At 61.0% G+C, this 56,790-nt stretch carries 54 protein-coding genes (2 of these 54 running past the window's edge); 23 read left to right on the top strand and 31 right to left on the bottom strand.

The annotated features are described in order from the left end of the window. Window positions 1-475, bottom strand: partial view of a urate hydroxylase PuuD gene (puuD, locus tag J3P73_RS18430; protein ID WP_024319472.1) — the beginning only. The gene continues 764 nt to the left of window position 1, outside the view; 475 of the gene's 1,239 nt are visible here — the first part of the coding sequence; the start codon lies at window positions 473-475; its stop codon lies beyond the left edge, outside the window. A 115-nt stretch (window positions 476-590) separates the two neighbouring features. Here puuD and J3P73_RS18425 point away from each other — a divergent pair, with 115 nt between their 5' ends. Then, entirely contained in the window at window positions 591-1,277 is a 687-nt protein-coding gene (locus J3P73_RS18425) for a Type 1 glutamine amidotransferase-like domain-containing protein (protein ID WP_130692413.1), read from the top strand. 152 nt (window positions 1,278-1,429) lie between these two features. Continuing rightward, a complete protein-coding gene (locus J3P73_RS18420; protein WP_018073872.1) occupies window positions 1,430-1,762 on the top strand; it encodes a hypothetical protein in 333 nt (110 codons plus the stop codon). Between the two features lie 55 nt (window positions 1,763-1,817). On the opposite strand, the gene gcvA is transcribed toward J3P73_RS18420, so the two are convergent. Continuing rightward, a complete protein-coding gene (gene gcvA, locus J3P73_RS18415; protein ID WP_018073873.1) occupies window positions 1,818-2,714 on the bottom strand; it encodes a transcriptional regulator GcvA in 897 nt (298 codons plus the stop codon). 101 nt (window positions 2,715-2,815) lie between these two features. Here gcvA and J3P73_RS18410 point away from each other — a divergent pair, with 101 nt between their 5' ends. Then, on the top strand, window positions 2,816-3,019 hold the full coding sequence (locus J3P73_RS18410) for a hypothetical protein (protein ID WP_018073874.1): 204 nt from the start codon (window positions 2,816-2,818) through the stop codon (window positions 3,017-3,019). On the opposite strand, the gene xdhC is transcribed toward J3P73_RS18410, so the two are convergent. From xdhC to J3P73_RS18390, 4 genes are all read right to left on the bottom strand, one after another. Next, window positions 2,995-3,810 carry a xanthine dehydrogenase accessory protein XdhC gene (xdhC, locus tag J3P73_RS18405; RefSeq protein ID WP_130692411.1) on the bottom strand — a complete coding sequence of 272 codons (816 nt, stop codon included), beginning with the start codon at window positions 3,808-3,810 and terminating at the stop codon, window positions 2,995-2,997. The two genes, J3P73_RS18410 and xdhC, sit on opposite strands and share 25 nt — an antisense overlap. 100 nt (window positions 3,811-3,910) lie before the next feature. Further along, window positions 3,911-6,250, bottom strand: coding sequence for a xanthine dehydrogenase molybdopterin binding subunit (gene xdhB / locus J3P73_RS18400; protein ID WP_130675594.1), 2,340 nt, complete (start codon window positions 6,248-6,250; stop codon window positions 3,911-3,913). A gap of 265 nt (window positions 6,251-6,515) precedes the next feature. Then, window positions 6,516-7,982, bottom strand: coding sequence for a xanthine dehydrogenase small subunit (gene xdhA / locus J3P73_RS18395; RefSeq protein WP_130682156.1), 1,467 nt, complete (start codon window positions 7,980-7,982; stop codon window positions 6,516-6,518). Window positions 7,983-8,011: 29 nt separating this feature from the next. Further along, a complete protein-coding gene (locus tag J3P73_RS18390) occupies window positions 8,012-8,788 on the bottom strand; it encodes a 3-hydroxybutyrate dehydrogenase (RefSeq protein ID WP_130656003.1) in 777 nt (258 codons plus the stop codon). Window positions 8,789-8,945: 157 nt separating this feature from the next. Here J3P73_RS18390 and glpK point away from each other — a divergent pair, with 157 nt between their 5' ends. From glpK to map, 6 genes are all read left to right on the top strand, one after another. Beyond that, a complete protein-coding gene (gene glpK / locus J3P73_RS18385; RefSeq protein ID WP_207579678.1) occupies window positions 8,946-10,439 on the top strand; it encodes a glycerol kinase GlpK in 1,494 nt (497 codons plus the stop codon). Window positions 10,440-10,611: 172 nt separating this feature from the next. Continuing rightward, window positions 10,612-10,986 (top strand): YciI family protein, encoded by a 375-nt coding sequence (locus J3P73_RS18380; RefSeq protein ID WP_018073880.1) that lies wholly within the window; start codon window positions 10,612-10,614, stop codon window positions 10,984-10,986. Beyond that, a complete protein-coding gene (locus tag J3P73_RS18375; protein WP_024319479.1) occupies window positions 10,983-12,242 on the top strand; it encodes an RNA polymerase sigma factor in 1,260 nt (419 codons plus the stop codon). The genes J3P73_RS18380 and J3P73_RS18375 overlap by 4 nt, the downstream gene beginning before the upstream one ends. A 100-nt stretch (window positions 12,243-12,342) precedes the next feature. Next, the gene (locus J3P73_RS18370; RefSeq protein ID WP_130692407.1) at window positions 12,343-12,810 is read left to right on the top strand and encodes an SRPBCC family protein; all 468 of its coding nucleotides are present in this window, start codon (window positions 12,343-12,345) and stop codon (window positions 12,808-12,810) included. Window positions 12,811-13,053: 243 nt separating this feature from the next. After that, entirely contained in the window at window positions 13,054-14,115 is a 1,062-nt protein-coding gene (locus tag J3P73_RS18365; protein ID WP_024319480.1) for an LLM class flavin-dependent oxidoreductase, read from the top strand. A gap of 145 nt (window positions 14,116-14,260) precedes the next feature. Then, complete coding sequence (gene map, locus J3P73_RS18360; protein ID WP_130662031.1) at window positions 14,261-15,019, top strand: type I methionyl aminopeptidase; 759 nt, start codon at window positions 14,261-14,263, stop codon at window positions 15,017-15,019. Window positions 15,020-15,087: 68 nt separating this feature from the next. On the opposite strand, the gene J3P73_RS18355 is transcribed toward map, so the two are convergent. Continuing rightward, on the bottom strand, window positions 15,088-15,663 hold the full coding sequence (locus tag J3P73_RS18355; protein WP_003541914.1) for a PadR family transcriptional regulator: 576 nt from the start codon (window positions 15,661-15,663) through the stop codon (window positions 15,088-15,090). A gap of 167 nt (window positions 15,664-15,830) precedes the next feature. Between J3P73_RS18355 and J3P73_RS18350 the strand changes: the two genes are divergently transcribed. Together J3P73_RS18350 and sbmA are read left to right on the top strand one after the other, a co-directional pair. After that, window positions 15,831-17,015, top strand: a complete 1,185-nt coding sequence (locus tag J3P73_RS18350) for a YbfB/YjiJ family MFS transporter (RefSeq protein ID WP_130675582.1) — start codon at window positions 15,831-15,833, stop codon at window positions 17,013-17,015. 125 nt (window positions 17,016-17,140) lie between these two features. Further along, window positions 17,141-18,406, top strand: coding sequence for a peptide antibiotic transporter SbmA (gene sbmA / locus J3P73_RS18345; protein WP_024319483.1), 1,266 nt, complete (start codon window positions 17,141-17,143; stop codon window positions 18,404-18,406). Between the two features lie 211 nt (window positions 18,407-18,617). On the opposite strand, the gene J3P73_RS18340 is transcribed toward sbmA, so the two are convergent. Continuing rightward, window positions 18,618-19,604, bottom strand: coding sequence for a polysaccharide deacetylase family protein (locus J3P73_RS18340; RefSeq protein WP_026238646.1), 987 nt, complete (start codon window positions 19,602-19,604; stop codon window positions 18,618-18,620). 121 nt (window positions 19,605-19,725) lie between these two features. Here J3P73_RS18340 and J3P73_RS18335 point away from each other — a divergent pair, with 121 nt between their 5' ends. From J3P73_RS18335 to der, 3 genes are all read left to right on the top strand, one after another. Next, complete coding sequence (locus J3P73_RS18335) at window positions 19,726-20,310, top strand: NnrU family protein (RefSeq protein WP_018495238.1); 585 nt, start codon at window positions 19,726-19,728, stop codon at window positions 20,308-20,310. Between the two features lie 320 nt (window positions 20,311-20,630). Further along, complete coding sequence (locus tag J3P73_RS18330) at window positions 20,631-21,314, top strand: tetratricopeptide repeat protein (protein WP_018073889.1); 684 nt, start codon at window positions 20,631-20,633, stop codon at window positions 21,312-21,314. A 15-nt stretch (window positions 21,315-21,329) separates the two neighbouring features. After that, on the top strand, window positions 21,330-22,754 hold the full coding sequence (gene der / locus J3P73_RS18325; protein WP_112904448.1) for a ribosome biogenesis GTPase Der: 1,425 nt from the start codon (window positions 21,330-21,332) through the stop codon (window positions 22,752-22,754). A gap of 50 nt (window positions 22,755-22,804) precedes the next feature. Here the strand turns inward: der and J3P73_RS18320 are convergent, their stop codons facing one another. Beyond that, window positions 22,805-23,248: a MarR family winged helix-turn-helix transcriptional regulator gene (locus tag J3P73_RS18320; RefSeq protein WP_130692405.1), complete on the bottom strand. Its 444-nt coding sequence runs from the start codon at window positions 23,246-23,248 to the stop codon at window positions 22,805-22,807. 161 nt (window positions 23,249-23,409) lie between these two features. On the opposite strand from J3P73_RS18320, the gene J3P73_RS18315 reads away from it, so the two are divergent. Further along, window positions 23,410-24,423, top strand: a complete 1,014-nt coding sequence (locus J3P73_RS18315; RefSeq protein ID WP_130692403.1) for an alpha/beta hydrolase — start codon at window positions 23,410-23,412, stop codon at window positions 24,421-24,423. Window positions 24,424-24,429: 6 nt separating this feature from the next. On the opposite strand, the gene J3P73_RS18310 is transcribed toward J3P73_RS18315, so the two are convergent. Both J3P73_RS18310 and J3P73_RS18305 read right to left on the bottom strand, forming a co-directional pair. After that, a complete protein-coding gene (locus tag J3P73_RS18310; RefSeq protein ID WP_130664944.1) occupies window positions 24,430-25,614 on the bottom strand; it encodes a glycosyltransferase family 4 protein in 1,185 nt (394 codons plus the stop codon). A 245-nt stretch (window positions 25,615-25,859) separates the two neighbouring features. Next, window positions 25,860-26,900 carry a glutamine synthetase beta-grasp domain-containing protein gene (locus J3P73_RS18305; protein ID WP_017965408.1) on the bottom strand — a complete coding sequence of 347 codons (1,041 nt, stop codon included), beginning with the start codon at window positions 26,898-26,900 and terminating at the stop codon, window positions 25,860-25,862. Window positions 26,901-27,332: 432 nt separating this feature from the next. On the opposite strand from J3P73_RS18305, the gene gstI reads away from it, so the two are divergent. Next, window positions 27,333-27,524 carry a glutamine synthetase translation inhibitor GstI gene (gene gstI, locus J3P73_RS18300; protein WP_024319489.1) on the top strand — a complete coding sequence of 64 codons (192 nt, stop codon included), beginning with the start codon at window positions 27,333-27,335 and terminating at the stop codon, window positions 27,522-27,524. Window positions 27,525-27,645: 121 nt separating this feature from the next. Here the strand turns inward: gstI and J3P73_RS18295 are convergent, their stop codons facing one another. The 7 genes from J3P73_RS18295 to J3P73_RS18265 form a co-directional block, all read right to left on the bottom strand. Beyond that, window positions 27,646-28,566 (bottom strand): sugar kinase, encoded by a 921-nt coding sequence (locus tag J3P73_RS18295; protein WP_018073895.1) that lies wholly within the window; start codon window positions 28,564-28,566, stop codon window positions 27,646-27,648. A gap of 230 nt (window positions 28,567-28,796) precedes the next feature. Then, a complete protein-coding gene (locus J3P73_RS18290; protein WP_018073896.1) occupies window positions 28,797-29,138 on the bottom strand; it encodes a hypothetical protein in 342 nt (113 codons plus the stop codon). A gap of 164 nt (window positions 29,139-29,302) precedes the next feature. After that, entirely contained in the window at window positions 29,303-30,289 is a 987-nt protein-coding gene (locus J3P73_RS18285) for an ABC transporter ATP-binding protein (RefSeq protein WP_024319490.1), read from the bottom strand. Beyond that, the gene (locus tag J3P73_RS18280; RefSeq protein WP_130692401.1) at window positions 30,282-31,274 is read right to left on the bottom strand and encodes an ABC transporter ATP-binding protein; all 993 of its coding nucleotides are present in this window, start codon (window positions 31,272-31,274) and stop codon (window positions 30,282-30,284) included. The genes J3P73_RS18285 and J3P73_RS18280 overlap by 8 nt, the downstream gene beginning before the upstream one ends. After that, window positions 31,275-32,192, bottom strand: a complete 918-nt coding sequence (locus J3P73_RS18275; RefSeq protein ID WP_018481514.1) for an ABC transporter permease — start codon at window positions 32,190-32,192, stop codon at window positions 31,275-31,277. Next, window positions 32,189-33,112: an ABC transporter permease subunit gene (locus J3P73_RS18270; RefSeq protein ID WP_012758514.1), complete on the bottom strand. Its 924-nt coding sequence runs from the start codon at window positions 33,110-33,112 to the stop codon at window positions 32,189-32,191. Before J3P73_RS18270 ends, J3P73_RS18275 begins: the two co-directional genes overlap by 4 nt. Window positions 33,113-33,160: 48 nt before the next feature. Then, window positions 33,161-34,741: a peptide ABC transporter substrate-binding protein gene (locus J3P73_RS18265; protein ID WP_130655992.1), complete on the bottom strand. Its 1,581-nt coding sequence runs from the start codon at window positions 34,739-34,741 to the stop codon at window positions 33,161-33,163. 285 nt (window positions 34,742-35,026) lie between these two features. Between J3P73_RS18265 and bglA the strand changes: the two genes are divergently transcribed. Further along, window positions 35,027-36,673, top strand: coding sequence for a beta-galactosidase BglA (bglA, locus tag J3P73_RS18260; protein WP_130692399.1), 1,647 nt, complete (start codon window positions 35,027-35,029; stop codon window positions 36,671-36,673). A 72-nt stretch (window positions 36,674-36,745) separates the two neighbouring features. Here bglA and ade read toward each other — a convergent pair whose 3' ends face one another. Together ade and J3P73_RS18250 are read right to left on the bottom strand one after the other, a co-directional pair. Beyond that, a complete protein-coding gene (gene ade / locus J3P73_RS18255) occupies window positions 36,746-38,443 on the bottom strand; it encodes an adenine deaminase (protein ID WP_130692397.1) in 1,698 nt (565 codons plus the stop codon). Between the two features lie 119 nt (window positions 38,444-38,562). Continuing rightward, entirely contained in the window at window positions 38,563-39,666 is a 1,104-nt protein-coding gene (locus J3P73_RS18250) for a branched-chain amino acid ABC transporter substrate-binding protein (protein WP_130692395.1), read from the bottom strand. A gap of 491 nt (window positions 39,667-40,157) precedes the next feature. Between J3P73_RS18250 and J3P73_RS18245 the strand changes: the two genes are divergently transcribed. Continuing rightward, the gene (locus tag J3P73_RS18245; protein WP_018073905.1) at window positions 40,158-41,072 is read left to right on the top strand and encodes an HD-GYP domain-containing protein; all 915 of its coding nucleotides are present in this window, start codon (window positions 40,158-40,160) and stop codon (window positions 41,070-41,072) included. 182 nt (window positions 41,073-41,254) lie between these two features. On the opposite strand, the gene aptA is transcribed toward J3P73_RS18245, so the two are convergent. The 6 genes from aptA to J3P73_RS18215 form a co-directional block, all read right to left on the bottom strand. Then, window positions 41,255-42,580, bottom strand: a complete 1,326-nt coding sequence (gene aptA / locus J3P73_RS18240; RefSeq protein WP_003561419.1) for an omega-aminotransferase AptA — start codon at window positions 42,578-42,580, stop codon at window positions 41,255-41,257. 357 nt (window positions 42,581-42,937) lie between these two features. Then, window positions 42,938-43,255: an ArsR/SmtB family transcription factor gene (locus J3P73_RS18235; protein WP_003561417.1), complete on the bottom strand. Its 318-nt coding sequence runs from the start codon at window positions 43,253-43,255 to the stop codon at window positions 42,938-42,940. Window positions 43,256-43,370: 115 nt separating this feature from the next. Continuing rightward, the gene (locus J3P73_RS18230; protein ID WP_075224568.1) at window positions 43,371-44,120 is read right to left on the bottom strand and encodes a HugZ family pyridoxamine 5'-phosphate oxidase; all 750 of its coding nucleotides are present in this window, start codon (window positions 44,118-44,120) and stop codon (window positions 43,371-43,373) included. Window positions 44,121-44,151: 31 nt separating this feature from the next. Further along, on the bottom strand, window positions 44,152-45,204 hold the full coding sequence (gene choV / locus J3P73_RS18225; RefSeq protein WP_018073908.1) for a choline ABC transporter ATP-binding protein: 1,053 nt from the start codon (window positions 45,202-45,204) through the stop codon (window positions 44,152-44,154). Continuing rightward, on the bottom strand, window positions 45,201-46,046 hold the full coding sequence (gene choW, locus J3P73_RS18220; RefSeq protein WP_024319499.1) for a choline ABC transporter permease subunit: 846 nt from the start codon (window positions 46,044-46,046) through the stop codon (window positions 45,201-45,203). Before choW ends, choV begins: the two co-directional genes overlap by 4 nt. A gap of 72 nt (window positions 46,047-46,118) precedes the next feature. Then, window positions 46,119-47,075 (bottom strand): choline ABC transporter substrate-binding protein, encoded by a 957-nt coding sequence (locus J3P73_RS18215; protein ID WP_018073910.1) that lies wholly within the window; start codon window positions 47,073-47,075, stop codon window positions 46,119-46,121. 236 nt (window positions 47,076-47,311) lie between these two features. Between J3P73_RS18215 and J3P73_RS18210 the strand changes: the two genes are divergently transcribed. The 3 genes from J3P73_RS18210 (at window position 47,312) to J3P73_RS18200 (ending at window position 50,342) form a co-directional block, all read left to right on the top strand. Then, window positions 47,312-47,914, top strand: coding sequence for a thymidine kinase (locus J3P73_RS18210; protein ID WP_018073911.1), 603 nt, complete (start codon window positions 47,312-47,314; stop codon window positions 47,912-47,914). A gap of 74 nt (window positions 47,915-47,988) precedes the next feature. After that, window positions 47,989-49,062, top strand: a complete 1,074-nt coding sequence (locus tag J3P73_RS18205; RefSeq protein WP_018073912.1) for a hypothetical protein — start codon at window positions 47,989-47,991, stop codon at window positions 49,060-49,062. A 149-nt stretch (window positions 49,063-49,211) separates the two neighbouring features. After that, entirely contained in the window at window positions 49,212-50,342 is a 1,131-nt protein-coding gene (locus tag J3P73_RS18200) for a DUF2333 family protein (protein ID WP_018485866.1), read from the top strand. 11 nt (window positions 50,343-50,353) lie between these two features. Here the strand turns inward: J3P73_RS18200 and J3P73_RS18195 are convergent, their stop codons facing one another. The 3 genes from J3P73_RS18195 to J3P73_RS18185 form a co-directional block, all read right to left on the bottom strand. After that, complete coding sequence (locus J3P73_RS18195) at window positions 50,354-50,815, bottom strand: PAS domain-containing protein (RefSeq protein WP_130692393.1); 462 nt, start codon at window positions 50,813-50,815, stop codon at window positions 50,354-50,356. A gap of 46 nt (window positions 50,816-50,861) precedes the next feature. After that, entirely contained in the window at window positions 50,862-51,587 is a 726-nt protein-coding gene (locus tag J3P73_RS18190) for a helix-turn-helix transcriptional regulator (protein ID WP_020397639.1), read from the bottom strand. A gap of 489 nt (window positions 51,588-52,076) precedes the next feature. Next, window positions 52,077-52,607: a TIGR00645 family protein gene (locus tag J3P73_RS18185; protein ID WP_018073916.1), complete on the bottom strand. Its 531-nt coding sequence runs from the start codon at window positions 52,605-52,607 to the stop codon at window positions 52,077-52,079. Between the two features lie 259 nt (window positions 52,608-52,866). Here J3P73_RS18185 and J3P73_RS18180 point away from each other — a divergent pair, with 259 nt between their 5' ends. Continuing rightward, complete coding sequence (locus J3P73_RS18180; protein WP_130692391.1) at window positions 52,867-54,546, top strand: formate--tetrahydrofolate ligase; 1,680 nt, start codon at window positions 52,867-52,869, stop codon at window positions 54,544-54,546. Here J3P73_RS18180 and J3P73_RS18175 read toward each other — a convergent pair. Further along, a complete protein-coding gene (locus J3P73_RS18175) occupies window positions 54,525-54,752 on the bottom strand; it encodes a hypothetical protein (protein ID WP_130664939.1) in 228 nt (75 codons plus the stop codon). The genes J3P73_RS18180 and J3P73_RS18175 overlap by 22 nt on opposite strands. Window positions 54,753-54,839: 87 nt before the next feature. Further along, on the bottom strand, window positions 54,840-55,793 hold the full coding sequence (locus tag J3P73_RS18170; RefSeq protein WP_130692389.1) for an extensin family protein: 954 nt from the start codon (window positions 55,791-55,793) through the stop codon (window positions 54,840-54,842). A 270-nt stretch (window positions 55,794-56,063) separates the two neighbouring features. On the opposite strand from J3P73_RS18170, the gene J3P73_RS18165 reads away from it, so the two are divergent. After that, window positions 56,064-56,790: the start of a TonB-dependent hemoglobin/transferrin/lactoferrin family receptor gene (locus tag J3P73_RS18165; protein ID WP_130692387.1), read on the top strand. 1,526 nt of this gene lie beyond the right edge of the window; 727 of the gene's 2,253 nt are visible here — the first part of the coding sequence; its start codon is at window positions 56,064-56,066; the stop codon falls past the right edge of the window.

Below are 56,790 nucleotides of genomic sequence, written 5' to 3'. Positions count from 1 at the left end.
CGACATAGAGCACCGCCATCAGCCCCCAGGTATTCCGCCCAAGCGGAGATTTGCAGAGCAGGTCGTAGACGATCCAGCCGAGGGCAAGCGACGCCAGCGAGATCAGGATCGCGACGGGCGGGCTGATATCGAGCACGTGCCGGTCGATCAGGAAGAGGTCGGCGCCGCCGTAATAGACGATGCACAGCATCAGGAAGCCGGAAATCCAGGTGAAATAGCTCTCGTATTTGAACCAGGTCAGGTGCTCCGGCATCTGGGCGGGCGCCACCAGATATTTCTGGATATGGTAGAAGCCGCCGCCATGAACCTGCCATTCCTCGCCATAGGCACCGGGCGGCAGATGCGGGCGTTTCACCAGTCCGAGATCGAGGGCGATAAAATAAAAGGACGATCCGATCCAGGCGATCGCGGTAATGACATGGAACCAGCGTGCCGCGAAGGCGAGCCATTCCCATGCTATGGCATATTCATACATCGAGTTCCCCTATCTTCCTCCGACTCGTGACATTGCGGAAATTTTGGCGGGGAGGGAAGAGGAGATTGAAGAACTGCACACGCGCAACGACCGGCGCGGCTAAAGGAGCAATGGAATGATCACCGCGCTCTACAGCGATCAAGTCATCGCCGAAAACGCGCCGATGGACCGGCGGTTGGCGGCGCTTATCCTCTCGCGAGGGAACCGCGTCGGCTATATCACGTCCGGTCCTGACCCTCAGCGGGCGTTTTTCGATGAGAAACGGCGTTACTATATGAGGTACGGGCTTTTTCTCAATCCCTTCGTCGATCTCGACGCGCTTTCCAATGATGAGGAAATCAGCCGGCTGTTTTCCTGTAACGCCATCCATCTTTCCGGCGGCCACACCGGCGATTTTTTGAGAAGGCTGCGGCAAAGCGACATGCTGGACAAGTTGAGTGCATGGGCACTGGGTGACGGCATTCTTGTCGGAACCAGCGCCGGGGCGATTTTGATGACGCCGACAATCGCCGTCGACGCGCTCTTTTCCGGCGGTTCGCCTGGTGCGGTGCAGGATGGTGCGGCTCTTGATCTCCTGCCTTTCGAATTCTTCCCGCATCTGAACGACGATCCCGGCTATATCTCGGCGCTACTACGCTACAGCGAGACGACGGCAACACCCATTCTCGCGTGTCGGGATGGCGAAGGTGTCATTCTCGGCAATGGGCTCGTCGAGATCTTCGGCGCTCCGCTGATGATTTCCGGCGGTTTTGCCGAAGTTGCCGATCGCGGTCGCATCGCTGATCTGCTGTCGCGTGCCTAAAAGCTGCCGAGAAGGCTGTGCATTATACTGAATCTGCTAATTCAGCAGATCTTGAACTGCGACGACTCGATTACAGTTATTTTGCAGGCCGCCGGAGTAAAATAAGAACCGTTAGATCATCGGCGGCGCATTCATCGACGGAGAAGATGCCCATGCGCAGCATTCTGACGTGTGTGATGATTGCGTATGCGTCGTTGGCGACGGCTCACGACGCACCTTCGGGGTGGAGTTATGACCCCTATTGTTGCAACGGCGACAGTCATAGTGGCGATTGCCAGATGATCCCTTCGAAAAGCGTGGCTGTGACGCCAGGCGGATATCGCGTGACGCTGCTGCCGGGCGACCACCGGCTGGTCACGCATGCTCATGTCTTCCTGCTGCCGATGACGAAGGCGATGCAATCCGGTGACAACGACTATCATCTCTGTCTGTTCCCGAACGAGGATACGCCACGCTGTTTCTATGCACCGGAAATGGGATATTGAAGGCGAGACCACAGGACCGGACTCGGCTCATGAATCGAGTCCCGTGTGAGACGATCTAATTTCCGGCTGCCTTCATCTCCTCAAGGATCCAGTTGCGGAAAGCCTTGATCTTGGGCACGTTGCGACGGTTTTCAGGGTAGACGAGCCAGTAGGCCTTGCCGTCGCTGCGGGTCAGTTCGAAGGGCTGATAGAGCCGGCCGAGGGCGATCTCGGCCTCATAGAAGGCAGGATGAAGGATGGCGACGCCATGGCCGGCGATCGCCGCGTCGGCTTCCACCGCCTGAGAGCCGAGCTGGTTGCGCGGGCGCCGGTCGAGATCCGTCTCCGTCACGCCGGCAGCCTCGAACCATTGTTTCCACCAGATGTCACCGGCGTCGAAGAGATCGAACTTCAGGAGATCGCGCGGCTCCCGGATGCCGCCTGCCGTCTCCGCCAGCTTCGGGCTCAGCATCGGCGTGAACTCCAGGCCCATCAGCCGGTGCAGCGTCAGCCCCGGCCAGTTGCCGTCGCCCCAGCGGATGCCGACATCGATCTGCTCGCGGGCGAAATCGATGATATCCGAGCTCGCCTGAAAGCGCACCGCGATTGCCGGATGCTTCAAGTGGAAGGAGCCGAGGCGCGGCGCCAGCCATTTCGAGGCGAAGGTATGGGTCGAACTGATGGCGAGCGTGCCTTCGACGCTGTCGCGCGCCGTCGCCATCGCGTCGTGCAGCATGGCAAAGGCTTCAGTCACCTTCGGCGCCAGCCTCTCGCCGGTCTCTGTCAGCGCGATCTGGCGGGGACGGCGCAGGAAAAGCGGCTCGCCGACATTCTCCTCCAGCAGTTTGATCTGATAGCTGACGGCCGTCTGCGTCATGCCGAGTTCATTGCCTGCCTTGGTAAAACTTCCAAGCCGGGCAGCGGCCTCGAAGACGCGCAGCGCATTCAGCGGGAATTGTTTCGACAGTTTCATGGATAAGTTCTCTTGATGCAGGCAGACGGTCGTTCGATTGGAATTGCAGCATTTTTGGCGGCAAACTGCAACTCATACCATCAATCTATCGAGGTGATGTCATGGACTGCCATGTTATCGAAGAGGGCCGGCCGCAGCAGAGAATCCAGATTTTCCGGCGTCTTGCCGGCTGGCTGGCAAGCGGCGCTGATCGTTTCTGCCGTCTGCCCCGGCTCGATCTCAGTGCTGCGCCCGATCGCGTCAAACGCGATCTCGGTTTCCTCGACGGACGCGATCCCTACTACGAAGACGAGCGCATGCGGTAGGCGCCAAGCGCCGTCAGGATCTCGGCGGCGGTCATGGCGGCGATCACCTCAGGGCGCTTGTCCCTGACCGCCGCGCCGCCGATCGGCAGCGTCAGCCGCTCCATCCAGCCGCGCTCTCCGCCGCCTTCACAGGAAAGCCAGCTTGCGAAGGTGGCGCGCTTGGTCGCCGAGCCGATCATGCCGGCATAGGCGAGATCCGGTCTTTCCAGCGCTTCGCGGGCGATGAGGAAATCCAGCGCGTGATCGTGCGTCAGGATGACGACCGCGCCGCCGGCCGGAATATCCTTCACCAGTGCTTCCGGCATCGGCATGAGCCGCGTCTTCGTCTTGGAAGGCAGGTTGGCGAGTTCCTCCCGCCGCGTCTCGACGACCGTCACCGACAGCGGCAGCGGCGCAAGGGCTGTTGCCAGCGCCCGGCCGACATGGCCGGCACCGAAGAGATAAACCTCCGGCAGACGCTCGACCTCACTGGTTAACCTGGCCTCGATTTCTTCGGCAACCGCCTGCGTCACCCGGCGAAACCGCAGCTGCGTGCGCCCACCGCAGCACTGACCGATGTCAGGCCCGAGCGGGATATCCATCTGCGCCATCCCGCCAGTTCCCGCGAGCATGTCCCGCGCATTCGCGATCGCCATGAACTCGAACTGCCCTCCGCCGATCGTGCCCCACAATGCGGTTTGCGATACCAGCATGAAGGTACCGGCCTCGCGTGGGGTCGAGCCCTGCGTGCCGGTGATATCGACGAGGATGCAGTCTGGGTGGGCGGCGAGGAAGGGGTGGATGTCGGTCATCTGTGGATGGCCGATGGGCGCGTGGGTGAGCCGTTCCTGCCTCTCTGCCCGCCCCGACCAACCATCAGGTGCAACAAACCAGCCGGACGCGTTCCCATCTCTACACTCGTTTCATCCGCTCGACCGCCATCAGCACCCGCTCCGGCGTCGCCGGCGCGTCGAGCCTCGGGCAGACCTTGTAGTTGGCCACACTTGCCACCGCCATCGACAAGGCTTCCAGCACCGAGATCGCCAACATGAAGGGTGGTTCGCCGACGGCCTTGGAGCGGCCGATGGTGGCTTCGGCGTTCTCGGACCATTCGGCAAGGCGCACGTTGAAGATCTTCGGACGGTCGGAAGCGAGCGGGATCTTGTAGGTGGAAGGCGCATGCGTGCGCAGCCGACCCTTGTCGTCCCACCAGAGCTCTTCCGTCGTCAGCCAACCCAGGCCCTGCACGAAGGCGCCTTCGACCTGGCCCATGTCGATCGCCGGGTTCAGCGAGCGGCCGACATCGTGGAGGATGTCGGTGCGGTCGATCAGATATTCTCCTGTCAGCGTATCGATCGACACCTCGGTGCAGGAGGCGCCATAGGCGAAATAATAGAAGGGCGTGCCACGCCCGGCCTTGCGGTCCCAGTGGATTTTCGGCGTCTTGTAGAAGCCAGCGGCGGAAAGCTGGACGCGAGCGAAATAGGCTTGCTTGATGAAATCGGGGAAGGGGATCTCGATCTCGCCGACGCGCACGCGGTTCGGCAGGAAGACGACGTCGGTGGCCCCAACATCCCATTTCTCGGCGGCGAAGGCCACCAGCCGTTCCTTGATCTGGCGGGCGGCGTCATAGGCGGCCATGCCGTTCAAGTCCGAGCCGGAGGAGGCGGCGGTGGCCGAGGTGTTCGGCACCTTGGCCGTCGTCGTCGCGGTGATCTTCACCCTGTCGATATCGACCTGGAAGCTGTCGGCCAGCACCTGCGCCACCTTGGTGTAGAGGCCCTGACCCATTTCCGTGCCGCCATGATTCAGGTGGATCGAGCCGTCCTGGTAGATGTGGACGAGGGCGCCGGCCTGGTTGAAGGCGGTCATGGTGAAGGAGATGCCGAATTTCACCGGCGTCAGCGCGATGCCCTTTCTGATATAGCGGCTGTCGCGGTTGAAGGCGATGATGGCGTTGCGCCGTGCCTGGTATTCAGCCGTTTCCTCCAGCTCCTCGACGACGCGGGCGATGATATTGTCCTCGACCTCCTGGTGGTAGGGGGTGAGCGTGCGCCCGGAGCCCGGCTGCCCGTAGAAATTCAGCTTGCGGACATCAAGCGGATCCTTGCCGAGGGCATAGGCAATCTCCTCGATAAAACGTTCGGCGCCGAGCATGCCCTGCGGCCCGCCGAAGCCGCGAAAGGCGGTGTTGGAGACGGTGTGCGTCTTCAGCGGCATCGAGGTCAGGTGCACATGCGGATAGAAATAGCTGGAATCGGCATGGAAGAGGGCACGGTCGGTCACCGGTCCTGAAAGATCGGAAGAGAAGCCGCAGCGCGCCGCATAGGTCGCATCAACCGCGTGGATTCGGCCTTCGGCGTCGAAACCGAGCTCATAATCGACGAGGAAATCATGGCGCTTGCCGGTGGCGCTCATATCTTCGTCGCGGTCCGGACGGAATTTGATAGCGCGGCCGAGCTTCTTGGCGGCGATAGCCGCAAGTGCTGCGAACTGATTGCCCTGCGTCTCCTTGCCGCCGAAGCCGCCGCCCATGCGGCGCACGTTGACGGTCACGGCGTTCGAGGGAATATCGAGCACGTGGCCGACGATGTGCTGGATCTCGCTCGGATGCTGCGTCGAAGACCAGACGGTGACCTCGTCGTCCTCGCCTGGGATGGCCACAGCGATATGGCCTTCGAGGTAAAAATGCTCCTGCCCGCCGATGCGCATTTGACCTTTCAGACGCATGGCGGCATTCGTCATTTCCGTGTCCGGCTCGCCGCGCCGTAGCGTCATCGGAGTGATGACGAGCGGGCCGCCATTGGCGAGCGCGCCGTCAATGTCAGTCCAATGCGGCAGGTCGCGATAGTCGATCTTTGCCAGCAGTGCGGCACGGCGGGCGGCATCACGCGTCTCGGCGATGACGGCAAAGATCGGCTGGCCATGGAACTGAACTAAAGTTTCGGCCAGCAGCGGCTCGTCATGGCTGCCGTTGGAGCTGACGTCGTTGACGCCGGGCACATCCTTGCCGGTGAAGACCCAGACGACGCCGGGATGCGCGGCGACCGCAGAAAGGTCGATGCTGAGGATTTCGGCATGCGCCCGGTCGGAGAGGCCGAGGGCGCCATGCAACAGACCTGTGGGTTCCGGAATATCGTCGATATAATCGGCGGTTCCGGTGACATGCTTATGCGCTGAATCATGCCGCAGCGAGCCGCGCATCGGGCCCGCGATGATGGCCTTGCGGTCTTCGAAGGTGGATTTGTCCATCAGCGATGTCCTCCGCGAAGGGAGTGATGGGATGCGGTTACTCCGCACTCCCTCATTCCTGTGCCTGTCACAGGAATCCAGCCACCGCGCGTCTGCGCGGTGAACGACTCATATGATGCTAAGGAAAGGTCTCTCGCGCCCAAGGACTTGGGCGCGCTGGATTCCTGTGACAAGGACAGGAATGAGGGAGGGGAGGCGACCGCGACCGTTCCCATCGAAGCTTGCGACCAGGTCTTGGAGATCAGGCTGAAGATTAATCCTTCCATCACGCCACCTCCTCGAACCGCTTCAGCTCCGCCGGCGCGCCGACGGTCTCAAGATAGAACCGCGTCAGCAGGTTCTTCGTCGTCAGCTGACGGTATTCCGCCGTGGCGCGCCAGTCGGTCAGCGGCTGATAATCGACATCGAATGCGGGGCGGGCTGCCTCGATCGTCGCTTCCGTCCACGGTTTGCCGATCAGTTCGGCTTCCACCGTGCGGGCGCGTTTCGGCGTCGCCGCCATGCCGCCGAAGGCGATGCGGATGTCGGCGATCATCTCGGCCTCGTCAAGCGTCAACAGGAAAGCGCCGAGCACGGCGGTGATGTCCTCGTCGCGCCGCTTGGTGATCTTGTAGGCGGCAAAGCGGCTGGTTCCCGCCGGATAGGGCACATAGACGCTTTCGACGAATTCGCCGGGTTTCCGGTCCTGCTTGCCATAGGCGATGAAGAAATCCTCGAGCGGCAGCGTGCGCGTGCCGTTTACGGAGCGCAGCGTCAGCGTCGCGCCGAGCGCGATCAGCGGCGGCGGGCTGTCGCCGATCGGCGAGCCATTGGCGATGTTGCCGCCGATCGTGCCCATGTTGCGCACCTGCTCGCCGCCGATGCGATCGATCAGCCGCCCGAGCGCCGGGATTTTCTTGGAGATCGCCTCGAAAGCCCTGGTGTAGCTGACGCCGGCGCCGATGGTGACGCCGTCCTCGCCTTCCGTGACCGACTGCAATTCGCTGAGGTGGCTGATGAAGACCACTGGGCTCAGCCTGCGCATCTGCTTCGTCACCCAGAGGCCGACATCGGTCGCGCCGGCGACGATGGTCGCGTCGGGTTCCTGCGAAAGGATTCCTGCCAGTGCCTCCATGGAAGCCGGTACGATCAGTCGGTCTTCGCCATTCGTAATGCTGATGGTGCCGCTCGCCTGCATCGCCCAGAGCCGGGCGACGATTTCCGAACGTGTCCGCTGCAGCGGATCGAAGAGCGTGCTCGGCCGCATCATGCTCACCTGCTCGGCGGCCTTGACGATCGGCTCGTAGCCCGTGCAGCGACAGAGATTGCCTTGCAGTGCCTTTTCGATTTCCTGGCGGCTGGGCTTTTCCTTGGCGAGCCAGAGACCGTAAAGCGACATGACGAAGCCCGGGGTACAGAAGCCGCATTGCGAGCCGTGGCAATCGACCAGTGCCTGCTGCACCGGATGTAGCGCGCCGTCCCTGCCGGCCAGATGCTCCACCGTCACCACATGCGTAGCGTGTAAGGAGCCCATGAAACGGATACAGGCATTGACCGATTCATAGGTGAGCTTGCCATCGGCCAGCCGGCCGACGAGCACGGTGCAGGCGCCGCAATCGCCTTCCGCGCATCCTTCCTTGGTGCCCGTCAGCCGCCGCTTCAACCGCAGAAAATCGAGAAGCGTCTCGGTTGGCCTGACATCGGTGAGCGTGATGTCCTCGCCATTCAGGATGAAGCGGATACTGTCGTTCATGATGTTCCTGTTGTTGTTTTTCCAAATGGTTAAGCCGCCGTCCAGCCACCGTCAATGGAGATGTGCGTTCCGGTCACCTGCCGGGCGGCATCGCTGGCGAGGTAGAGCGACAGTGCGCCTATTTCCTCGGCCTTGACGAATTCATGCGTCGGCTGCGCCTTGAGGATGACCTCGCTCTTCACCTGCTCCTCGGTCATGCCGCGCGCCTTGGCGGTGTCCGGTATCTGTTTCTCGACGAGCGGTGTCAGCACGTAGCCGGGGCAGATGGCGTTCACGGTCACGCCGAATTCGGCAAGCTCCAGCGCCGCCGTCTTCGTCAGGCCTAATATACCATGTTTTGCCGCGACATAGGCGGATTTGAAGGGGGAGGCGACGAGCCCGTGGGCCGAGGCGATGTTGATGATGCGGCCGTGCTTCTTAGCCTTCATCAGCGGGATCGCGGCGCGCATGGTATGAAAGGAACTCGACAGATTGATCGCGATGATCTGATCCCATTTCTCGATCGGGAAATTCTCGATCTTCTCGACGTGCTGGATGCCGGCATTGTTGACCAGGACATCGACGCCGCCGAAGGTTTTCGCTGCCGTTTCGATCAGGTCGGCGATCTCCGCCGGCTTTGTCATGTCGGCCGGATGATAGAGCGCCCGGCCTTTGGACAATGATTCAAGCCGTTCGGCGATCGCCTTGATTTCGTCAGCTTTTCCGAAGCCGTTGATAACGACGTTGTCGCCCGTTTCGGCGAAGGCAGTGGCGATCGCAAGGCCGATGCCGCTGGTGGAACCGGTGACGACGACTGTTCTGCTCATGCTGTTCTCCCTGAAATCACGATGCTGCGTTGCAGCGTTAGCTGCGAGGTTATGCCCAAAGCCGGCGGGCTGGCAATTCCGCTTTATTCGCTTTTCTCGCCCGCATCCGTGTCCTATTGATTTGTCACGATAATCGACATGTTAAGGGAGAGATTTCATGAGCGGATATGTTCTGGCGATCGATCAGGGAACGACGTCGACGCGGGCGATCGTCTTCGATGGCGACATGCATGTCGCCGGCAAGGGCCAGAAGGAATTCACCCAGATCTATCCGCGCTCCGGCTGGGTCGAGCACGATCCCGAGGAGATATGGGATTCGGTCGTCTCCACTGTCCACATGGCGCTGCGCGATGCCGGGATCGAGGCTAGGGATCTTGCCGCACTCGGCATCACCAATCAGCGCGAGACGGTCGTCGTCTGGGAGCGCGGGACGGGCCGGCCGATCCAGAATGCCATCGTCTGGCAGGACCGGCGCACGGCAAGCTATTGCGACAATCTGAAACGGCAGGATCTGGAGCGGCTGTTCACGAAGAAGACCGGCCTCATCCTCGATCCTTATTTTTCCGGTACCAAACTTTCCTGGATGCTGGCAAACGTGAAAGGCGCGCGGGCGCGTGCTGCCAGGGGCGATCTCTGTTTCGGCACGATCGACACCTTCCTGATCTGGCGGCTGACAGGCGGCAAAAGCTTCGTCACCGATGCCACCAATGCCTCGCGCACGCTGATGTACAACATTGCCGAAAACGCTTGGGACGAGGATTTGCTCGATATTCTGAGAGTGCCGGCCGCCATGCTGCCTGAAGTGAAGGATTGCGCCGCCGATTTCGGCACGGTCGACCCTGATATTTTCGGTGCTGCTATCCCGATCCTCGGCGTGGCCGGCGACCAGCAGGCGGCAACCATTGGCCAGGCGTGTTTTGCGCCTGGCATGATGAAATCGACCTACGGCACCGGCTGTTTCGCGTTGCTCAACACCGGCGCTGACATGGTGCGTTCCAAAAATCGGCTGCTGACCACTATCGCCTATCGCCTGAACGGCGAGACGACCTATGCGCTGGAGGGCTCGATCTTCATCGCGGGTGCAGCCGTGCAGTGGCTGCGCGACGGACTCGGAATCATCGGCAGCGCGGCGGAGACCAACGCGCTTGCCGAAAGGGCCGATCCGACCCAGGAGGTCTATCTCGTGCCCGCCTTTACCGGTCTCGGCGCGCCGCATTGGGATGCCAAGGCGCGCGGCGCGATCTTCGGGCTGACGCGCAACAGCGGTCCGGCGGAACTCTCCCGGGCGGCACTGGAAGCCGTCTGCTATCAGACCCGCGACCTGCTCGACGCCATGCAGAAGGACTGGAAGAATGGCACCGAGGACACGGTGCTGCGCGTCGACGGCGGCATGGTCGCCTCTAACTGGACGATGCAGCGCCTTGCCGACCTGCTCGATGCGCCGGTCGATCGCCCGGTGATCCCGGAGACGACGGCGTTGGGGGCGGCCTGGCTCGCCGGCAGCCGGGCAGGGGTGTGGCCGGACCGGGACGATTTTTCGGCGACGTGGAAACGGGATCGGCGGTTTGAGCCTGAGATGGACGAGAAGGTGCGGGCGGCAAAACTCAAGGGTTGGAAGAATGCGGTCAAGCGGACCTTGAGCGAGGGCTAAGGGGCGATCAGCGCCATACTATGGCTCTGCTCGTCCCGGCAGACGCCCGGCCATTTCTTCAGCCACGGGGTCGCCGTTCTTCGGAAGATCACGAATTTCCGGTCAATAATTTTTTGATGCGGCCTGTCGGGTAAGCGGTTACTCCTTCGTCATTCAAAAAGAGGAGTGAGCGATGCTTTATGCAATCCTTTGTTACGCCCATGAGGAAACCGTCTTCGCCTGGTCCAAGGAGGAAGAAGCTGCCGTCATGGAGAAACTCTACGCCGTGCAGGAGCCGCTTGCCGCATCCGGCAGGCTCGGCCCTGTCGGTCGGCTGATGCCGACGACGGCTGCGACCACGGTGCGCAAGGGCAGGGACGAGCCCTTGGTCATCGACGGGCCTTTTGCGGAAACGAAAGAGGCGCTTCTCGGCTTCTATGTGGTCGACTTCGAAACGCTCGACGAGGCGATCGTCTTCTCGAAGCAGCTATCGGCCGTCAATCCAGGTTCCACCTCTTACGAAATTCGGCCTTTCTACGTCTTCAGGCCCGGAGATGCTTCATCATGACAGACATTGCCTGGATCGACCTCGCGCTTGCATCGGCTCGCCCGAAGGCGCTCGGCGCGCTGCTGCGCTATTTCCGCAATCTCGATACCGCGGAAGAGGCGTTTCAGGAGGCGTGTCTGAGGGCGATCCGGACATGGCCGGAGAAAGGGCCGCCGCGCGATCCCACAGCCTGGCTCATCTTCGTCGGCCGCAACAGCGGCATCGATGCGGTGCGCAAGCGGGCGAAGATCCAGGCTCTGCCGGATGAGGACGTCATCTCCGATACCGAGGATGCCGAAAGCGACATCGTCGAGCGGCTGGACGATTCCAATTATCGCGACGATATTCTGCGGCTGCTGTTCATCTGCTGCCATCCCGATCTGCCCGCGACCCAGCAGATCGCGCTGGCGCTGCGCATCGTCTCCGGCCTTTCGGTGCCGCAGATCGCGCGTGCCTTCCTGGTTTCCGAGAGCGCCATGGAACAGCGCATCACCCGGGCCAAGGCGCGCGTCGCCAAGGCAGGTGTGCCTTTCGAAACGCCGAGCCCGCAGGAGAGGGCCGAGCGGCTCTCGATCGTCAGCACAATGATCTACCTGATCTTCAACGAGGGCTACAGCCAGGCCGATCCCAGGCATGAGGCGGCTGCCTTCAGTGACGAAGCGATCCGGCTAGCTCGGTTGATGCTGCATATCTTCCCGTCGGAACCGGAACTGATGGGGCTGCTTGCGCTCATGCTCCTGCAGATATCGCGCCGGCCGGCACGCTTCAACGCCGGAGACGAGATCGTGCTGCTCGAAGATCAGGACCGGTTGCTCTGGAACCGACCCTTCATCAACGAGGCCTTGGCGCTGCTCGACAAGGCGCTGCGCCATCGTCAGCCCGCTCCTTATCAAATTCAGGCAGCCATCGCCGCTGTTCATTCCCGCGCCAATCGTGCCGAGGATACAGACTGGGTGGAGATCGATCTGCTCTATCGCGCGCTGGAGCGTCTCCAGCCGTCGCCTGTCATAACGCTGAACCGGGCCGTCGTCGTCTCCAAGCTCCAGGGTGCGCAGGATGCGCTCGACCTCATCGATCCGCTTGGCGAAAAACTCGGCGGCTATTTCTACTATCACGGCTTGCGGGGCGGGCTGCTGAAGCAGCTTGGCTTGACCAGCCAGGCACGAGAAGCCTTCGACCGCGCCATTGCGCTCGCCCATTCGGCGGCCGAGGCAGCGCATATCCGCCGGCAGATCGACAAGATGCAGGAAGAGGCCACGCAGCCGATCGCAAAATAAAATGCGAAAAAGCCGGCGCGTTGTCGGAACGTCGAACTTCGGCACGTCCTTGTAACAACCTGACAGGAAACAGGTTTCATTCAAATGGAGAGATGTCGACATGACCGCCAGCACGCAACATGAACTTGTCCTCGTTCGCGAATTCGACGCGCCACGTGAGAAGATTTACAAAGGATGGACCGATCCCGCCTTGCTGAAGCAGTGGTTCGTGCCGCGTCCCTGGGGTGTGACGGAAGCAACGCTCGACGTCCGCCCCGGCGGTTCCAGCGTCGTCGTCATGCATGACCCCGAGGGCAATCAATACCCGAACCGTGGCGTCTATCTCGAAATCGTCGAGAACGAGAAGATCGTCTTCACCGATGCCTATACCAGCGCCCGGGTGCCTTCCGAGAAATCTTTCTTCACGGGCGTCATCCTGCTCGAAGATCTCGGCAACGGTCGCACGAAATATACGGCCAAGGCGCTGCACTGGCGCACCGAGGACAAGGAAGCACACGAGAAGATGGGTTTCCACGAAGGATGGGGCAAGGCTGCGGACCAACTGGCGGAGCTGCTGGCGAAGATGTGAGCGGCGCGGTGAGACCGCGTCGTCCTGACGCTTCAAGCAAGGTTTGAGGCGGTTCGAAAAAAGATTCCGCCGGTGCTTCGAAGTCGTTGAATTCAGATTCGAATTGGTCTTCGATCGATCTTCCAGATCGTCAGAGACATCATGCCGCCTATCGAAATTCTCGAACATTCCGTTCCAGAATTTGTATTTGCGCTCTATCCCCGGCATCCTTATCTCAACCGAGAATTCAACAGGATGCCGACAATGGAACTGGGGCTTTACACATTCGCCGACGTCAATCCCAACCCTTCCCGCAGCAAGGGCGCGGAAGCGGCCGAACGGCTGAAGCATCTTATCGAGGAAATCGAGCTTGCCGATCAGGTGGGGCTCGACGTCTTCGGGCTCGGCGAACATCATCGGCCGGATTATGCGGCGTCGGCTCCCGCGGTCGCGCTGGCGGCGGCCGCCGTCAAGACGAAGAACATCCGGCTGACCAGTGCGGTCACCGTGCTCTCGTCCGATGATCCGGTGCGCGTCTTCCAGCAGTTTTCGACGCTCGACCTGATTTCCAACGGCCGAGCCGAGATCATGGCCGGGCGCGGTTCCTTCATCGAGTCCTTCCCGTTGTTCGGCTATAATCTCGAAGATTACGACCAGCTTTTCGAGGAGAAGCTCGATCTGCTGCTGGCGTTGCGCGACAGCGAGGTTGTGGAGTGGAAGGGCGAGCTTCGCGCGCCGATCAACGGGCGCGGCGTCTATCCGCGACCGCTGCAGGATCCGTTGCCGTTGTGGGTTGCGGTCGGCGGTACGCCGCAGTCGGTGGCGCGCGCCGGCGCGCTGGGCCTGCCGGTGGCACTGGCGATCATCGGCGGCGAGCCGCGCCGTTTCGCGCCGCTCTTTGATCTCTACCGCGAGGCCGCGCGCCGGGCAGGGCAGGATCAGGCGAAGCTTAAGACCAGCATCAACGTCCACGGCTTCATCGCCGATACGACGGAGGCCGCCGCCGACCAGTTCTACGGTCCGCAGGCCGAGGTGATGAACCGCATCGGCCGCGAGCGCGGCTGGGGGCCGACGAACCGGGCGCATTTCGACATGTCGCGCGGGCCGAATGGTGCGCTCTTCGTCGGCGATCCCGAGGCGGTCGCCGAAAAGATCATCGCCCATCACGCGCTTTTCAAGAACGACCGCTTTCTGCTGCAGATGGCGATCGGTCTGATGCCGCATGCCGAGATCATGCGCGGTATCGAGCTTTACGGCACGAAAGTCGCGCCGATCGTCAGAAAGGCGTTGACTGATAGCAGCGAAGAGGCGAAAGCCACGGCTTGACGAGCGCATAACGCCGAAAATCGGAATCGATTTTCGAAACGGAGTATGCGCAGATTCGAAGTGACAGAGCGTCCTTAGGCTTCCTGTTGGAGGCGCGGCGCTCAAGGCGGCCGCTGCCGCCCCTGCGCAAGGCCGGAACAGACGAATGGTTATCGCAAACGACGACGAACTGACAAAGCTCAAGGAGATCGGCCGCATCTGCGCCAACGCCATCCAGGTGATGGCGGCGGCGATGGAGCCCGGGATGACGACACTGGAGCTCGACCAGATCGGCCGCAAGGTGCTCGAGGATTCGGGCGCGCGCTCGGCGCCGGAGTTCTGCTACCAGTTTCCCGGTGCCACCTGCATCAGTATCAACGAGGAAATCGCCCACGGTATTCCCGGCCCGCGCGTCATCCGCGCCGGCGACCTCATCAACATCGACGTCTCGGCGGAAAAGGATGGTTTCTTTGCGGATACCGGCGCCTCCTTCGCGATGCCGCCGGTCAAACCGAAGATCGAGCGGCTTTGCCGCGACGGTAAGCGGGCGCTCTGGGTCGGTCTCAACCAAGTGAAATCGGGCGAACCGCTGGCGAAGATCGGCACAGCCGTCGGCGCCTTCGCGCAGAAGAACCGCTATACGCTGGTCGCCAATCTGGCGAGCCACGGCGTCGGCCGCTCCCTGCATGAGGAGCCGGCCGAGCTCTCGACCTGGCCGGACCCTTCGGAAAAACGGATGATGACGGAAGGTCTCGTCTTCACCGTCGAGCCGTTTCTCTCACTCGGCGCGACATGGGCTGAAGGCGGCGACGATGCCTGGACGCTCTATGCCGATCCGAAGGCGCCGACCGTGCAATACGAACACACGGTGGTGGCGACGCGCAACGGGCCGGTGATTCTGACCTTGCCGGATGAGCGGGCGTAAGACCGGCGCTGGACAATGAAGATGGCGGGAGCTGACTTCGTCTCAAATCCCGCCGTACAGTCTTCGTCTCAGCCCCGCGTTCCCGGCCTGCCGCCTTGCAGGATTTCGGTGGCGGCGCGTTCGAGGATGCCGGCGATGCGGGCGGCTTCGGGTTTCGACCAGGGATAGCGCATCCGCATGGCCGAGCGCAGCAGCATGCGGGCGGCGCGGATATCGCCGCCGTCCTGCATGAAATCACCGTCATCGCCTTCGTCGGCGCCGTGACGGTCGGTTTCGAAGACACGCTTCACATGGGCCATCTTCTCGCCGATGCGTTCCAGCTTGGCGAACGTATGCAGGATCATGGCGCGGTTTTCCTCGACGCGGCCGCGGCCGGCCTCGGTGATACGGTAGAGCTTCTTGGCGCCCTCGACCTCGACCTCGGCAAGGCCGGTTTCCTCGAGATAGGTGAGGGCGGGATAGATGACGCCGGGGCTCGGCACGTAGAAGCCGCCGGACCGCTCCTCGAGCAACTTTATCAATTCATAGCCGTGGCGCGGCTGCTCAGCGAGCAGGGCCAGGATGACGAGCTGGAGATCGCCAGCCGCAAATTTGCGGCCCATGCGGAAATCTCCGCCGAACATGCCGCCTTTAAAACCTCTCATGGGTCTTCCTTTCATCGTTAGATGTATCGTTGACTATGTCGTAAAACATATATCGTAAGATAATTGTTTTCAAGAGGGGGTGAAAATTTCCGGCGTTTCGGGAAATTGATCGATCGATCAGAATTACTTGATTGTGCCACCGATGCTGCAGCGCGATAAACGCGGGCATGCTCGCCCGCACCCGAAACTCCCCACCGAACCTCGTCTCCACCGCCGCTGCCGGCGCTGTCGCCATGGCTGCTGCCATGGGCTTCGGGCGCTTCTCCTACACGCCGATCCTGCCCGGTATGATCAGCGGCGTGCCGCTTTCGGCGGCGGATGCCGGCTTTATCGCATCGGCCAATTTTGTCGGTTATCTCGTCGGTGCCGTGCTTGCCGCCTATGGCTGGGCGGCCGGACGGGAGCGGCTGGTGGCGCTGCTGTCGCTGCTGGCAACGGCGATCCTGCTTGCCGCCATGGCGGCCACTGATTCCGTTGCCGTCTTTGCCATCATTCGCTTCCTGGCCGGTGTCGCCAGCGCCTTTGCGATGGTCTTCACCTCGTCGATCGTGCTCAGCCACGGGGCTGCCGCCGGCAACGACCATGTGCAGGCGGCGCATTTCGGCGGGCCGGGGGCAGGTATTGCGCTTTCTTCGGTCATGGTGCTGTTGATCGGACTTGGCTTTCACGACGGGCCGGGCGGTTGGCGCGTCGACTGGATCGGTGGGGCGCTCTACTGCGCGGCAAGCCTCGTCGTCGTCTTCCTGCTATTGCCGTCGGCGCCGGCGCAATCGGCGCAGGCGGGCAAGGAGCCGGCGCTGGTCTGGAACCGGCCGATGGTGCTGCTGACGCTGTCCTACGGCCTGTTCGGCTTCGGCTACGTCATCACCGCGACCTTCCTGGTCACCATCGCGCGCCTTTCTGCAACCGGACCCCTCGTCGAATTCCTCTGCTGGTTCATCGCCGGCCTGACATCGGCGGTAGCGCTGTTTGCCTGGAAGCCTCTGGTCAGGCCGCTCGGGCTTGGCGGGGTCTATGTCGCAGCCCTTCTGGTCGAGGCCGCCGGGGTGCTTGCGACGGTGGCGCTACCGCCTTCCGTCGCACCGCTGATCGGGGGGGCGCTGTTCGGGGCGACGTTCCTGGCGATCACCGCTTACGGGCTGCAGATCGGCCGCAAGCTTTCGCCCGACAGTCCGCGGCGGATCCTGGCGATGATGACGGCCGCCTTCGGCGTCGGCCAGATCGTCGGGCCTGTCGTCGCCGGCTGGATCGCCCAGCGCGCAGGCAGCTTCACCGTCCCGACAGTGATCGCAGCCATAGCACTCGTCGCCTGCGCAGCGCTGGTGATGCCGGTGATCAAGAAAATCGCCTAACCGGTTACATCTCCGTAACAATCGGCCGAACCCATTGCTGCTTCCTTCGAACTGCCTTAGTTTCCGGCACAATCAGTGTTCGACGACACTCCCGAGACTCACAGTTCAGGAAAGCAAAGCCTCCCGTGTTTCATTCCTTTTTTCCGCAGCCAAAGGCGTTCTTTACTTCGCTCGTCGTTTGGACCCTGATTTCCATTGCCGGCTGGTATCTCTTCGCCGCCAGCCTCGGTGTATCGCTCGGCTACGCGCCGGTTGCAGAAGAACAGCAGCCGATTGACCTCTCGTTCTTCCTGCTGCCCGAAAATGTCTGGTTCTACGGCTATTTTCTGCTGTCGGCTGCGATCTTCTGCGCCGCGTGGCATCTGAAAGCGCTGAACCACCCCTGGAAGATTTGGTCGATCTGGGGTTCGGCGCTGATCATCTTCGTGACCTACTTCGGCGTCCAGATCAGCGTTGTGATCAATAACTGGCGCCGGCCGTTTGGTGACCTTCTGCAGAACGCATTGTCGAAGCAGCCAGGCATTTCCGTCGACAATTTCTACACCCTGATGTGGGTCTTCTGCCAGATCGCATTCCTCAGCATGTTCGTATCGATCATGACCGACTTCTTCACCAGCCATTACATCTTCCGCTGGCGAACGGCGATGAACAATTTCTATATGTCGAAGTGGGAAAAGCTTCGTCATATCGAAGGTGCCTCCCAGCGCGTTCAGGAAGATACGATGCGCTTTTCGAGCACGCTCGAAGGTCTTGGCATCAGCCTCATCAACTCGGTGATGACGCTCGTGGTATTCCTTCCGATCCTTCTGGCGCTGTCGCATTACGTGACCGAACTGCCGTTCATCGGGCCGGTGGCGAATTCGCTCTTCTGGCTGGCGCTGTTCTGGTCGGCGTTCGGCACGCTTCTGCTGGCGGTCGCCGGCGTCAAGCTGCCGGGGCTGAACTTCCGCAACCAGCGCGTCGAGGCGGCGTATCGCAAGGAGCTCGTCTATGGCGAGGACCATGGGGAACGGGCTGAGCCGCTGACAGTCAGGGAGCTCTTCGGCAACGTTCGCCGTAACTATTACCGCATGTATTTCCACTACATGTATTTCAATGTTGCCCGTTATTTCTATATCCAGGCCGACGCGCTCTTCGTGGTCTTCATGCTGGTGCCGACGATCGTGGCGGGCACTATCACTTACGGTATCTTCCAGCAGATCTCGACCGCCTTCGGACAGGTCAGCAACTCGTTCCAGTATCTCGTCAATTCCTGGACGACGATCATTGAACTGCTCTCGATTCACAAACGCCTCAAGGCCTTCGAGGCGGCAATCGACGACGAACCGCTGCCTGAAATCGACCAGCGCTACCTAGAGCGCGAGACGGGCGTTGTGCACGCCGACGGTTGATGGGCGGGGTATTCTGCGAGCGATCGGAAGATTGGCGTTTGGGGCGCCTCCTCCTCGCTGGGTAGAAGGGGGGGCGCAGCGTCGCAACGAATCTCTTCTCCCCAGTGGGGAGAAGATGCCGATAGGTAAATGAGGGCGGCGGCCCGGCACGTTGTCTCGTTCAAGGGAACTTAGAGACACCTTGCAGGCTCGACAGCGCTCATAGCCGCCATCAAAGACCTGACGTCTGCAATCTGCCGCGGGCCTCGATCATCGGGATCGCTTCCGAATAGCTGACGCAGGCCACATCCGTTCGGTGGCAGACGTCGCTGACAAGTCGGTCTAGCGCCCGCCAGTAGGCGCCGCCGTTCATTTCGACGAAGTGGAAGCCGAGCTGGAGCGGGATGCGGGCGCCGGCATATTGCTTGTCGAAAGCCTCCTTGAAGGCGGCATAGGCGCGGTCCTCGAATTCCGTGGAATCGGCCGTATCCTCCTCACCCTTGGAATGGCGGACGAAGAGATTGTAGTCCATGCCGATGATCGGCTTTTCGCTCGGGCCTTCGGGGATCAGCGGCAGGCCGAAGCGGATGATGCCGTCTTCTTCGACAGGCATGGCAGGGCCTTTGGTGACGAGGCTCGCGTCATAGCTGAAGCCCGCCTTCTTTTCGGCGGCGATCATGTCGGCGCCCGCAGTTGCCGAGAGATAGGGGGCGCGAAAGCCCTTGATGCCGTGATCAACCAGATCCTGCCAGCCGGCAGGCGCCTGGAGGCCGACGCTCTTCCAGGCATTCTCAAGCGTCGCGTGGAAGGTGGCGTATTCGGCCGACCAGTCGGCCTCGCTCCAGAGGCGGCCGTCGAAATGGCCACAGGCATGGCTCGATATGTCGTGTCCTTCGAGATGGGCATGCCAGATATTGCCGAGGCGCTCGCGGATCTCGTCGTCGCTCTGGGCGAAGCCCACGTTGGATTTTCCGCGTTTCTGGTGCGGCGCCTGATAGGCCTTCTTCGCCGCCTCGTTCATCAGGAAAGTGCAGGAGAGGAAATAGGTGAAGTGGGCACCGTTTTTCGCCGCCATCTCGCGACTCTTCAACCAGAGCGCATTGTCGTGGGCACCGTCGAAGGAAATGATGACGAGCTGTTTCGGCCGGTCGGCCGCCTCTGCCATTGCCGGAATGAGGAGCGAAACAGAAAGGCAGGCGGAGAGGAGGGAACGAGACATGGGCACCGCGACAATTTGTTCGCGGTTTCCCTCCGACAGAATTGCGGCGAAGCTGCGGTCGCGCTGGCATTTTTTCGCGCCAGCCGGTAAGCCATGACAAACGGCACAGAAGGGATCCGCAATGACATTGCTTATCGTCGGCATCATACTTTTCCTTGGGGTGCATTTGGTGCGGGTGCTGTTGCCGGACTTTCGCCGCTCGATGATCGCAAGCCTCGGCGAGAAGGGCTGGCGGGCGGCCTATTCCATTGCCAGCATCGCCACGCTGATCCTGTTAATCTACGGCTTCGGGCAGGCGCGGCAGGTGACCGGAATACTCTACAATCCACCGGTCTGGACGGCGCATATAGCAATCACGCTGATGCTGATCGCGATGATCTGTCTCGTCGCCTCGCTGCTGCCGGCGGGGCATATCGCGACGAAGACCAAACATCCGATGGTGCTGTCGGTGAAGATCTGGGCGCTGGCGCACCTGCTCGCCAATGGCGAGACATCGTCGGTTCTGCTGTTTGCCGCCTTTCTCGCCTGGGGCGTCATCCTGCGCATTTCCTTGAAACGGCGGCAGCGGGCGGGCGAGATCACGCTCCGGCCGTTCGTCTCGGCCAAATACGACCTCTATGCGATCGTCATGGGCATCGTCGTCTGGGCGCTGATCATCTGGAAGCTGCACGAATGGTTGATCGGGGTTTCGCCGCTCGTCATGTGACCGACGCATAACCCCGAAAATCGATTCCGATTTTCGGAAAGGATTATACGCGGATTCAAAGTGTTAGAGCGTCCTGTTGGACGCGCGGCGCTCTAGAGCGGTTCAGCTTTTCACGGAAGCTCAGAACCGCTCTAACCTTTTGTTTCTATGCAATTCCCGGCAAAAGCGCTTCGCGCTTTGCGTGGGAAAACCGCTTCGCACTTTTCCTGGAATTGCTCTAATCTTTCACATCCCCCTTACAACCGCTGCAAAATGGAGTAGAAGGCCCGACAATATGCGTTTTGCATGGTGTATGGGTATTTCCGCGGCCGGAGACGAGAATGGCATTCAACGACGACAGCTTCATCCGTGAAGTCAATGAGGAATTGCGGTCCGACCAGATGAAGGGCGTCTGGCGCCGGTTCGGCCGCTATATCATCGTCGTCGCTATTCTGATCGTCGCCGGCACAGCCGGCAAGGTTCTCTACGACTATTGGGACGACAACCGTTCCTCCGGCACCGGCGACCAGTTCCTGGCGGCGATGAAGCTTGCCGACGAAAACAAGAACGACGAGGCGCTGGCCGCGCTCGACAAGCTCGAGAAGGAAGGCCATGGCGCCTATCCGGTGCTGGCACGGATGCGGGCCGCGACGGTCCAGGTGCAGAAGGGCGATACTGCTGCCGCGATCGCCGCCTTCAACGAGATCGGCAAGGACAACGGCGTTCCGGCCGCCGTGCGCGATGCCGCCAAGATGCGTGCCGGCTGGCTGCTCATCGAGAACGGCGCTTACGAGCAGGTTTCGGCCGCGATCGAGGAGATGGCCGTTCCGGGCAACGCCTTCCGTCATTCGGCGCGCGAGGCACTCGGCCTTGCCGCTTACAAAGCCGGCAACATGGCGCAGGCGCGGCAGTGGTTCCAGTCGATCGTCGACGATACCGACAGCCCGCGCAATGTTGCCAATCGCGCCCATATGATGCTTGATCTGATTACCGCATCCGGCAAGGCGCCCGCCGCTCAGGGCTGAGCTTAAGGAAAAAGAATGAGTTTCACGGTCGCCATCGTCGGTCGTCCGAATGTCGGCAAGTCGACACTTTTCAACCGGCTGGTGGGCAAGAAGCTGGCGCTTGTCGATGACACGCCAGGTGTAACCCGCGACCGCCGGCCGGGCGATGCGCGGCTGATGGGCCTGACTTTCACGATCATCGACACGGCTGGTCTGGAAGAGGCCGACGCGGAGAGCCTGCAGGGCCGGATGCGGGCGCAGACGGAAGCGGCGATCGACGAGGCGGATCTTTCGCTCTTCGTCGTTGACGCCAAGAGCGGATTGACGCCCGTCGATACCGACCTTGCCGAAATGCTGCGCCGGCGCGGCAAGCCGGTGGTGCTCGTTGCCAACAAATCCGAGGCACGCGGCTCCGATAGCGGTTTCTACGACGCCTATACGCTCGGGCTCGGCGAGCCGACGCCGATTTCGGCCGAACATGGGCAGGGCATGCTCGACCTGCGTGACGCCATCGTTGCGGCAATCGGCGAGGACCGAGCCTATCCCGCCAAGGAGGATGTCGCCGTCACTGACGTCGACATTCCGCAGACCGAAGGCGAGGGCAGCGACGAGGACGAGGAGCCGACCTATGATGAGACGAAGCCGCTCAGAGTGGCGATCGTCGGCCGGCCGAATGCCGGCAAGTCAACACTGATCAATCGCTTCCTCGGCGAGGATCGGCTTTTGACCGGGCCGGAGGCAGGCATCACCCGTGACTCCATTTCGGTCGAATGGGACTGGCGCGGCCGCACCATCAAGATGTTCGATACGGCAGGCATGCGCCGTAAGGCGCGGGTGATCGAGAAGCTGGAGAAGCTTTCGGTTGCCGATGCGCTGCGCGCCATCCGCTTCGCCGAAACCGTCGTCATCGTCTTCGACGCGACAATCCCCTTCGAGAAGCAGGACCTGCAGATCGTCGACCTGGTGCTGCGTGAAGGCCGTGCCGCTGTGCTCGCCTTCAACAAGTGGGACATGATCGAAGATCGGCAGGCGGTGCTTGCCGACTTGCGCGAAAAGACCGACCGGTTGCTGCCGCAGGCGCGCGGCATCCGCGCCGTGCCGATCTCCGGCCAGACCGGCTGGGGGCTCGACAAGCTGATGCAGTCGATCATCGACACGGACAGGGTCTGGAACAAGCGCATCTCGACAGCGCGGCTCAACCGCTGGCTGGAGACGCAGCAGATCCAGCATCCGCCACCGGCCGTTTCCGGCCGCCGCATCAAGCTGAAATACATGACGCAGGTCAAGGCTCGCCCGCCAGCCTTCATGATCTCCTGCACCCGGTCGGATGCGCTGCCGGAATCCTATACACGCTATCTGATCAACGGGTTGCGCGCCGATTTCGACATGCCGAGCGTGCCGATCCGCATCCATTTCCGCTCGCCTGACAATCCGTTCGAAGGCAAGAAGAGGCGGACGTAGGGCTCAAGGGCGGCCGGTATCACAAGCACCGCGGTGGCTATCCCGGCTATTCAATGGCTAAGCAACGCTTCGGTCAGCGCCTCACGCAGCGCCACGATCTCGCGCTGAAGACGGGTGAGGTCAACTGCATCGCGACCACTGGCGGCGGCGATGCAGCCGGGGATGCCGCTCGCCTTTTCCTTCAGGCGCTTGCCTTCGTCCGTCAGTCGAAGCACCACGACGCGTTCGTCGTCCTTGCTGCGTTCGCGGCTGACATAACCAGCGGCTTCCAGGCGTTTGAGCAAAGGGGTCAGCGTGCTCGATTCCAGGAAAAGCTTTTCGCCGAGGCTGCCGACGGTCTGGCCATCCCGTTCCCATAGCGCGACCATGGCGAGATATTGCGGATAGGTGAGGCCGAGCGCGTCGAGAAGCGGCTTGTAGACGCGATTTAGCGCGTGGCTCGCCGTATAGACGGCGAAGCAGATGAAATTGTCGAGCTTCAGCTGATCCTGCATGGGTTATCTCCAGAACTGACGAAATGTATATCGTGCGATAAATAATCGGAAGCGTCTTTTGTGCATGGCAGGCATGCGAAGATTTATATTGTTCGAAATATAATCGTGCGCGATATAAATTCTGTGTTCAGGACGAACATCGAACCCGAGAGGACAAGACAATGTCGACCATCAAGACCGCAGTTTCCGCAGCAGCACTGCTAGCAACCTCCGCCATTGGCGCGCTTGCTGATCCGGTACTCGAACCGACAACGCAGAAGTTCATCGACGGGCTTGCCGGCGGCAAGCCGATCTACACGCTGTCGCCGGTCGATGCCCGCAATGTCCTGGCCGGCGCGCAGAAGGGTGACGTGAAGAAGCTTGCCGCCCAGGAAGAAGACAGGGTCATCAAGGCTGGCCCGACAGGCAGCATCAAGTTGCGCATTGTCCGCTCGGAACATGCCAAGGGTACGCTGCCGGTCATTCTTTATTTCCATGGTGGTGGCTGGGTGCTGGGCGATGCCGATACGCATGACCGGCTGGTGCGCGAGATCGCCAACGGCGCCGATGCCGCCGTGGTCTTCGTCGACTACGAGCGCTCGCCGGAAGCCCGCTATCCCGTTGCCATCGAGCAGGCCTATGCTGCGACCAAATATGTCGCCGAACATGCCAAGGAATTCAAGGTCGATGCCTCCAGGCTCGCCGTCGCAGGCGATAGCGTCGGTGGCAACATGGCGGCGGCGGTGACGCTGCTTGCCAAGGAACGCGGCGGTCCTGCCATCGACCAGCAGGTGCTGTTCTACCCCGTCACCGACGCCAATTTCGACAATGGTTCCTACAACGAGTTCGCTGATGGCCCGTGGTTGACGAAGGAAGCGATGAAGTGGTTCTGGAACGCCTATCTGCCCGACGAGGCCAAGCGCAAGGAGCCGACGGCCTCACCGCTGCAGGCGTCGCTGGAGCAGTTGAACGGCCTGCCGTCGGCGCTCGTCATCGTCGATGAGAACGATGTGCTGCGCGACGAAAGTGAGGCCTATGCCCGCAAGCTCAGCCAGGCTGGGGTCAAGGTCACGTCGATGCGTTATAACGGCACGATCCACGATTTCGTGCTCCTGAACGCCATTGCCGAAACGCCTGCCGCGCGCAGCGCGATCACGGTCGCGAACCAGACGCTTCGCAGCGCGCTTCACAAGTAAAGCCAATCAGTCTGCGGACGGAACAGGCCCGGCGCTTTCGCCGGGCTTTCTGCCTCTTGGAAGCGACTTGGTAGCAAATTGCCAGGCCTTCTTCCATTTCGGCGTGATGACGCCATTGGCGGCGCGGATATTGTTGATGAACTGCAGCGTCGCCGCTTCCCAGGAATATTGCATGGCGAGTTCGCGCGCCTTGCCGCGCGAGGCGGAGAGGGCAGCAAGGCAGGCGGCCTGCAGGTTCTGGTCGAGCACGCCGACTTCGCTATCTTCGCCGATGATGTCGAGCGGGCCCGTGACCGGGTAGGCTGCGACGGGCACGCCCGATGCCAGTGCTTCGAGGATGGTGTTGCCGAAGGTGTCGGTGAGCGAGGGAAAGACGAAGACGTCGGCCTGAGCATAGGTTTTCGCCAGATCCTCGCCGAACTGCACGCCGGCAAAGAAGACGTCGGGATATTGCTTTTCCAGTTCGGCGCGGGCCGGACCATCGCCAACGACGACCTTGGAACCCGGCAGATCGAGATCGAGGAAGGCCGGCAGGTTCTTTTCCAGCGCCACGCGGCCGACGGTCATGAAGATTGGGCGCGCCAAGCCGAACGGGTTTTCCTCGAGCGCCATCGGACGGAACTGGGTGGCGTCAATGCCGCGGCTCCAGGGCATGAGGTTGCGGATGCCCTTTTCCGACAGTTCGCGAGCAAGGCTCGGTGTCGCCACCATGCAGCCGGCGCCGCCATTATGGAACCAGCGGACGAAGGAGTAGAGCCAGCTCTTCGGTATCGGCAGGCGCGCGGCAACGTATTCCGGGAAGCGGGTGTGGTAGCTCGTCGAAAACGGCATGCGGTTCGTCAGGCACCAGCGGCGGGCGGTCAGCCCCAGCGGACCTTCGGTGGCGATATGCACGTAGGAGGGATTGTGCTTTTCAATCTCGCGGGCGATGCGGCGGTAATTGGCGATCGACAGGCGAATCTCAGGGTAGGTCGGGCAGGGGATGCTGTTGAAGCGCTCCGGCGTCACCATCGAAACCTCGACGCCCATCTTCGCCAGTTCGCGGTTGGTGTTCTCGATCGAACGCACGACGCCGTTGACCTGCGGGTGCCAGGCATCGGTGACGATCACCAGCCTCTCGGGCAGGTTTCCGGCGGCTGCGGCATTGGCCCAGCTCTCGCCGCTATAAGTGTTTGCCGGACGTTGCAGCATGTCACGATTTCCATCCGCGTCGCAGTGATATGCCAACGCTCAACCCCAAAGCGGGGTTCCGGAACGGCGATTCCCGCTTCTCTATTTTGAGGCATGACCATGATGGAAATATTACAGCCCATATTGCAAGGATTGCAGGGCTTTCGCCTGACCGATCGCCCCGATTATGTCGGTAGCCGGCGGCGGTTTTCACACGGAAAAAAGTAAGTCACGGCGCCGGTCCAGGACCGGCGCCGTTCGGGAGGTCAGGCGGCAGCAGAAGCCGAGCTTGCAGTCGGAACTTCCGAGATCGTCTTCAGAACCTGCGAAGCGATCTGGTAGGGGTCGCCTTGCGAGTTCGGGCGGCGATCTTCCAGATAGCCCTTGTAGTCGTTCTTGATGAAGGAGTGCGGCACGCGGATCGAAGCACCACGGTCGGCAACGCCGTAGGAGAACTTGTTCCACGGAGCAGTCTCGTGCTTGCCGGTCAGGCGCTTGTCGTTATCGGGGCCGTAGACCGCGATGTGGTCCATCAGGTTCTTGTCGAACTGCGCCATCAGCGCTTCGAAGTATTCCTTGCCGCCGACTTCGCGCAGGTACTTGGTCGAGAAGTTGCAATGCATGCCCGAGCCGTTCCAGTCGGTGTCGCCGAGCGGCTTGCAATGATACTCGATGTCGATGCCATACTTTTCGGTCAGGCGCTGCAGGAGGTAGCGTGCCATCCAGATCTGGTCGGCGGCCTTCTTGGAGCCCTTGCCGAAAATCTGGAATTCCCACTGACCCTTGGCCACTTCGGCATTGATGCCTTCGTGGTTGATGCCGGCAGCGAGGCAGAGGTCGAGGTGCTCTTCGACGATTTCGCGGGCGACATCGCCGACGTTCGAGTAGCCGACGCCGGTGTAATAAGGACCCTGCGGAGCCGGGTAGCCCTGCTCAGGGAAGCCGAGCGGACGGCCGTTCTGGTAGAAGAAATACTCCTGCTCAAAGCCGAACCAGGCATCTTCGTCGTCGAGGATGGTGGCGCGGGCATTCGATGCGTGCGGCGTGACGCCATCCGGCATCATGACTTCGCACATGACGAGAGCGCCGTTGGTGCGGGCCGGATCGGGGTAAATGGCGACGGGCTTCAGCACGCAGTCAGAGCTGCGGCCCTCGGCCTGCATGGTCGACGAACCGTCGAAGCCCCACAGCGGAAGCTGTTCCAGCGTCGGGAATTCATCGAATTCCTTGATCTGCGTCTTGCCACGCAGGTTCGGTACCGGTGTGTACCCATCGAGCCAAATGTACTCGAGCTTAAATTTTGTCATCGCGACTCTCTCAGTGCTACAAAGGTGAGCAAATCCGGAGGCAATCTCGGCGCGCAAGCGCATCCGATCGCCAGGGATGACGCTTTAAAAGCACGTAGCGTGCCAGTTTTGGCGCCACGCGAAAGAAAAATCGCGAATCAGCATACCGACCGATTTTTCCCCTTTTGGAAAATCGGGCTGTTTTTAACGCTCGCAGGCGGTATCGCCCATCAAAACGCACTTTTCCCGTCTGGAACCGGATGAAAATTGCGGCGTTAAGCTGAAATGATGAAGTGTTAAACAAATTGGCGGAAGCTTTTGGTCGAGACAGCATGCCGACCGGCTACAATTGCAACATTGCTCTTATTTTGTGCAATTTGCATAAACTATGTGCATTATGCTATGGTAGCGGTCCTGAAATGTTGATGCGCCGAGCTGAATGGAGGCGATCTCATGCCCACCGGTTTCCACCGTGAATCCGCAACGATCTACCAGTTTCCCGTCAAGGCGATACGCACCGCCAACCGGTTCGAACGCGCCCGCCTGATGGAGCGCGAGGCAGCCGAAGTCTGCGATGCAGCGCTCGACAGCTGCTGGTACCATGACGAGGCGGTTCGCGAATCCGACCGGCCGACGAAGTCCTGATTTCCCCTGGTCGCACAACCCTGAAATCGGAATCGATTTCGGGGAGGAACAGCGGAGCAAGCGATGTCGACAAGGCGGGGAGCGCCTGCGCATCGCGTTCGTACTGTGTCAGCATGTGTGGCTAGCCGCCATCCAATCCAAGCTTCTCTTTCACCACCAGTGCACCATGTTCGCTGACGACGCGGGCAGCGACCTTTGCTGCGAAACGGGCGGCGGCAGGCGCATCGCCTGCTTCGAGATATCGTGCGAGAAAGGCGCCGTTGAAGCTGTCGCCGGCGCTGGTCGTGTCGACCACCTTCTTCACCTTTTCGGCCGGAACGAAGGTTTGCTCGCCGGCAAAATTCAGCGTGACACCGTCAGCGCCGTTCTTGACGACGATATCAACGGCACCCAGTGCACGGTAGCGATGGATCGTTGCCTCGATGGAATCGTCGCCGAAATGGGCGGCCTCGTCGTCGAAGCTCGGCATGACGACCACGGAGGAGCGGGCGCCTTCGCTGATCGTCGTGTGCATCACGTCGTAGCTCGACCAGAGGCGCGGGCGGATGTTCGGGTCGAAGACGACGAGCTTGCCGGCGGCCTTGGCGCGACGGACTTCGGCGAGCAGCGTCTCGGCATCCTCATGCGGCAGGATGGCAAGGGTGATGCCGGAGAAATAGATGACGGCAGCGCTTTCCACCGCCTCGCGCAGACTGTCCGGATCGGCGGCCAGGCTGCGGGCCGCCGAGCTGTCGCGCCAGTAGCTGAAGGAGCGTTCGCCATTCTTCAGGTTGATCATATAGAGACCGGGCGTCCTGCCCTTGATGCGCCGGATGAGGCTCGTGCCGATACCTGATGTGTCGATGAAGGCCAGCATTTCATCCGACATGGCGTCGTCACCGAGGGCGGTGAAATAGTCGACCGACCAGTCGGCGGCAAGGCAGGCGCGGGCATACCAGGCGGTGTTGAAGGTATCGCCGGCAAAGCCCTTGCGCAGCAGGCCGTCGCCTGCTTGCGAGAGTTCCACCATGCATTCACCGATCGATAGAAACCGTCTGCTCACCTTGTCCTCCCGGCATTAGAGCGCCGAGCGTCGAACAGGACGCGCTAAGGACGCTCTATCACTTTGAATTGGCGCACAATCCTTTCCGAAAATCGATCCCGATTTTCGGAAAGGATTGTGCGCCGGTCTTCATTCGCTGATACGCGGAGCCGGACGAAGTGACAAGCGTCGATATCACGAGAGATGAAGGCCCGCCCTTCACGGACGATGCGAAGGCGGGCTCTTAATACCTATTCGTGGATAGTGTAGCTGCCCATCGCGCAAAGATCCTGCGTATCTTCGGTGGTTGCGAGGTTTGAGCCCTCCTCGAATTCGAAGCGCATGTCATATTTGCAGACGGTGCGGCCATCGGCGATGGTGATGTCCATGCTTTCACCAGGATTGAGAACGTCGTCGCCGAAGACGTCTTCTTCCCATTCGTCGACGCCGGTCGGCGAGCTGTAGAAGCGCGCCAGGACGGAGTTCGTTCCATTGGTGAGCTTGAAGCTTAGATCTTCTGCATGCGACGAACCGGCGGAGGCGGCGATCATCGTGGCGGCGAGTGCGATCAAAACTGATATCTTCGATTTCATATATGCGTTCCCCTGGCTTGCGATTAGGCCAAAATGGGATAGCACGCGCTCATAAAATCTTTCTTATTGGGGAATTTAGACCCAAAAATAGTCCACTTCGTCCCGAGAACGGATGGCGCATCAGATATTCAAGGCGAAGACCGCTTGCGCGGCCTTCGTTTCGCTCATGGCCTGTCCATATGATAACAGGCAGCCGTCTGGCCGGGGCGGACCTGCTCGGTCGGCGGCATTTCGGTGCGACAGATGTCGGTCGCCTTCCAGCATCGCGGCGAGAAGACGCAGCCTTTCGGCGGGTTGAGCGGCGAGGGCGGGTCGCCCTGCAGACGGATGCGCGTGCGCAGCCGTGCAAGTTTCGGATCCGGGATCGGCGCGGCGGAAAACAGCGCCTGCGTATAGGGATGGGCCGGGTGATCGAAGACGGTGGCGCAATCACCGGCTTCCACCACCCTGCCGAGATAGAGCACCAGCACATCGTCGGATATCAGGCGCACGACGGAGAGGTCGTGGCTGATGAAGATCAGCGTCAGGCCGAATTCCTTGCGCAGCTTGCGCAGAAGCGTGATCACCTGTCCCTGGATCGAGACATCGAGGGCCGAAACCGGCTCATCACAGATGATCAGCTTGGGTTTGGTGACGACCGCGCGAGCGATGCCGATGCGCTGCGCCTGGCCGCCGGAGAATTCGTGCGGATAGCGGTTGATCATCTCCGGCACTAGGCCGACGGCGGTCATGATCTCGCGAACGCGCTCGGTGCGCTCTGCCCTGGAGAGTTTGGGCTCGAAGACCGTGAGCGGCTCGGCGATGATGTCTCCAACCGTCATGCGCGGGTCGAGCGAGGCGATCGGGTCCTGGAAGATGATCTGCATGTCGCGGCGAGCGGCGCGCATTTCCTCGTCCGACAGGTCGAGAAGATTGCGGCCCTGCCAGAGGATGCGGCCCTTCTGAGATTTCAACAGCCGCAAGATGGAGCGGCCGAGCGTGGACTTGCCGCAGCCGGATTCGCCGACGACGCCGAGCGTTCGACCTTCGCTGAGGTCGAAGCTGACATTGTTGACGGCGGTCAGGAAGACCGGCGGCTTGAAGAGGCCCTTGGCCGGCAGTTCGAACTGGGTCGTCAGGTTCTCGACCCTCAGAAGCGATCGATCAGCCATGGTTCAGCAACTCCTCACGACGCGGGAACGGATGGTAGCAGGCGGCGCAGTGGTGCGGTGCCAGCGTTTCGAGCAATGGCGGACGGTCGATGCAATCGTCGTGGACTTGCGAACAGCGCGGCGAGAAATTGCAGCCCTTCGGTAGGTGTTGCAGGTTCGGCGGACGGCCGGGGATGACGACGAGATCGTCGACATCCTGGTCCGGCCGCGGGATCGAGGCATGCAGTGCTGCGGTATAGGGATGGGCTGGGTTGTCGAAGAGTTCGTCGACAGGCGCCTCCTCGACGATGCGGCCGGCATACATGACAGCGACCCGGTCGGCGAGGCCGGCAACGACGCCGAGATCGTGGGTGATCATGATCAGCGCCGTGTTCATCTCCGCCGTCAGGTCATTGAAGAGATCGAGGATCTGCGCCTGAATGGTGACGTCGAGCGCTGTCGTCGGCTCGTCGGCGATCAATAACTTCGGCCGGGTGAGCAGTGCCATGGCGATGACGATGCGCTGGCGCATGCCGCCGGAGAGCTCGTGCGGATAGAGATGGAAGCGCCGTGTGGGATCGGGGATGCCGACGCGTTTGAGCATGTCGAGGGCAGCAGTGGATGCGGCGCGTGCCGTCAGCCCGCCGTGCACCTCAAGCTGTTCCGTCAGTTGCCGGGAGATCTTCAGCGACGGGTTCAAGGCGGTCATCGGGTCCTGGAAGACCATGGCCATGTCCTTGCCGCGGATCTGGTCGAGCTCGCGCGGCTTCAGCGCCAGCACGTCCTTGCCTTCGAGCAGCGCCTGTCCCGTTGTTTTGCCGTTCTTGGCAAGCAGGCCCATGATGCCGAGGAAGGTTTGGCTCTTGCCGGAACCGGACTCGCCGACGATGGCGATGCGTTCGCCGCGCCTGACCGTCAGGTTCATGTTGGAGACGGCTTTCACCTCTCCATCCGGCGTTTTGAAGGTGATCGAGTAGTCTTTGAGTTCGAGGAGGGTATCCGCCATTTAACGATCCTTCGGGTCGAACGCGTCGCGCAGGCCGTCGCCGATGAAGAGCAGGCTGAGCAATAGGGCCACGAGGAAGCTTGCCGGGAAGACCAGCAGCCACGGCATGCTTTCCATTGCATCGGTTCCTTCGGCGATCAGCGTGCCGAGCGAGGTCAGCGGTTCCTGCACGCCGAAGCCGAGATAGGAAAGGAAGCTTTCGGTGGCGATGATCTCAGGCACGGTCAACGCCGCGAAAATCACCACCGGGCCGACGAGGTTCGGGATGATGTGCTTGATGATGATCTTGAACGGCCGCTGACCGGATGCGCGGGCTGCCTCGATGAATTCGCGATGCTTGATCGACAGCGTCTGGCCGCGCACGATGCGGGCCATGGTCAACCACTCCAGCGCGCCGATCGCGGCAAAGAGCAGATAGACGTTGCGGCCGAAGATCACCATCAGCAGGATGACGAAGAGGATATAGGGAAGCGCATACATGATATCGACGAAGCGCATCATGATCGCATCCAGCCTGCCGCCAATGTAGCCCGATACTGCGCCGTAGAGCACGCCGATGAAGACGGAGACGACGGTTGCCGTCAGCGCCACGGCAAGCGAGACGCGGGTGCCGTAAAGGACGCGGGCGAGAAGGTCGCGGCCGTTCGGGTCGGTGCCGAAATAGTGGCCGGTTTCGATCGAGGGCGGTATGCGGAAGGCCGCCCAATCCGGGTCCTCGTAGTTGAAGGGAATGAACCAGGGGCCGATGAAGGCGACGAGGATCAAAAGCGTCAGGACAACGACCGACAGGACCGCCGCCTTGTTGCGCCCGAGGCGGCGCAAGGCATCCTTGGTGAGCGAGCGGCTTTCGGGCGCAAGGCCTTCCGCGGCCAGCAGTTCCTGCGCGAGCAGCTCACGCTTTGCGGGGTTGAGGATCATCTGTTTCTCACTTTCGGATCGAGCCACGCATAGGCGATATCGACGAGAAGGTTCAGGAACACGATAAGCACCATGTAGAAGATGACCGTGCCAAGAACCATGCCGTAATCGCGGTTCAGCGCTGCGTTGACGAAATAGCGGCCGATGCCGGGCAATCCGAAGATGCTCTCGACAACCAGCGAGCCGGTGAGAAGGTAACTTGCCGCTGGACCCAGATAGGAGACCACAGGCATCAGCGCAGGCTTCAGCGCATGGCGCATGACCGTCAGCCGGGGGCCGATGCCTTTGGCCTTGGCGGTGCGGATAAAGTTCTGGTTCATCACCTCGATCATCGAGCCGCGCGTGATGCGCGAGATACGGCCGGCATGCGGCAGCGCCAGAACGACGATCGGCAGGATGAGGTATTTGATCGAGCCGTCACCCCAGCCGCCGACCGGAAACCACGCGAGATGGATGCCGAAGACGAGCTGCAGGATGGGCGCGATCAGGAAGTTCGGCAGCACGACACCCACCAGGATGAGCGCGCCCAGAATATAATCCGGTGCCTTGTTCTGATAGAGCGCCCCGAGACAGCCGACGGCCACGCCGACAATAATGGCAATCAGGAAGGCAGCCGTACCGATTGTGAAGGTGTAGGGCAGACCGATCATGATCTGCTGGGCGACGGTGAAATCCTCGCTGGCGAAGGAGGGTCCAAGGTCGCCCCGGAGCAGGTCACCGACATAGATCAGGTACTGCTGGATGAGCGGCTTGTCGAGATTGTAGTGGATTGCAAGGTTCTTCAGGATCACCGGCGGCAATGGCCTTTCGCCATCGAAAGGGCCGCCGGGGGCAAGGCGCAAAACAAAAAACGAGGCTGTCACGGCGATCCACATGACGGGGATCGTCGACAGCAGGCGACGGAGGGCGTATTTGATCATGGTCGTGGGCCGGTCCTTTCCGCAATGCGCGGAAAGGACCGTTTTCCCTTACTCTTTCATCGACAGCCAACGGGTGCGGTGGATGTCCTGAATGTTGTCGACGAAGCCTTCGATCTTCGGCGAAACGACATTCTTCGAGACGTAGTAGTAGATCGGCAGGGCGGCCGATTCATCGAGCGCCAGCTGCTCGGCCTTCTTGAAGATCGCGGCACGCTTGGTGAGATCGGTCTCGGCGTTGCCTTCCTTGATCATCTTGTCGTACTCGGGATTCGACCAGCGGCCGTAGTTCATCTGGACGCCTGTCACCAGGAGGTTCAGGAAGTTGTCCGGATCGTTATAGTCGGCGAGCCAGCCGGCGCGGCCGATTTCGACCTGGCCACGCTGCATTTGGTCGTAATGCACTTTGGTTTCGGCGTTGACGAGCTCGACATCGACGCCGAGCGGCTTCCACATGGAAGCGATCGCGACGGCGATGCGCTTGTGGTTGTCGTTGGTGTTGTAGCTCAGCACCGCGTGGAGTGGCTTATCCGGGCCGAAGCCGGCTTCGGTCAGAAGCTTCTTGGCTTCTGCGACCTTCTCGCTATAGGGCAGATCCTTCCAGCTGACATAGGCCGGCTCGCCGTAATTCGCCGTGCCCGGCGGCACCCAGGAATAGGCCGGCAGTTCGCCGGTGCCGAGGATCTGCGGGCCGATGACTTCGCGGTTGATCGCCATGGAGAGAGCCTGGCGGACGCGCTTGTCGCTGAAGGGCGGCTTCTGCGAATTGACGACGTAATAATAGAGGCCGGAGAAGGGCGCGACATGCGCCTGGCCCGGCAGGTTCTTCTTCATCCACTCGTATTGGTCGGTCGGGAAGTCGGTGAGGATGTCGAACTCGCCGGCGCGGTAGCGTTTCAGCGCGGCTTCCTGGTCTTCGAGCACGAAGAACTTCGCGCCGTCGATCTTCAGGTCCTTGGTGTCATACCACTGATCGTTCTTGACGGTGGTGACATGCGAGCCCGGAACCCATTCGACCGGCTTGTAGGGGCCGTTGGTGACGATGTTGCCGATCTTGACCCAATCCTGGCCCTTCGCCTCGACGACATGCTTCGGCAGCGGATAGGCGGTGTAATGCATCAGGGCATTGAGGAAATAAGGGGTGGCGTTTTCAAGCGTGATTTCGAGCGTCTTGTCGTCGATCGCCTTGACGCCGAGCTGGTTGAGATCGGTGATCTCACCCTTGTTGATCTTTTCCGCATTCTTGATGGTGAATTGCAGATAGGCATAATCGGCTGCATTCTTCGGGTCGACGAGGCGCTGGAAGGCGAAGACGAAGTCTCCTGCCGTTACCGGCTGGCCATCGGACCACTTGATGCCGTCGCGAAGCTTGAAGGTGTAGACCTTGCCATCAGGCGAAATCGTCCAGCTTTCCGCCTGGCCGGGGATCGGATTATCCTTGGCGTCCTCAGTGACGAGGCCTTCGAAAATGTCGCCGGCGATACGATTTTCCCAGTCCCCGGAAAGCTTCTGCGGATCGAGCGACTGCGGGTCGCCACCATTGTGAATGTTGAGCGTGGCCGCATGGGCCGAAAACGCCAGCAATGTGCCAAGCATTGCGGAGGCGAGAAATTTTTTCGTGAATTGGTTCATGGTGGGTCCACCTTTCTAGGCTTTTCGCCTTTATTAGACATTTGTTCCCGGTATTTGACCTCTTACGTGCAGGTCAGCGCGCACCTTATCGCAAAGGCTTTGCGTTGCAACCCCAAATCCGGAGGGTAGAAACGGGTTGTGGACAAGTCTATATACGTCTCCCCCTTGTCAGATCGCGACGACGCGTCGCGGCCTTTGCAGGGCCTTCATAAAGGCTTCACATGGTTGTCTTTTGTTTCGTCCGCTTTAGTGTGGCGAGCGCAAACGAGGCAGGAGATGTAGCCGATGGCATTGCAGGCAGGCGGGAGTGCGGACTGGTGGCGCGGCGCGGTGATCTATCAGGTCTATCCGCGCTCGTTTCAGGACACCAACAGCGATGGTCTCGGCGATCTCAGGGGAATCACCCGCCGGCTGCCGCATATCGCCAGCCTCGGCGTCGACGCGATTTGGCTCTCGCCCTTCTTCAAGTCGCCGATGGCCGACATGGGCTATGACGTTTCCGATTATTGCGACGTCGATCCGATCTTCGGCACGCTTGCCGATTTCGACGAGATGATGGCCGAAGCGCACAGGCTCGGCATCAAGGTGGTCATCGATCAGGTGATCTCGCACACCTCCGACCGGCACCCCTGGTTCGTCGAGAGCCGGTCGAGCCGGACCAATCCGAAGGCGGACTGGTATGTCTGGGCCGATCCGAAGCCTGACGGCACGGCGCCGAACAACTGGCTGTCGATCTTCGGCGGGCCGGGCTGGGAATGGGACGGCGTACGCCGGCAATATTACCAGCACAATTTCCTGACCTCGCAGCCGGACCTCAACTTCCATAGCAAAGCCGTGCAGGATGCGGTCCTCGAGACGGTGAAGTTCTGGCTCGACCGCGGCGTCGACGGTTTCCGCCTGGATACGGTCAATTATTATTTCTGCGACAAGCTACTCAGGAGCAATCCGCCGCACGAGCCGGATGAGGATGACGCCGGCCTCGATGCGCCCGACAGCAATCCCTACGGCATGCAGAACCACCTCTACGACAAGACGCAGCCAGAAAATGTCGATTTCCTCAAGCGCTTCCGGGCGCTGCTCGATCAGTACGAAGATCGCACGACCGTCGGCGAAGTCGGCGATGGGGCGCGTTCGCTGAAGACGGTTGGCGCCTATACGAGTGGCGGCGACAAGCTGCACATGTGTTACACATTCGATCTGCTCGGGCCGGATTTCACCGCCGAGCATATTCGCGGCTGCGTCGAGGCCTTCCAGAAGGCAGTCACGGACGGCTGGGTCTGCTGGGCTTTTTCCAACCACGACGTCATGCGCCACGTCAGCCGTTTTGCGCGGACGGAGGAAGAGCGGCCTGTCATCGCCAAGCTTGCGATCTCGGTGCTTGCAGCGCTGCGTGGCTCGATCTGCCTCTATCAAGGCGAGGAACTCGGCCTGCCCGAAGCGGAACTCGCCTTCGAGGATCTGCGCGACCCCTACGGCATCCGCTTCTGGCCGGCCTTCAAGGGCCGCGATGGATGCCGCACGCCGATGCCCTGGGAAGCCGGCAAGGCGCATGCGGGCTTCACCTCGGCGGAAAGGAGCTGGCTGCCGGTGCCTTACGAGCAGGCAGCGCTTTCCGTGGATACGCAGGAGGCGGGCGACAACTCGGTGCTGCATCACTACCGCAGGACGCTCGCATTCCGGAAGAGCTACCCGGCGCTGATCGACGGCGACATGACCTTCATGGGCACCAATCAGGATCTGCTCGCCTTCACGCGCGAAAAGAACGGAGAAAAACTGCTCTTCGTTTTCAACCTGACGCGCAAACCGGCGGAATTCCGCCTGCCCGATGGCATGGTGCTCGGGGAACCGCTCGAGATGCCGGGCTTCAAGGCGGTGGCTGGCGCGGGGCTGGTGAAGCTTGCGGCGCTGGACGGGTTTTGCGCGCGGGTTTGATGTTCGTGCTGCTGTGTCTCTGAAGGCGATGGTCAAAGGTTACTCCACTGCGGAGTCAGCCCTGGAATTGCATCACCCAATCAGCGCGAACTTGTCCACATCCACCATGCCGCGGTCGGATATCTTCAGGTGCGGGATGACTGGCAGCGGCAGGAAAGCGAGTTGGAGGAAGGGTTCTTCCAGCGTGGCGCCGAGCGCGAAGGCGGCCTTGCGCAGATGATGGAGGATGTCGCGAACCGTCTCATAGGGCTCTAGGCTCATAAGACCGGCGATGGGCAGGGCGATTTCGCCGGTGACCTTGCCGTCTTCGACGACGACGAAGCCGCCCTTGATCTCGCCGAGGCGGTTTGCGGCGCAGGCCATGTCGTCCTCGCTGACGCCGACGACGCAGATATTGTGGCTGTCATGGCCGACGGTCGAGGCGATCGCACCCTTCTTCAGGCCAAAACCCTGGACGAAGCCGTTGGCGTGGTTGCCGTTCTTGCCGTGGCGCTCGATGACGGCGACCTTGATGATATCGTTCGCAAGATCGACCGTCGTCTCGTTGCCCCTGACGGGCAGGCGATAGCGGCGATGCTCGGTGATGATCTTGCCCGGCAGTACGCCGATGACGGGCGTTTCGCCTTCGGCGACCGGCACGCCGAAATGGGCGGCATTGACGGGTCTGGCCTTGACGCTGTCGAGGCCGATCGGGGCAACCGGTCTGCGCGAGGAAAAGAGTGCATCGGTGACGTGGCGGCCAGCCGAAAAGACCATGTCGGCGCGGCAGTTTTCCAGGCTGTCGAGAACCACCAGATCGGCGCGCCAGCCCGGCGCGACCAGGCCGCGGTCCCTGAGGCCGAAGGCGCGGGCGGCCGAAATCGAGGCGGCGCGGTAGATCGCCAGGGGCTCGACGCCGCTCGCGATCGCCGTGCGGATCATATGATCGAGATGGCCCTGTTCGGCGATATCGAGCGGATTGCGATCGTCGGTGCAGAGCGCCAGATAGGGCGACAGCCGCTCGGTGATAATGGGTATCAGCGCGGCGAGATCCTTGGATACCGAACCCTCGCGCACGAGGATGTGCATGCCCTTGCGGATCTTTTCCAAGGCTTCGCCGGCGGTCGTGCATTCGTGCTCGGTGCGGATGCCGGCCGAGAGGTAACCGTTGAGGTCGTTGCCTGAGAGCAGCGGCGCGTGGCCGTCGATGTGGCCGCCCTGGAAGGCGTCGAGCTTGGCCAGGCAGACGGGATCCTTGTGGATGACGCCGGGGAAATTCATGAATTCGGCAAGTCCGATCACCTTCGGATGGTGGCGGAAGGGCAGGAGGCGCTCGATCGGCAGATCGGCGCCGGAGGTTTCGAGATGCGTCGCCGGAACGCAGGAGGAGAGCTGGACGCGGATGTCCATGATCGTCTCCAGCGCGGATTCGAGAAAGAATTCGATGCCGGCGGTTCCGAGCACATTGGCGATCTCGTGCGGATCGCAGATGGCGGTGGTGACGCCATAGGGCAGAACGCAGCGGTCGAATTCATGCGGTGTGACGAGCGAAGATTCGATATGCAGATGGGTGTCGATGAAGCCGGGGACGACGATCCTGCCCGATATATCGATCTCGGTTTCACCTTCGTAGCTACCTGAGATGCCGACGATGCGATCGGCACCGATCGCAATGTCCGACAGGACGAGTTCGCCGGTGACCAGATCGAAGAAGCGGCCGCCCTTCAGCACGATATCGGCCGGCACGCGGCCGACGCCCTGGTCGATGAGACGTTCGAGCTTGGTGGTCATGGCATTGCTCACATTACAACCGATTCCGAAACTTATAACCGATCTGCCGCCACAAGCGAGTGCCGCAAAATGAAACCGGGCGCCGTAGGGGCGCCCGGTCGTCGACGGTCAGCGATGGTTTATTCGGCGGCGACGATCTTGCCGGCTTCCCACTTGTAGAGCGAGAAGCTCTGCGAGGTCAGGTCGCCGGTCTCGCCGTAGGTGACCTTGCCGATGGCGGTCGGGATTTCTTCGCCGCCCTTCAGCGCGGCCGCGACGGCTTCCGCATCCTCGGCACTGCCGGCCTTCTCGATGCCGGCTTTCAGCACTTCGACGGCGGCATAGGCGTTCAGCGTGAAGGCTTCGGCCGGGATGTTCTTGGCGGCGAGCGCGTCGGCTGCGGCCTTGGAATCCGGGCTCTTGGTGGCGTCCGAAGCGTTGGTGAAGATCGTGCCTCCTGCCGCATCCGTGCCGATTGCCCAGAATTCGGTGTTGGAGAGGCCGTCGCCGCCGATGATCGTCGCGTTGGCGGCGAGGTCATGCAACTGGCGGGCGAGCAAGCCGCCTTCCGGGTGGTAGCCGCCGAAATAGACCACGTCGACCTTTTCGGACTTGATGCGGGTGGTGAGCGCGCTGAAATCCTTATCGCCAGGCGTGATCGCGTCATTGACGACTTCGGTGATGCCGCCGGCATTCAGCGTCGCCTTGAAGGCATCGGCGAGGCCCTTGCCGTAGGCGCCCTTGTCGTTGACGATGGCGACGCGCTTGTCCTTGAAATTCTTCAGCACATATTTGGCGGCGACTTCGGCCTGCTGGTCGTCGCGGCCGCAGGTGCGCAGCACGTTGGTGAGACCACGCTTGGTCAGGTCAGGAGCCGTCGCGGTCGGGGTGACCATCAGCACGCCGTTTTCAGCAAGCACGTCCGAAACTGGAATGGCGACGCCCGAGGTTACTGGGCCGACGACGAAGCGGATGCCGTCGCCGACGACCTTGTTGGCGGCGGAAACGCCCTGCTTCGGTTCGCCGGCATCGTCAGCCAGTCCGAGAACAACCTTCTCGCCGAGAATCCCGCCCTTCTTGTTGATCTCGTCGACGGCGGTCTGAGCGCCGTTCTTCACCTGGTCGCCATAGGCAGCGACGGGGCCTGTCAACGGCGCGATCAGGCCGATGGTGATATCGGCATGGGCAAGCGGCGCAAAGGCGAGTGACGCGACGAGGGTCGCCGTCAATGTCTTGAGGGTCATTGTCTGTCTCCTTGGATGGGGTCATGCGACCCGCGATGAAGCGTCGCGCCGGCTTTTCCGGATCGTTCAACGGCCCAGGAGCCGTGCCAAGGACGATCGATATCGGCGCGATCAATGCGCCCTCCGGCCATATTTGGCTCGAACGGGTGCAACGGCAAGATTTCTAGGAATTTTGGTGAGATTCCGCAAGTTGATAACAAAATGGAACGAAAATCGGCTCGATCCGGCACGAAATCGTCCCAAAATCGTCGATTCTGGCGCCGTCTGCTGATTTTCTGGAGGGTGGCGGTACCCCGCACAATCGCGGTGCGCCGATGAACCTCCTGAATTTCGAGGAAGCTCTCTTGGTCTTTCCGAATATTCGAATTCTGTTTTGCGATTAACACTTGATTCTACCAATTAGAGTAGAATCATTGTTCCCGCATATATTGCTGCGATGCAAAAGAACGGTCGATCATAAACAGAGAGATATTTCAGGAACTGAGATCTGGATGCTGAAGCGTATCGAAGCCAGACAGGTGCGCAACGGAATGTTTGTGGAGGCGATCGAGGGTGCATGGCATGACCCTCTTCTGTCCAAGCGAAGATTTCTGCTGCGCCGTGAAGTCGATGCCCTGAAGCTTCGCAAGAGCGGCATTGAAGGTGTTGTCATCAACACCAGCAGAGGCCTCGACATCGACGGCCTGCCAGGCGGCAATCACGAGATCGACACCAAGGCGGCACGCGAGACTATCCAGAAATCCGTGCAGGTGCTGGAAAGCGTTTTCAGCCGGCTCCAGCATGGCGATGGCATCAGCGTCGATCAGGTGGCGCCGGTGATTTCCTCGGTCTCCAAGTCGATGGATGACAATCCCACTGTCTTTCTGAGCGTTACGCGTCTGAAATCCAAGGACGAGGCAACGTTCCTGCATTCCATTTCGGTGAGTGCGCTGATGATCCTTTTCAGCCGCCATCTCGGACTTGACGAGGCTACGGTGCAGTTGCTCGGCACAGCAGGATTGCTGCACGACGTCGGCAAGCTTGAAATTCCGCTTGAGATACTCAACAAGGAAGGGCGGCTGGACGAAGACGAGATGAAGATGATCCGCGACCATCCCGAAAAAGGGCACGCGATCCTGTCGCGCCAGGAAGGCATGCCGGAGATCGTTCTCGATGTTTGTCTCAACCATCATGAGCGTATCGACGGCAAGGGCTATCCCCGCAGGCTTTCCGAGGCGCAGGTGAGCTTCCATGCGCGTCTTGCTGCGATTTGCGACGTCTATGAGGCTGTGACCTCCGTACGACCGTACAAGGCGCCATGGAGCGCGAACCACGCCCTGAAATGGATGCTTGGCAGCGAAGGGCATTTCGATCGGCGGCTCCTGAAAAAATTCGCCCTCTGCCTTTCCGTCGCCGCGGTGAGCTGAAACCTATCTGGCTTCACAACAAAAGGGCCTGCGTGGGCTTACAGCGCCGCGCGTCTTTTCCGACGCGTAAAGGACGCTGTAACACTTTCAACTGCCGCATAATTTTATCCTTAAATCGATTCCGATTTAAGGAATGCAGGAGGTCCGCCGCAGGCCCTGTTGCCGGAAGTTTCAGAGCTTTCTCAGACGTTGTTCTGCAGGATTGTCCGCAGCTTGCCGAAGAGCTCGTCGATATGGTGCTTCTCGATGATCAGCGGCGGGGAGAGTGCGATGATATCGCCGGTGGTGCGGATCAGCAGGCCGCTTTCATAGGCTTTCAGGAAAGCGGTGAAGGCGCGCTTGGTGGGCTCGCCGGCGATCGGGTCGAGTTCGATCGCGCCGATCAGGCCGGTGTTCCTGATGTCGATGACATTGGGGCAGTCCTTCAGCGAATGCAGCGCGTCGGCCCAGTAGTCGGAAAGCTCGGCGGCGCGTGTCAGCAGGCCCTCCTCCTTGTAGGTGTCGAGCGTGGCGAGTGCGGCGGCGGAGGCGATCGGGTTGCCGGAATAGGTGTAGCCGTGGAAGAACTCGATCATATGTTCCGGGCCGTTCATGAAGGCATCATGGATCTCGGAGGTAACGAAGACGGCGCCCATCGGGATGACGCCGTTGGTCAGGCCCTTGGCGGCGGTGATCATGTCAGGCTTGACGTCGTAATATTGCGCGGCGAAGGGGGCACCGAGGCGGCCGAAGCCGGTGATGACTTCGTCGAAGATCAGGAGAATGCCGTGCTTGGTGCAGATCTCGCGCAGCTTCTGCAGGTAGCCCTTCGGCGGGATCAAGACGCCGGTGGAACCCGCCACCGGCTCGACGATGACGGCGGCGACGGTGGAGGCGTCATGCAAGGTGACGATACGCTCGAGCTCGGTAGCGATGTCGCCGCCATGCTCGGGCTCGCCGCGGGTGAAGTTGTTTTTGCCGGGCTGGTGGGTGTGCGGCATGTGATCGACGCCGGTCAGAAGCGTGCCGAACATCTTACGGTTGGTGACGATGCCGCCGACGGAGATGCCGCCGAAATTGACGCCGTGATAGCCGCGCTCGCGGCCGATCAGGCGGAAGCGTGATCCATTGCCCTTCACGCGGTGATAGGCGAGCGCCACCTTGAGCGCCGTCTCGACGGATTCGGAACCGGAATTGGTGTAGAGAACGTGGTTCAGGCCTTCCGGGGCGATGTCGACCAGGCGGTTGGCCAGTTCGAAGGCCTTGGGATGGCCGAGCTGGAAGGCCGGCGCGTAATCGAGCTCGCCGGCCTGCTCGCGGATCGCCTCGGTGATCTTCGGGCGGCAGTGGCCGGCATTGACGCACCAGAGGCCAGCCGTGCCGTCCAGCACCTGACGGCCGTCATGGGTCGTATAGTACATGTCCTTGGCGCCGACGAACAAACGCGGCTCCTTCTTGAACTGGCGATTTGCCGTAAACGGCATCCAGAAGGCGCGAAGATCGTTCGGTGCGTTGAGGCGATTGGACATGCTGTTCTCCTGGCCGCTGACGGCCCTTTCCCGGGGCTTCACGCCCATATTTTTACTGCCCGGTCAAATTATCAGGGCTTCCCAAGGCGTCAACGGGAAAAGTCCCGAAAGCTCCTCCTGACAGGGGGCTGAAGCTGCTTCGATCGATCACGGGGCGAGCGCTTCAGCGCGATGAGGCTGCAATTCCTTCGCCGCCGGCGAAAGGAGCAGAAAGACCAGGGCACTCAAAGGCACGACCGGCAAATCGCAAATTTGCCGGTCGTGCCATAAGGTTCACGTGCTGAAATATCGTTGCCAGGCCTCCGGGAACATTCCCTTGCAGCACGGCATCGGCCGACATTCATGTCAGCGCTATCATTAAGCGGCGGATCTGTTCCGGTTCTGCACGAGGTAGATGTCTTCGAGCGTTGCCAGGATCTTCATGACCGGCTCGGAGGTGCTCGAATAATAGATGGTTTGTGCGTCCCGGCGGGTCTTGACCAGCTTTTGAGCGCGCAGTTTCGAGAGGTGCTGAGAGAGAGCCGACTGGCTGAGCCCGACCTGCGTCGCAAGCACGCCGACGGCTACTTCGCCCTTCACGAGGCTACACAGGATCAGCAATCTCTTCGGGTTTGCCATGGCCGACAATAAAGCTGCCGCCACGTTCGTGTGATCGGCCAAATCAGAGGTTTCCATATGTTATCTTCCTAATGCGAAACGTACATCAAGTGTGTTGGCGCAGGCCGCCAGCCGGGATTTTGACTGACACCAAAAACTAGCAACTGGGCTCGAAGATTGTATATACCTAAATTTAAGGTATCGAGTATGCTATTTTAGATATGTTTGAACAAATGTGATCGGCATCCACAGCGAGGGTTTCGAACTCGTATCGCAGCAGAAAATCACCGGAAATCATGTCAAAACCTGAGGAATCGATACCACAAATGTGCCAAGACCCCGATTCCGGCGCCTTTAGCCTAATAGCGAGGCTTTCCGCCACATCGGGGTGGCGTTCTACTAAATCTCGCACTGCTTCTGCCGCCCCGACGGCGATCGCCTCATTCGCGGCCGATTGGATTATGAGATCGTTCCCATCGAGTTGGTAGGCGCGGCCAAAACCGCCATTGAGGCTGGCCTGCTCAGGCTTGAGACGGAAGAACAGGAAATCAGGAAAGTCGATATAAAGCTTCGCCTTGGGGTGGCGAGCGAGAAAACGCGTGCGGATACGCGCGTAGAATGCACTGCTGTGCTCGACGGGTTCTGCTAGGCATTGGGTCGTCAAACGGGGATAGGCGAGGGGATCGCCCTTGCCGGGCTCGCCGGTCAGGAGCGAGGCGCGCGGGTCTCTGGCGAGCGCCCTGGTATGAGCTGACAGCTGCGAAACCAGGATGACGGGGATGCCGTCGATATCGGTGGCGACGAGCACGCGGCTGACAAAGGGGAAGCCGTTCTCGGGCGCGAGAACGGCAATCGCCGCGTGCCGGGCGGAGCGCAGAAGCACGCGGGCGAGCTTGCGGGCATCGTCGTCGGTTTCGCGTAAGGGTGAGGCCGGATCTTTCATATCCGCTTTGTGACAAAGCGGATGGAAAACATCAAGCTTCCTGCTTGCGGCGATGGCGGGTAAGGCCGGCAACGATATCCTGAGCCGAGATGGTGCCGACGATCGCGCCGTTCTCGACGATGCCGATACTGCCCGGCTGGCGGGCAAGGGCATCGAGGATATCGATGAGCGGGGTCGCGGCGCGGGCCGTGGCGCTGACGCTCATGCCGGCGGCAGTCTGGCCGAGGCCTGACTGCATGACATCGGCCGCCGTCAGCATGTTGATCGGATTGAGGTTCTGCACGAAATCGGCGACATACTGGTCTGCGGGGTTCTTGACGATGTCGTGCGGCGTTCCGCACTGAATGATGCGGCCACTCTCCATAATGGCGATGCGATTGCCGATGCGGAAGGCCTCGTCGAGATCGTGGCTGACGAAAAGAATGGTCTTCTTCAGCCGCCGCTGGAACTCCAGGAGTTCGTCCTGCAGGCGGGTGCGGATCAATGGGTCAAGCGCCGAGAAAGGCTCGTCCATGAGCAGGATCGGGGCGCCGGTGGCAAAGGCGCGGGCAAGGCCGACACGCTGCTGCATGCCGCCGGAAAGCTCGTTGACCTTGCGGCCTGCCCATTTCGTCAGGTTGACGAGTTCAAGCTGCTCGCCGACGCGGAGCTTGCGCTCAGCCTCCGGCATGCCGGCGAGCTCGAGGCCGAAGCCGACATTCTCGGCGACCGTGCGCCAGGGCAGGAGCGCGAACTGCTGGAACACCATGGAGACAGTGTGCGTGCGCAGATCCCGCAGCGCCTTGGCATTGCAACTGTAGGGGTTGACGGGGCCGGTGGTCGTGGAGACGGCGACATCACCACGCACCACGGGAGCGAGCCCGTTGACGGCGCGCAGCAGCGTCGACTTGCCGGAGCCGGAAAGGCCCATCAGCACCAGGATCTCGCCTTCCTCGATCGTCAGTGAGGCATCGGCAACGCCGAGCACCAAGCCGGTCGCTGCGCCGATTTCGTCGCGCGATTTGCCCTGATCGACCATGGCAAGCGCGGTTTCCGGCCGATCGCCGAAGATGATGCTGACATTGTTAAAGCTTACTGCGGTCATGCACCGCCTCCTTCACCCGCCGTGCGGAACATCCGGTCGAGAATGATTGCCAGGATGACGATACAGAAGCCCGCTTCGAAGCCCTTGGCGATATTGACGGTGTTCAGCGCGCGGACGACGGGCACGCCAAGCCCGGGAGCGCCGACAAGGGCGGCGATGACGACCATCGACAGCGACAGCATGATGGTCTGGGTGAGACCCGCCATGATCTGCGGCGTGGCGAAGGGAAGCTCGATCTTGCGCAGCACCTGTATCGGCGTCGCGCCGAAAGCGACGGCGGCTTCAACGAGGGACGGCGGCGTCGAGATGATGCCAAGGCGCGTCAGCCGGATCGGGGCGGGGATTGCGAAGATGACGGTCGCGATCAGGCCCGGCACCATGCCGAGGCCGAACAGGATGAGCGCAGGGATCAGGTAAACGAACGTCGGTATGGTCTGCATGAGATCGAGTACCGGGCGCATGGCCGCATAGACCCAAGGGCGGCGGGCGGCGGCAATGCCGAGCGGAATGCCGATCACCATACAGACAAAGGTGGCGGCGAGCACGAGGGCGAGCGTCTCCGTCGTTTCCTTCCAATAGTCCTGGTTCACGATGAGCAGCAGCCCGAGACAGGTGAAAACGGCGACCGCGATCGAGCGGCGCAGCCAAAAGGCGATGGCGGTGATGGCCGCGATGACGATCAGCGGATGAGGCTTCTGCAGCACGAAGAGCAGGCCGTCTATGGCGCTCGACAGCAGGAAGGCGATCTGGTTGAAGAACCATTCGCCGTTCGAGGTCAGCCAGTCCACGAAGGATTTGGCCCAGGGGCCAACGGGAATCTTAAATTCGGTGATCCAATTCAAGGGCGCGCCCATCCAGAAAAACAACAATCGGACAAAAATGAAACGGGGCGGCGAGCCGCCCCGTTCGTATCGTCAGAGGCCGAGGCCGGTCTTGGCAGCCGCGAGAGCGTCGCCCTTGCCGTCGCGGGTCTTGACGCCCTTAAGCCAGGGCTCGAGTGCTGCGGGGTTCGCCTTCAGCCATTCGGACGCTGCAGCCTCCGGCTCTTTGCCGTCGTTCAGGATTTTGCCCATGATGTGGTTCTCCATGTCGAGGGAGAACGTCAGGTTCTTCAGCATCGCGCCGACATTCGGGCATTCGTCGAGATAACCGGCGCGGACATTGGTGAAGACCTTGGCGCCGCCGAAATCCGGACCGAAGATATCGTCACCGCCGGTGAGGTAGGTCAGCTTGAAGTTGGTGTTCATCGGATGGGGTTCCCAGCCGAGGAAGACAACGGGCTTGCCTGATTTGTCGGCGCGCGCGACCTGAGCGAGCATACCCTGCTCAGAGGACTCGACGACTTCCAAATCCTTCAGGCCAAAGGTGTTCTTTTCGATCATGTCCATGACGAGGCGGTTGCCGTCATTGCCAGGCTCGATGCCATAGATCTTGCCGTCGAGATCGTCCTTATGAGCGGCGATGTCCTTGAAGTCCTTGATGCCGAGCTCGGCGCCCTTGGCGTTGGTGGCGAGCGTATACTTAGCGCCGACGAGGTTGGGGCCGAAGGATTCGACCGACTTGTCGTCGAGATAGGGCCGGACGTCCTTTTCCTGTGTCGGCATCCAGTTGCCGAGGAAGATGTCGATGTCCTTGTTCTTCAGCGAGGTGTAGGTGACCGGCACCGAGAGAACCTTGATGTCGGTCTGATAGCCGATGCTCTTCAGGACGACGGATGCGGTGGCGGTGGTGGCGGTGATATCCGTCCAGCCGACGTCCGAGAAATGAACCGTAGAACAGCTGTCTGGATCTGCGGCGAAGGCGGCGGTCGCAACGGAGAGGGCGGCGACGGCAGTTGCGGTAACGAATTTGAACGTGCTTGTTATTTTCATTTTAGACTCCCAGTCTTTAAGTTCCCAAGCCAACCATCAATAACCGAGTTTGACAAGCGACCTCAGTGCGTTTGCGTCGTATCGACCTATGCGATTGCGACGTCGGCGGATTTTTTCCGAGCGCCTCGTTTTCAGGGCTTTCGGCGGTTTTCGAGCCGGATTCCTGTGATTATCGTTCTCTCAGGGCTTTTCTTTGCCATTCCGAGCTTTCAATAAGCCGATTAAGGAGAAATCGGATGGCAAAACTCTATTTCAACTACTCGACGATGAACGCCGGCAAGTCGACGATGCTGCTGCAGGCCTCCTACAATTACCAGGAGCGCGGCATGCGCACGGTGCAGCTGATCGCCGCCTTCGACGAGCGCGCCGGCCGCGGCGTCATCGGCTCGCGGATCGGCTTGGAGGCGAGCGCCATTCCCTTCGAGCCGCATGAGGATCTGTTCCGGCTCGTCGCGGCGCTGAGCGACGAAGGCGCGCCGATCTCCTGCATCTTCGTCGACGAGGCGCATTTCATGACGCCTGTCCATGTCTGGCAGCTTGCCCGCATCGTCGACAGGCTTGGTATCCCTGTCATGGTCTACGGGCTGAGAACCGATTTCCAGGGCAAGCTGTTTCCGGCCTCGCAGGAGCTGCTGGCGATCGCCGACGAAATGCGCGAGGTGCGCACGATCTGCCATTGCGGGCGCAAGGCGACGATGGTTGTGCGGCTCGGCGCGGAAGGAAAAGTACTGCACGAAGGCGCCCAGATCGATGTCGGCGGCAACGAGAAATATGTCTCGCTCTGTCGCAGGCATTGGGACGACGCTATGAACGGAGCCTGGATCGCCGAGCCGGTCTGAAGCCGGCGACGCCGCCTGTTTTCTTTAGCGCCGCAAGCGGCTAGCTTGAGCAGGAGATTCCCTGGAGAGATCAGGTGCGCAAACCCCCGCCATTCGACAGCCAGTACGAAGCTGCAGGCAGCCTTGCCGAGAGGACTGCGGCCGAGGGAACCTATTGCGTGGCGGCGATCGGCGCCTTCAGCGGCGAGGAAACGCGGTCGGCCGACGAGGTCTTCCTTGAACAGAATGCCCGCTTCCAGGCCCATATCGCCGATGCTGCGGCGCTCGACGCCCAGCTGGCGGAGCTGGTCTTTTCTCTTGACCGGCTGACGGCCGAGGTTTCTGCCGATCTCGATAGTTTCCGGGGGCTGACGCTGCGTGAGAAGATGGCCGGCTGGGTGTCGCGTCAGCGGATGTGGCGCATGTATACCGAACGTGTGCGCGAGGCGCCGGTGATCGAGCGGCTGCTCGACCTTTTGACGAAATCGGACGCGCTTGCCAGGCTGATCGCCGGCCAGCGCGCCTCGCTCACCGAACGGCACAGGGCAGCCGAACGCAACCTTGTCGACATTGTCGAGCAGCGGCGCCGGCTGGTCGATTCCATCGATATCGCCCGCCTCAAGATGAAGGAGCTTAATGCCAAGGCGCTGACGACGCAGGGCCGTATCGGCGTCTATGGCAACAGGGCTCATTGGGAGCAGATGGAGGCGGAACGGCGGGCGCTGAAGGCGGAGGCCGAGCGAATTTCTGCCGAAGAGCACGAGATGCGAGACGACAGCCAGCGGCGCGAGCGCTTCATCGGCCTGTTCCAGGCCTTTGTCGATTCGCTGAACGGCCGGATCGCCGCCTGCAACGTGCTGCTGCGTAAGCTGTTGATAGACGTCGAGGAGCGACTGATCATCTACCAGGCGCAGGTCGATACCGACAGGCCGGGCATGAAGGTGAGGATCAAACCGGAACTCTTTCCCGATATCGCCACGCCGATCAGGCTGTTCGAGAAGGGCATGCTGGTCGCCCAGGATCTGGAGCGGCGCAAGAGCCGCGCCGATCTCGAATTCACGAGAAGGTTCCCGACCTATGCCGAACCGCCGCCGGAAATATCGGGAGCGCCACTGATCGATACGGCGCGCAGGTCCTTGCGCTTCCGCCTGCCTTTCCTCCGCTCCTGACCAGCAGGGCGCGGCAATACGCCTCTTGCGCAATGCTTTCATTCCGAAAAATCGAAGGGCTCGTGTTGTGCTCGGCCCATCGAGCGCATATGTGGGATGCAGCATGGCGGCAATGTCCCGATGTTCGCCTCGCCTGACAGGAGACGACGATGCTTGACCGGATAGCCGGTTTTTTCAGGCTGATCGGCCAGACGATCGGCCGCTGGGCCCGCCTGTTTTCCGCCTGGGCTTTCTGGCCCTTTCTTGCCGCGCACGGCTGGTATCAGCGCCGGAGCTGGATGATCCGGCTGCCGGTCATCGCGTTCGTGGCGCTGCTGGTCGCGCTCTACGGTTATTTCTTCTGGCAGACGCAGGTCTGGACGAATTTCAACCCCGCCTTCGTCGACCAGTACCGGCTTTCCGAACGCAAGGTCGCAGCCGGGCAGGACGTGCCAGCGGCCGACGGCGCGGCCGCGACGGCGCCGAAGACCTGCCAGCGCTCGGCGATCGTCGACGTCGCGGCCGATCTGACCGATTTCAATGTCAACCAGAACGCATGGATCTCCTCCATGCTGCTCTACAAGATGGGCTTCTTCGGCATCGACTGGGATCACACGCCCTTCCTCGACAACAAGGCGTCGTTCCAGCGCGGCGTCAACCAGGCGGTCCGGCGGACTTCGGCGGAGCTTGTCGATACGCTCGGACGCGTGCGCGGCACATCGGGCATCAACAATGACCTGCAGAGCGCGCGCGGCAATCTGCAGTTTGACGAAAACAGCTGGTATTTCGGGCTCAATCCCTTCGGGCCGAAGACGCCGACGCCTTCCTATTACCGCTCGGCGATCGGCAGCCTGCGCAAGTTCAACACCGATCTCGCCCTCTGCAATGTCATTTTCGACGGCCGCGCCGACAACCTGATGCAGTTTATCGACCGCATTGCCAACGATCTCGGCGGCACCTCCGACATGCTCGCCGAGCGTTCGGAAAACCACAATCGCGGCTGGTTCGATACACGCGCCGACGACCGGTTCTGGTTCGCCTATGGCCAGCTCTATGGCTACTACGCGATCATGGCTGCCGCCCAGGCGGATTTCTCGCAGGTGGTGGCGGAACGCAATCTCGGAACGATCTGGGGCGGGACCATGCGGCAGTTCCAGGCGGCGCTCCGCATCCAGCCGGCGATCATCTCGAACGGGCGCGAGGATGGCTGGATCATGCCGAGCCATCTCGCCACGATGGGCTTTTATATTCTGAGGGTGCGCTCAAACCTCGTCGAGATCCGGTCGGTGCTCGATCGCTAAAAGATCCGGAGTCAGCGGGGTATCGTGTCGTCCTCGAAGCCGACGACGCGCAGTTTCTCGACGAATTCATAGGTGATGCCGACGATGCCGCCGCCGCTTTCATCGTCGCGGAAGCGGCCGACGCTGCGCGCCAGCTTGTGGCCGCCAAGCCGATTGTCGACGCGATAGACGAAATGGAAGCCGACGCCGTGAAGGCTCGCCTCTTCGAAAGTTTGGGCGATCAGGCTGCGGTCCTCCTCGTGGATACGCGACATTAGCTCTGTCAGGTTTATAGGGCCGTCGCTGTAGGGGAGGTCGAAGATCGCGTGGACGTCCTCGCTTGCAAAGAAATGTCCTGTCTCGATATCGATGCGCCAGAAGCCGAAAAGACGATAGGCAGCAAGCATCTGGACAACTTCCGCATCGGTGATGCCGATGTGAGCGCGGGATTGCTCTGTCTTGTTAATGACGGGCTGTTCGAAGTGAAGAGGCACGATTCCCCCAGATCACGGGACGACGTGCCGACTCTCTTCCGATTCCTCAGTTGATCAGCTTCAATCGAATTGCCTTAGCTACCAACTGGGTGCGGTTGACGCAATCGAGTTTCTTGATCGCGTTCGTCATATAGGCGTTCACCGTATGGTCCGAGAGCGTCAGGATCTGGCCGATTTCGATCGAGGTCTTGCCCTGGGCCGTCCAGCGCACAACTTCTAGTTCTCGGTTCGATAGCGCGTTATGCGCGCATTCCTCGTTGCGCTTGACTGCATTGTATGCATCGAGTGCATGGAGAATGATCATTACCAGCTCGTTGATCTCGCTCTGGCCGAGTGCGGCGCGCTCGCCGCAGAACCAAAAGACCAGGCGCTGGCCGTCGGCTGCAATGCTCGGCATGGCAACGCCTGCCGGTATGGCATGGCGCAGCATCAGGGCGCGCAGTTCGGTGGGAAAGGCCTGACCATTGACTGCGTCGTTGAGGTGCCAGGACAGCGGCACAGCGGATTGCCTCAGCCTTAGGCCGAAAGGGCAGCCGCGCATCATGTGGGCGCGGTCGAAATCCCTGATATAGGTGGCCGGAAGCGAGCTCTCGATCAGCAGGGGTTTCAAGAGAAGGTCTTCGGGGGAGGGAGCGTGCATCAGCGTCGCATGCGACAATCCGAAGGCTGTAGAGACCCTGCCGAGCGCCTGCGCAAACAGGCTGCGTGTTCGAGCGGCCGCAAGCTCTGCCGAAAGCAATGACTGTCTTTCAGAGGTAGTCATGTAAGACATTTGTACGCCCCCGGCAGCCTCAATGTTACCGCTATCAAATACAGAAAATCCGCGGGATGCTAGCCCGATTAACCTGAGACAAGCCGATTCATTCAAATTGTGAAGAATTAGCCACAGGGGATCGCGCTTCGGTTGAGTTTCGACTTGCAAACATAGCGTGGCGGTATCTTTGACCTCCTTAATGGCGGGATAGGAGTGGTCGCGCAGCCGGGCAGGGAGAGAATCACTTTGGAAAGTTCGGGGGAGAACTCGGGTCTCTCCGTCACCGGCGCAAGGCGGTGGACCGGTCTACCAGCAGCCCGGCTTGCATGTCTGTGGACCGGACGCGAAGGAGAGTCTCCGATGTCCCGGAAAGCGGAAGGCCGAGATCGTTCCCGCTGCGGCCTTGGCAAATTGATATCGGACTGCGGAGGCACGTCATGACGATCTCGTCGCTGTTGTCTTGGGCGACTGCTCGTTCACCGTCTGAAGGTGTCCTCGTGCCCGCCGTTAGCCTTTGTCTTTAAGATCATTCTTCGAGGTCACGCTCATCAGCTTCTCCAGGAAGCCGAGCATGACAGCGGAGGCGACGAAGGCGAGGTGCATGAGGGTCAGCCACATGATCTTGCCGTCCGCATATTTGTCCGCATTGAGGAAGACCTGAAGCAGATGGATGGAGGAGATGGCGACGATCGAGGAGGCGACCTTGATCTTCAGGCTGCCTGAATCGAGCTTGCCGAGGAAGGACACTTCGTTGTCGGCCTCGCTGGCCTCGTCGAAGCGGCTGACGAAATTCTCGTAGCCCGAGATCATCACCATGACGATCAGGCTGGCGACGAGGGCTGCGTCGATCAAGCCGAGCATGGCAAGGATCATCTCCGCCTCATCGAGTTCGAAGACGCCGGAGGCGATCTTCAGGAACTTGTAGGCGAAGGAAACGGCATAGACGGCGAGCGCCGCTACCAGGCCGATATAGAAGACGACGAGGATCCAGCGGCTCGACAGGATGATGCGCTCGATGATGAGTTCCAGTGATTTCATGTTTTCAGCCTGTTAAACCGCAATCGCTGACCGCCACATAAACGCCTAGCGCATCGACCCGAAAATCGAAACCGATTTTCGGGTCGATGCGAGGATTGAAAGTGTTACAGCGTCCTTTGCGCGTCTGAAAAGACGCGCGGCGCTGTAAGCGTGTCGACCGCAAGGCGCAGCACTATTCACACCCCGCCGATATTTCGCTATCTCGATGAAGAGAAAAACAACGGCTCCGCGCCCGCGGGTGTCGGACGGGGGAACATCCATGCCATCAATCAAATCCGATATCGAAATCGCGCGCGCCGCGGCCAAAAAGCCGATCTTCGAAATCGGGGCGAAACTCGGCATTCCGGTCGAGCAGCTCGTTCCCTATGGTCACGACAAGGCGAAGGTCAGCGCCGAGTTCATCGCCGCGCAAGCGGGCAAGAAGGATGGCAAGCTGATCCTCGTCACTGCGATCAATCCGACGCCGGCGGGCGAGGGCAAGACGACGACCACGGTCGGGCTCGGCGATGGGCTGAACCGGATCGGCAAGAAAGCCGTTGTCTGCATCCGCGAGGCCTCGCTCGGTCCGTGCTTCGGCGTCAAGGGCGGGGCGGCGGGCGGCGGTTATGCGCAGGTCGTGCCGATGGAAGACATCAACCTGCATTTCACCGGCGATTTCCATGCGATCACATCTGCGCACAATCTGCTGGCTGCGATGGTCGACAACCACATCTACTGGGGCAACGAAGAGAATATCGACATCCGCCGGATCACCTGGCGGAGGGTCATGGACATGAACGACCGGGCGCTTAGAAGCATGGTCTCCTCGCTTGGCGGCGTCGCCAACGGCTTCCCGCGCCAGGGTGGGTTCGACATCACCGTCGCCTCCGAAGTGATGGCGATCCTCTGCCTTGCCACCGATCTCAAGGATCTGGAGCGGCGGCTCGGCGACATCATCATCGGCTATCGTTTCGACCGGACACCGGTGCATGCGCGCGACCTGAAGGCCGACGGCGCCATGGCGGTGCTTTTGAAAGATGCGATGCAGCCGAACCTGGTGCAGACGCTGGAGAACAATCCGGCCTTCGTGCATGGCGGCCCCTTCGCCAACATCGCCCATGGCTGCAACTCGGTGACGGCGACCAAGACGGCGCTGAAGCTTGGCGACTATGTGGTGACAGAAGCGGGCTTCGGCGCCGATCTCGGAGCGGAAAAATTCTTTGACATCAAGTGCCGCAAGGCCGGGCTGAAGCCGGATGCGGCGGTGATTGTCGCGACTGTCCGGGCGCTGAAGATGAATGGCGGGGTGAAGAAGGAAGATCTCGGCACGGAGGATGTCGCGGCGCTGAAAAAGGGCTGCGCCAATCTCGGCCGGCACGTCGCCAATGTGCGCCGTTTCGGTGTGCCCGTCGTCGTCGCGATCAACCATTTCGTTTCGGATACCGACGCCGAGATCGCGGCGGTCAAGGAATTTGTCTCGAGACTCGGCGCCGAGGCGATCCTCTGCCGCCACTGGGCGCTGGGTTCGGCCGGCATCGAGGACCTGGCGCACAAGGTGGTGGAACTGGCCGAATCCGGGCAGGCGAAATTCCAGCCGCTTTACGGCGACGACCTTTCGCTGTTCGAGAAGATCGAGATCGTCGCCTCGAAGATTTATCATGCCGGCGAGGTGACGGCCGACAAGGCGGTGCGCGACCAGTTGCAGACGTGGGAGGAGCAGGGCTACGGCAATCTGCCGATCTGCATGGCGAAGACGCAATATTCCTTCTCCACCGATCCGAACCTGCGCGGCGCGCCGGAAGGCCACATCGTCACGGTGCGAGAGGTGCGGCTTTCGGCGGGAGCGGGCTTCGTCGTCGCCATCACTGGCGAGATCATGACGATGCCCGGCCTGCCGAAATCACCGTCGGCGGAGCGGATTTTCCTGAACGATCAGGGTTATATCGAAGGTTTGTTCTGATCCGATGACGGCTTACCAAAGCGCTCGACCAGATGGCGCTGCCGACGCTTTTCAAAGTCTGGATCGATGAACAGCCAGATGAAAAGGCTTTGCAGCGTGCCGATGAACAACATTCCGATGGCAAAGAGCCAATGCAACTCGCCAGTAAAAATGAATCCGATCGCGACAACCAGGAGCACCAGGATCACGTTCCCAATGATCTTCATTTGCTGCTGACCTCCTCTACACATTGCAGCTTCGATTTGGCTATTTCGCGGCTCGATTCAAGCGGGAATCGCAAGCTACTGAGATGACTAATGACAGTAGCGATAACCACCCTTCCTCTCAATCACGTCGAGATGGAAGTGCGTCTCATGGGCGGCGTCGCTTTCAGGGTCGAGGACGGTGGTGAAATAGAGGCAGCCGGCGGCGCTGACGGTGCGCTGGAAGGCGCCGATGAGCGTTGGATCCTCGCGGCGGGAGCGGACGGCGACATCCTCACCCTTTTCGAAATGGAAGCTCGCAATGTCGATGGCGTTGCCGCGGGCATGTTCGGAGATCTTGCCGGTTCCGGCGCCGTTGCGCAGGCGGCACATATAGGACGTTGCCTGGTTGACGGTGGTGATGCGGCCCTGCTCCGGCAGGGCGGCGGAAGCCGCCGGAATGACGCTGTCCTTCATCCAGCGGGCAAGGGCAAGCGCTGCCGGGCAACGGATCGTCGCCTCCGGCTTCAGCTTGATGCCGGGCAGGGCTTCGGAGACGATGATCGGCTTGTCGATGCCGCAGCCATTGCCGTCGTCGATGCGCGGCGTGTCCTTGAAGACGACGCCCAAGGCCTGAAGCGCAGCCGTGCACTCGGTGTGCTCGGCATCGCTTTCGGGCTCGATCGTCAGATGCTGTTCCTCAAGTGTTTGTGCGGGGGGAGGCTTGTTCTCCTCAGTCGGAGCCTGCGGGTTTTCCTTCCCAGGGGGAAGTGGCGGTCCCTGCATCGGTTTGGCGGGTTCGGTTTTCGGTGCCGCCGGTTCGTTCGGTGCCGATATCTCTGGTTTTTGCGTCTCTGGTTTTTGAATGTCGGGCTTCGGTTCAGGAGTGGGCATTTCTGCGGCCGGCGGCGGTTGCATGCCTTCGGCATTTGAATCGGGGGTGGGTGCGGACGTGCCCTCGATATCCGGCCTTTGCTGTGGCAGAGGACCGTGAACGGGCAGGCGGGCACCGGCAAGAACGGCGGTTGCGGCGAGAAGGATCGCCAGTATCGCAAGTTTTCTCAACGCATCCGATTCCCTGGTGTCGATAGCTAGGGATAACGCAAGCGGGCGGATTTCGTTGCAATTTCGCAACGTCCGGAGAGATCATTAAAACTTGATATTTTTATTCAACATAAGTCGCCGCTTTATGTTGACAATAGTCCTCATGTTTTTTATGCGGCAAAAAGAAGGCGGAATTTTGCATCGTCTTCATCCGCAAAAGCCCAGCCAGCCCCTCGAGCGTTCGACGCGCCACGACCAGCCAGCCCGGTAATCATCATTAAGGGGTAGGTTATGATCGTCCGGCATTGGCGTTCGGTTCTATTGGTCTGCACGGCAGCCACAGTTGTTCTTCCTGTTTCGCAGTCTTTCGCGCAAAGCGCTACGGCAGCCACGCCGCAAGCCACGGCGGAGGACAGCACCGTCCTGCAGAAGATCGTCGTCAAGGGCAAACGCGCGGCGCCGGGCAGCGTCGCCGACACGCCGGTTTCGACCGAGATTACCGACAAGAAGCTCGATGAGAAGCAGGTCACCAATATCGAGGACCTCGGGCGCAGCGTCGATCCGGGCATTAACGCCTCACGTGGCGATGCCGGCATCAATCTGCGCGGCCTCTCCGGCCCGCGCATCCTGACCATCGTCGATGGCATTCCGATCCCCTATCTCTCGAACAGTTCACGCCAGGGGGCCTTCGCGCCGGCCAACGCCAACGGCGGCGGCGACACCTTCGATTTCAATTCGCTATCGTCGCTCGATATCGTACGCGGCGCGGATTCGAGCCGGGGCGGCTCGGGCATGCTCGGCGGCGCCATCGTCGTCAACACGCTGGAGCCGGAGGATCTTATTCCGGAAGGCCGCGACTGGGGTGCGATCGTCAAGTCGACCTATGACAGCGAAGACCGCAGCATTTCCGGATCGGCCGCCGCTGCCAAGAAGATCGGTAACACGTCGATCCTTTTCCAGGGCGGCTACCGCAAGGGGCATGAGCGGGAGAATATGGGCAACAACGACGTTTACGGTC

The sequence above is a fragment of the Rhizobium ruizarguesonis genome, from assembly GCF_017357285.1.
GTDB classification, from domain to species: domain Bacteria; phylum Pseudomonadota; class Alphaproteobacteria; order Rhizobiales; family Rhizobiaceae; genus Rhizobium; species Rhizobium ruizarguesonis.
The sequence above is the reverse complement of the archived record's forward strand: the minus strand, read 5'-3'. Positions and strand labels throughout refer to the sequence as shown.

Coding starts and splice junctions, on each gene's coding strand:
- J3P73_RS18290 (WP_018073896.1), bottom strand. CDS start 29,138: ATGAAATCGAAGATATCAGTTTTGATCGCACTCGCCGCCACGATGATC.
- map (WP_130662031.1), top strand. CDS start 14,261: ATGGTTATCGCAAACGACGACGAACTGACAAAGCTCAAGGAGATCGGC.
- J3P73_RS18235 (WP_003561417.1), bottom strand. CDS start 43,255: ATGGAAACCTCTGATTTGGCCGATCACACGAACGTGGCGGCAGCTTTA.
- J3P73_RS18180 (WP_130692391.1), top strand. CDS start 52,867: ATGCCATCAATCAAATCCGATATCGAAATCGCGCGCGCCGCGGCCAAA.
- J3P73_RS18390 (WP_130656003.1), bottom strand. CDS start 8,788: ATGAGCAGAACAGTCGTCGTCACCGGTTCCACCAGCGGCATCGGCCTT.
- J3P73_RS18230 (WP_075224568.1), bottom strand. CDS start 44,120: ATGAAAGATCCGGCCTCACCCTTACGCGAAACCGACGACGATGCCCGC.
- J3P73_RS18200 (WP_018485866.1), top strand. CDS start 49,212: ATGCTTGACCGGATAGCCGGTTTTTTCAGGCTGATCGGCCAGACGATC.
- gcvA (WP_018073873.1), bottom strand. CDS start 2,714: ATGAAACTGTCGAAACAATTCCCGCTGAATGCGCTGCGCGTCTTCGAG.
- J3P73_RS18330 (WP_018073889.1), top strand. CDS start 20,631: ATGGCATTCAACGACGACAGCTTCATCCGTGAAGTCAATGAGGAATTG.
- ade (WP_130692397.1), bottom strand. CDS start 38,443: ATGACCACCAAGCTCGAACGTCTCATCGACCAGGGCGTCGGCCGCGTG.
- J3P73_RS18375 (WP_024319479.1), top strand. CDS start 10,983: ATGACAGACATTGCCTGGATCGACCTCGCGCTTGCATCGGCTCGCCCG.
- J3P73_RS18190 (WP_020397639.1), bottom strand. CDS start 51,587: ATGTCTTACATGACTACCTCTGAAAGACAGTCATTGCTTTCGGCAGAG.
- aptA (WP_003561419.1), bottom strand. CDS start 42,580: ATGTCCAATCGCCTCAACGCACCGAACGATCTTCGCGCCTTCTGGATG.
- J3P73_RS18355 (WP_003541914.1), bottom strand. CDS start 15,663: ATGAGAGGTTTTAAAGGCGGCATGTTCGGCGGAGATTTCCGCATGGGC.
- glpK (WP_207579678.1), top strand. CDS start 8,946: ATGAGCGGATATGTTCTGGCGATCGATCAGGGAACGACGTCGACGCGG.
- J3P73_RS18250 (WP_130692395.1), bottom strand. CDS start 39,666: ATGACCCTCAAGACATTGACGGCGACCCTCGTCGCGTCACTCGCCTTT.
- J3P73_RS18275 (WP_018481514.1), bottom strand. CDS start 32,192: ATGATCCTCAACCCCGCAAAGCGTGAGCTGCTCGCGCAGGAACTGCTG.
- J3P73_RS18175 (WP_130664939.1), bottom strand. CDS start 54,752: ATGAAGATCATTGGGAACGTGATCCTGGTGCTCCTGGTTGTCGCGATC.
- xdhA (WP_130682156.1), bottom strand. CDS start 7,982: ATGAACGACAGTATCCGCTTCATCCTGAATGGCGAGGACATCACGCTC.
- J3P73_RS18340 (WP_026238646.1), bottom strand. CDS start 19,604: ATGTCTCGTTCCCTCCTCTCCGCCTGCCTTTCTGTTTCGCTCCTCATT.
- J3P73_RS18350 (WP_130675582.1), top strand. CDS start 15,831: ATGCTCGCCCGCACCCGAAACTCCCCACCGAACCTCGTCTCCACCGCC.
- J3P73_RS18215 (WP_018073910.1), bottom strand. CDS start 47,075: ATGAAAATAACAAGCACGTTCAAATTCGTTACCGCAACTGCCGTCGCC.
- xdhC (WP_130692411.1), bottom strand. CDS start 3,810: ATGACCGACATCCACCCCTTCCTCGCCGCCCACCCAGACTGCATCCTC.
- J3P73_RS18335 (WP_018495238.1), top strand. CDS start 19,726: ATGACATTGCTTATCGTCGGCATCATACTTTTCCTTGGGGTGCATTTG.
- J3P73_RS18380 (WP_018073880.1), top strand. CDS start 10,612: ATGCTTTATGCAATCCTTTGTTACGCCCATGAGGAAACCGTCTTCGCC.
- J3P73_RS18285 (WP_024319490.1), bottom strand. CDS start 30,289: ATGGCTGATCGATCGCTTCTGAGGGTCGAGAACCTGACGACCCAGTTC.
- J3P73_RS18320 (WP_130692405.1), bottom strand. CDS start 23,248: ATGCAGGATCAGCTGAAGCTCGACAATTTCATCTGCTTCGCCGTCTAT.
- J3P73_RS18265 (WP_130655992.1), bottom strand. CDS start 34,741: ATGAACCAATTCACGAAAAAATTTCTCGCCTCCGCAATGCTTGGCACA.
- J3P73_RS18370 (WP_130692407.1), top strand. CDS start 12,343: ATGACCGCCAGCACGCAACATGAACTTGTCCTCGTTCGCGAATTCGAC.
- J3P73_RS18270 (WP_012758514.1), bottom strand. CDS start 33,112: ATGATCAAATACGCCCTCCGTCGCCTGCTGTCGACGATCCCCGTCATG.
- choV (WP_018073908.1), bottom strand. CDS start 45,204: ATGACCGCAGTAAGCTTTAACAATGTCAGCATCATCTTCGGCGATCGG.
- J3P73_RS18210 (WP_018073911.1), top strand. CDS start 47,312: ATGGCAAAACTCTATTTCAACTACTCGACGATGAACGCCGGCAAGTCG.
- J3P73_RS18425 (WP_130692413.1), top strand. CDS start 591: ATGATCACCGCGCTCTACAGCGATCAAGTCATCGCCGAAAACGCGCCG.
- J3P73_RS18410 (WP_018073874.1), top strand. CDS start 2,816: ATGGACTGCCATGTTATCGAAGAGGGCCGGCCGCAGCAGAGAATCCAG.
- J3P73_RS18280 (WP_130692401.1), bottom strand. CDS start 31,274: ATGGCGGATACCCTCCTCGAACTCAAAGACTACTCGATCACCTTCAAA.
- xdhB (WP_130675594.1), bottom strand. CDS start 6,250: ATGGACAAATCCACCTTCGAAGACCGCAAGGCCATCATCGCGGGCCCG.
- J3P73_RS18420 (WP_018073872.1), top strand. CDS start 1,430: ATGCGCAGCATTCTGACGTGTGTGATGATTGCGTATGCGTCGTTGGCG.
- J3P73_RS18365 (WP_024319480.1), top strand. CDS start 13,054: ATGGAACTGGGGCTTTACACATTCGCCGACGTCAATCCCAACCCTTCC.
- J3P73_RS18315 (WP_130692403.1), top strand. CDS start 23,410: ATGTCGACCATCAAGACCGCAGTTTCCGCAGCAGCACTGCTAGCAACC.
- J3P73_RS18305 (WP_017965408.1), bottom strand. CDS start 26,900: ATGACAAAATTTAAGCTCGAGTACATTTGGCTCGATGGGTACACACCG.
- J3P73_RS18310 (WP_130664944.1), bottom strand. CDS start 25,614: ATGCTGCAACGTCCGGCAAACACTTATAGCGGCGAGAGCTGGGCCAAT.
- J3P73_RS18245 (WP_018073905.1), top strand. CDS start 40,158: ATGCTGAAGCGTATCGAAGCCAGACAGGTGCGCAACGGAATGTTTGTG.
- der (WP_112904448.1), top strand. CDS start 21,330: ATGAGTTTCACGGTCGCCATCGTCGGTCGTCCGAATGTCGGCAAGTCG.
- J3P73_RS18185 (WP_018073916.1), bottom strand. CDS start 52,607: ATGAAATCACTGGAACTCATCATCGAGCGCATCATCCTGTCGAGCCGC.
- gstI (WP_024319489.1), top strand. CDS start 27,333: ATGCCCACCGGTTTCCACCGTGAATCCGCAACGATCTACCAGTTTCCC.
- bglA (WP_130692399.1), top strand. CDS start 35,027: ATGGCATTGCAGGCAGGCGGGAGTGCGGACTGGTGGCGCGGCGCGGTG.